This is a genomic window from Phenylobacterium conjunctum, from assembly GCF_042679085.1.
In the GTDB taxonomy this organism is placed as follows: domain Bacteria; phylum Pseudomonadota; class Alphaproteobacteria; order Caulobacterales; family Caulobacteraceae; genus Phenylobacterium; species Phenylobacterium conjunctum.
This window is the reverse complement of the sequence record NZ_JBHTLQ010000031.1, coordinates 1-47283: the sequence shown is the minus strand read 5'-3', so window position 1 is coordinate 47283 and position 47283 is coordinate 1. Positions and strand designations below refer to the sequence as shown.

Sequence of the window (47283 nt, the reverse complement as noted above, 5' to 3'; positions counted from 1 at the left end):
CCAGGCCCAGCGCCTGGGCGAGGCCCACGGCCGAGGGCGCGCAGAACCGGGCCGGCCGGGTGAAGGCGTAGAGCTCCAGCGCATCGAACAGGCCCGGCCCGCGGGGCGGCACATTCACCCCCAGGCGGCGCGCGGTCATGGCCGCATGGGCCACCAGCACTGGGCCGCGCTCGAACAGGTCCCGCGCATCCGGGGTGCGGATCGCCTCGGCCCGCGCCGCATCCGCCGCCGCGGCGCGGGGGCCGGGCAGGACCACCAGGGCCGGGGCGAGATCGAAGGTCGAGGCAAGCGCGTTCACGCAATTTGCCTAGCCGGATTCAGCGTGAAACGGAACGGGAACATGTTATAGGCGAAGCGATGGCCTCGGACGCGGGCTTTGCGCCCCCTCTCCTTCCCGACCGTTTCGCCGCCTGGTTCGCTGGCCGGGGCTGGAGCGCGCGGCCGCATCAGCTAGAAATGATCGAGAAGGCGCGGGCGGGCCGCGACGCTCTGCTGATCGCGCCCACTGGCGGCGGCAAGACCCTGGCGGGCTTCCTGCCCAGCCTGATCGAGCTTGCCGAACGACCGCCGGCCAATACGCCGCGTGGCCTGCACACCCTCTATATCTCGCCGCTGAAGGCGCTGGCGGTAGATGTCGAGCGCAACCTGATGGCCCCGATCCTCCAGATGGGCCTGCCCATCGTGGCCGAGAGCCGCACCGGCGACACCGGCGTCTCGCGGCGCCAGCGCCAACGGGTGAAGCCGCCGGACATCCTGCTCACCACGCCCGAGCAGCTGGCCCTGTTCTGCGCCTGGGAGGGAGCGAGGCTCTACTTCCAGGACCTGGCCTGCGTGATCGTCGACGAGATCCACGCCATCCACGCCTCCAAGCGGGGCGACCTCTTGGCGCTCGACCTGGCGCGGCTGCAGACCTTTGCGCCGAACCTGCGCCGGGTGGGCCTGTCGGCGACGGTGGACGACCCGAGCGTGATCCAGCGCTGGCTGGGCTTTGTTCCTCCCTCGCCTGCGCGCGGGGGAGGAGACGTCGACCTCGTGCGGGGTCCCGGCGGGGCGCAGCCGGTGGTGGACATGCTGTTGTCCGAGGGCCGGGTGCCGTGGGCGGGGCATACGGCGCAGCACGCCATGGCCGAGGTCTATGAGGCCATTAAGGGGGCGCGGACGGCCCTGGTGTTCGTCAACACCCGCTTCCAGGCCGAATTCGCCTTCCAGGAGCTGTGGCGGATCAACGACGACGACCTGCCCATCGCCCTGCACCATGGCAGCCTGGCCGCGGAGCAGCGGCGCAAGGTCGAGGCCGCCATGGCCCGGGGCGAGCTGCGGGCCGTCGTCTGCACCTCGACCCTCGATCTCGGCATCGACTGGGGCGATGTCGACCTGGTGATCCAGCTGGCCTCGCCCAAGGGCGCGAGCCGGATGGTGCAGCGGATCGGCCGGGCCAACCACCGGCTGGACGAGGCGAGCCGCGCCCTGTTCGTGCCCGCCAACCGCTTCGAGATGCTGGAGTGCCAGGCCGCCCGCGAGGCCATCGCCGAGAACCGGTTTGACGGCGACCCGCCGAGGGTCGGGGCGCTGGACGTGCTGGCCCAGCACGTCATGGGCTGCGCCTGTTCCGAGCCCTTCGACCTGCTGGCCCTCTATGACGAGGTCACCGCCAGCGGCCCCTATCGCGACCTTGAGTATGAGGACTTCGAGCAGGTCGTGGATTTCGTCTCCACCGGCGGCTACGCGCTGAAGACCTATGACCGCTTCCGGCGGATCGTGAAGGGCCAGGACGGCCTTTGGCGGGTGCGCGACGCCGCCACCGCCCAGCGGCACCGCCTGAACGTCGGGGCGATCCTGTCGCCGGCCGTGCTGTCGGTGCGCATCGCCATGGGCAAGTCCCTGCGCGGCGGGCGCAAGATCGGCGAGGTCGAGGAGGGCTATCTGGAGATGCTGGAGCCCGGCGACACCTTTGTGTTCGCCGGCCAGGTCTGGAAGCTGGTGGCCGTGACCGGCCTGGACGTGCTGGTCTCGCCGGCCGCCGACAAGGACCCGCGCATGCCGTCCTGGGGCGGGTCGAAATTCGCCCTGTCCACCTTCCTCGCCAAGCGGGTGCGCGAGCTGATGTTCGACGAGGCGCACTGGGCCGTGCTGCCGGCCGACGTGCGCGAATGGCTGGAGATGCAGAAGGCCCGCTCGCTGATCGTGCGCGAGGAGGAGCTGCTGGTGGAGACCTTCCCTCGCGGGAAGCGGTTCTTCCTGGTCTGCTATCCCTTCGAGGGCCGGCTGGCCCACACAACGCTCGCCATGCTGCTGACCCGGCGGCTGGAGCGGATGGGGGCCGCGCCGCTGGGCTTTGTCTGCAACGACTATGCGGTGGCCGTCTGGGCCCTGAAGCCGCTGGACGAGGTGGACCTGGATGAGCTGTTCGCCCAGGACATGCTGGGCGACGACTTGGAGGCCTGGCTGGCCGAGAGCTTCATGATGAAGCGCGCCTTCAAGGGATGCGCCATCATATCCGGCTTGATCGAGCGCCGATTCCCCGGCGAGCATCAGAAGTCCGGACGCCAGGTGACCTTCTCAACCGACCTGATCTACGACGTGCTGCGCAGACACCAACCCGACCATCTGCTCCTGCGCTGCGCGCGGGACGACGCCGCCACCGGCCTGATCGACGTGGCGCGGCTGGGCCAGCTATTGGAGCGCATCCAGGGCCGCATCCGCCACGCGCCCCTCGACCACGTCTCGCCCTTCTCGGTGCCGATCATGCTGGAGATCGGCAAGGAGCGCTCGCCCGGCGACGCCGCCGACATGATCCTGGCCGACGCCGAGGCCGACCTGATCGCCGAGGCGGTGGCGTGACCGCCCTGGCCCCCTCCCCCTACGCCTTCTCAGCCGGCCCCTGCGGCGGCTTGCGGACCAGCGTCTATGGGCTGGACGTCCTGATGCGCGCCTCCGGCGCCCTGTGGGTGGAGGCCCAGCGGGTGCTGATCGTCGCCGACCTGCACCTGGAGAAGGGCAGCGCCTATGCGGCGCGCGGCCAGATGCTGCCGCCCTATGACACCGCCGAGACCCTGCGTCGGCTGACCGCGGAGACCGGGGCGCTGCAGCCCGACGTGGTCGTCCTGCTGGGCGACACCTTCCATGACGGCCGCTCCGAGGACCGGCTCGCGCCCCGCGACGCCGAGAGCCTGAAGGCGCTGGCCCGCGGCCGGACCCTGGTCTGGGTGGTGGGCAATCACGACGCCGACGGCCCCCGCGCCCTGCCGGGCGAAGTGGTGGACGAGATGGCGCTGGCGGGCCTGGTCCTGCGCCACGAGCCGCAGGACGGGCCGCAGGCCGGCGAGGTCGCGGGCCACCTGCATCCGGCCGCGCGGGTCAGCACGGCCAAGGGCACGGTGCGCCGGCGTTGTTTCATCACCGATGGCGAACGGCTGATCCTGCCGGCTTTCGGCGCCTATGCGGGCGGGCTGAACGTGCGCGACGCGGCCTTCGGGGGGATGTTCGTCCGTCCGCCCCTGGCCGGCGCCCTGGGGGCCAGCAAGGTGCATGCGGTGGGCTGGCGGTCCCTCACCGGAGACTGAGGACGGGCGCTAGCCCACTACATCCGCAGGGCTTTTTCCAAGGCCATGGCCAGTGAGACGCAGGCCCCAAGGGTCAGCACGGTCATCAGACGCGGATAGCGCGACGGGGTGTCCGGAGCGGAATGGTCGAACAGCCATTGCAGGATGTAAGCGGCGATATAGCCGGTCAGGATCCATTCCACCGGGATGTCGCCGCGCGCCGCCAACAGGGTCCAGCCGCCGATGGGGAACAGGGCCGACAGGGCGAGCCTGGGCCAGCGTGGCGGGGCCTTTCGCCCGCTTTCCAGCCCCCAGCGGATGCCGCCCAGGAAGCCGAGCATCACCGCCGACCAGGTGATCAGGACGTTCAGGCCGTGGCCGGAGATGCTGGACGGGCCATAGGCATAGGCCATGGCCGCCACGGGAAACCCGCTCAGGCCCAGGAGGGCGATGGCCCAGACAGATGGCGGGGCGCCGATCTCTTCGTCCAAATGGAGCCTCCGAGCGGATCGCCACGGCCAAGCTTAGCTGGCCTTTGGGAAGAAGACCACGCCGGCGGGAAGAGTCAAATCAGCGGGTGAAGACCGAGAGACGCGAGACCGTGGTCGGGTCGAGCACGCCGGTGGCGGGCGCGCCCTGGTCACGCTGGTAGGCGGCGACCGCCATCTTCAGGGCCGGCGAGGCCGAGCCGTCCGTCGGACCCTGGTAGTAGCCCAGCCGGGACAGGGCGCGCTGGGCCATGGACACGGTAGAGGCCGGAGCCCCGACCTCGGCCTGGGCGGTGGGCAGGACCGAGGGGTTCGGCTGGGCCGGGCGGAAGGCCTGGGCCGCGCGTTCGGCCACGATCCGGGCGTCGGTGGACAGGGTGGCCTTGAGCTGGTCCGCATGCTTGCGGGCGTCGCCGTCGCCGGTGCGGGCGGCGATCAGGTACCACTTGTAGGCCTCGGCGTTGTTCTTGCTGACGCCCAGGCCCTGTTCATAGAGGGCGGCCAGATTGTACTGGCTGTCGACCAGGCCCAGGTCGGCGGCGCGCCGGAACCATTGGGCGGCCATGGTGGAGTTCTTGGCCCCGCCCGACCCCGAGAAATAGGCGATGCCGAGATTGTGCATGGCCTTGCGTTCGCCGCCTTCGGCCGCGCGCTCGGTCCAGCGACGGGCCTCGACCGGGTCCTTCTTCACCCCGCCGTCGCCGTTTTCGTACAGGCGGGCGAGATAGAACTGGGCGGGCGCATAGCCGGCTTGGGCGACCTTGCGCAGGTCCTCGATCCCACCCGGCTTGGCGGCCTCAACGGCGGCGGACGCCGCGCCGAAGCGCGCCGCCAGATCGGCGGTGTCGACGCCGGTGGCGCCGGCCGGGGTCGCGCCCATCTGGCTCACGGCCTGGGGCGCCAGGGCCACGGAGACCCGCGGGCTGTCGCCGAACGGCGTGGTGTCGGCCTCGGCGGTCTTGATTTCCTTGGACCCGCCCGACATCGCGTCGATGGCGTCGGCGACCCGCTTGGGCGGCGCGCCGTTAGGCTTGCCTTCCATCAGAACGACGCCGGCCGCGCTGACACTGAGGGCGGCGGCGCCGCCGACGATCATCAGGGCGGTCTGCAGCGACGATCCGGCCCGGCGCTTCGGTCGGTTGGTGAAGGCCGAGAACAGCGACGACTTCTCGCCCCGCTCCGCCTTGTCCGCCTTCTCGGCCTTGTCCGCTTTCGCCAGCTTGGGCGCCTTGGCCTTGCGGCCCTTGGCGTCCTGCTGGCTGGCCATGCGGGCGGCGGCGCGCGCCTGCTCGATGACTTCGCGGGTGGACAAGGGCCGGCCCGGCGCCTGCGCCTGGAAGGCCGGTTCCGGATCAACGTCGAATCCGGGGCCGACGCCCGGCAGGTCTTCAACCTCCGGCTCGGCGTCCGCCGCCAGGTCGGCGAAGTCCTCGTCGGCCTCGGGCGGCAGGTCGGCGAAACCGTCGGCGGCGGCGAAGTCCTCGGCGTCGAAGTCCGGACGCTGGGGCTCGTTCGGGAACGGGGCCGAATAGGCCTGGCCGGTTTCCGCGGGGGTGATCGGCGGGGCGAAGGCCTGGCGGGCCAGGGGATCGCTGTCCAGTTCGGCGGGCGCGCCGAAGCTCGGGAAGGGATCGTCGCCAAAGGGCGAAGCCGGGGGCTCGTGCTTGACGATGACTGGCGCGGGAGCCGCGGCGGCCGGGGTCGCGGCGATGGTCTCCTGCACCTTGCGGCCGGTCTCGGCCAGGCGCTGGTCGATCTTCTCGCGGGCTTCCTCCAGCAGGCGCGCGGTGCGCTCCTCGCTCTGGCGGATGCGCTCGACCAGGTCGTCGGAGGCGCGCTCGGACCGCTGGTTGATGCGCTCGGTGACCCGGGCCACCTGCTCGCCCACATCGTCGATGGCCTGGGCGGAGCGACGCTCGGAGCTGGCGATCCGTTCGGTCAGGCGGTCGGAGATGCGGCTGATCTCGGCGCCCAGCTTTTCCAGGGCCTCGGCGTGCAGATTGTCGCTGCGCGACAGCCGCGTCTCCATGGCCTGGGCGATCCGCGCCACCTCGCCGCCCACCTGTTCGATGGCGTCAGCGCTGCGGTGCTCGGTGTTCTGGACCCGGCGATTAAGCGTGTCGGCCATGGTCAGGACCTCGCGGCCCATCTTCTCGATGGCCTGGGCGGAGCGGTGCTCGGCCCGGCGGACATTCTCGGCCATCTCCGCGAGCTTGCGCTCCATACGGTCGAACCGGCCTTCGCTGACGGTCTGAAGCTTCTGGGCGATCTCGGCCCGACTGGCCTCTACCCGGTTGGTCAGGTTGGCGGCCAGGAGTTCCAGGCGCTGGTCGATCGCCGGCGAGGAGCCGCCCTCGACAGACTTCACCCGATCGTCCAGGCCGGAGAAGGCCGCGCGCAGGCCTTCCATGGCCTCGGTGGTGCGCGCCTCGACTTCCGACAGGCGGGCGCCGACGCGGTTGACCACTTCCTCGATGACGTCGACCGGAGCGCCGGCTGCGGTCTCGTGCCGCTCCACCCGCTGGCGCAGGGCGGTCAGGGTTTCGCGGGTGCGGGCCTCGCCCTCGTAGAGATGGTTGGCGACCTTGCCGAGCGCCTGCTCCAGGGCGCGCAGGGCCTCGGCCGAGCGCGGGCCGGCGGCCTCGGTCTCCATGCGGCGAAGCCGTTCGGCGATCCGCGACTGCTCGGTCTGGACCTCGCCGACCGCGCCCTCGAAGCGGGCGGCGACGGCGACGCTCTCGCGTTCAGCGGCCTCGATGCGGGAGATGGCGTCGCGCACCGAGTGCTCGACCCCGGTGATGGCCAGACCGGTGCGGCCCTCGGACGTCTCGATCCGCTCGGTCAGCCGATCCAGGGCCAGGGCGACGCGGCCGATCTCGTCGGCGGGATGCTCGGGGGCTTCCCAGCGCGCCGGCGGCGCTTCGGCGCGGGCGGGCTCAGGACGGGCGGGCTCTCGCCGCGGCGCCTCAGCGTAGGTCGGCTCGGCGCGCGGGGTCTCGTAATAGGTCCGGGCGGGGCGCTCGACCGCGCCCTCAGGCTCGGGATCCAGGAACTTGGTGTCGGTGAAGTAGGCCTCTGAGGTGATCTCCTCAGGCCCCTCCTCTTCCAGGATCATCCGGTTGAGCCATTCGCCAAGAGTCAACCCCTCGCGACGGGCAAGGTCTTTTGCGACCTCCCGCGCCTTAGGGTCGATGCCCTTGACGCTCCATGGCGCCCCCGAACTCATCCCGAATCGATCTCCTGGCACTGCTCATTGGACGCTAGCCACCGATCCTTGGGGTGTAAACGCGAGGTTAACGCTACATCTTGCGTCTGACGCGATTGCCTGTGGATGACGGGGAAAGCCCCGTAAACCCAAGCCCAATCATGGTTAACAGCGTCTTAAGGGTTAACGCTTCGTTCACCTTTGCCGTTCGCGACCGGCTGCGGTAGGGCGTCGCAGATGGATCTTGTTCCCACCCTATGGGCCGCCCTCAGCCTGACGGCGGCCGGCGTCTTCTGCGGCTGGCGCGGCGCGCGCCCGCCCAATCCGATCCGCGGGCCACGGCTGATCCCCTGGAGGGCGCTGATGGTGGTCTGCGCCACGGGCGCCCTGGTGTTCACCGTCCACCTGGTGAACCTGCTGGGCGTGACCACAGGTCGCTAGGACTAGGCCGCGGCGGGGACCGTGGCGGGTTCATCCGGCTTTCGGGAGCGCTTGGCGAGGCCGGCGACGCCGCCCGAGGACAGCAGCCCGACATCGGCCAGCAGGATGGGGATCATCCACTTGTGCGGGGCGGCGATGTAGCGGGGATGCCAGAGCGGATCCCACTTATCCTTGTACATGCGCACGCCCTGGAAATTGTAGAGGTCCTCGCCCCGCTCGAACACCAGGTTGCCGACCCGCGACAGGATCGGCGCCAGGGGGCGGTCCTCGAGCCCGGCCAGGGGCGCCATGCCGAACTCCATGGCCCCATAGCCCTCGGCGCGGCCCCAGTTGATCACCTCGACGAAGAGGTAGTCCATGATCCGTTTCGGCGCGTCGTCGGCGTAGCGCATCAGATCGGTGGAAAAGGCGGTCTTGGCGGCCGTGGGCCATAGGGTAGCGAAGGCGACGATGCGGCCCTCCCAGCGGGCCACCGCGACCGGGAACTCGGCCACATAGCCGGGGTGGAACCCGCCCATGGAGAAGCCCTTCTCGCCGCCGGCGTGGTGCGCCAGCCAGGCCTCGGAGATCGCGGCCAGGTCCGGCAGGATCGCCTGGACGTTTGGCGGCCGGACGACCTCGAAAGTCGCGCCTTCCGCCCCCAGCTTCTTCCAGGCGCGCCGCAGGTTGCCGCGCTTGGTGCCGTCGATCTGGAAATTGGCCAGGGGCAGGGCCGCCAGCTCGCCGACCTTCTGGATCGAGAAGCCCAGCTCGACCACGTCGGGCAGGTCTTCGGCGCCGATCGAATAGAGACAGGGCCGGGCGGCGTGGGCGTCCGCCAGTTCCCGGAAGCGCCACAGGAGGTCCAGTCGTTCCGACCGACGCCCCACCGGCGCGCCCAGGGCGATCCAGGAGCGGCCGCGGACGGCGAACATCAGGAAGCTTTCGCCCGAGGGCGAGAACAGAAACCGCTTGTCCCCCAAGAGGGCGACGTTCGAGGTCGGCTCGGCCAACTCCGCCTTGGCCAGGATGGCGCGGACCTGCTGGAAGTCCGGATCGCCCTCGCCCACCACCTTGGGCGTGGCGACGGTGGCGAACAGGCGCCAGACACCGAAGATCACCAGGGCGATGGCGGTCCCGCCCCAGGCCCGGATAGAGCGGGCGGCGTCGGCGTCGGCCATGGTCTTCCAGAACGGCTGGTCGCCATAGTCGGCGTGCTCGAAGGACCACAGGCCCAGGAGCCCCACCCCGATCACCATGGCCAGGGCGGACACCAGCCAGCCGGGGGTGATCTCCATCCGCGTCAGGTTCGAGGCCCGGGGGAAGGCGGTGCGGAACGGCGCCAGCACCAGGGCCAGGACCAGCAGGGCCAGGGCCTCTTCCCACACGAAGCCCTTCAACAGGGCCAGGGGCGCGGCGATCAGCAGGGCCGCGACCGTGGCCGCCCAGGCCCCGTTCAGGCGGGCGCGCAGGCCAAAGGCCAGCATCACCAGCACCAGGCCCATGACGCTGGACAGGAAGTGGCTGGTCTCGATCAGGATCGCCGGGGTGTGTCGCCACACGATCATGAAGTGATCGGGCACGGACGGCGTCGCGCCGGACCAGATCAGCAGGACCCCAGCCATGAGGGTCAGGGTCGCCCCAAGGATCGGGACAACCGAAAAGAGGGCGGGCTTCAGTTCAGAGCCGAATCGCATGCCCCGTCCGTGGATCGTCAAAGTTGTCCGCTTCTTACCCCGGTCGCGCATCCACAGCCACCGCTTGTCCGTAAGTCAAACAAGCGTTCGTTTTCCTTGCTCTTGGGGCGCCCGACGCTAAGGTGCCCCGGACGTTTTTAGACCTGACGGGAGATCATCATGGCCGACTTCGGCGGCGGCGACCTGGACGCGTTCCGTACGGAAATCCGCGGCTGGCTTGAGGCCAACTATCCTGCGGCCCTGCGCGATCCGAACGCTGAGGTCGACCCGGAAGCCATGTGGGGCGGCCGCGCCTTCGCCGGCTCCAACGATCCGCAGATCCAATGGATGCGCGCCGCTGCGGCCAAGGGCCTCACCGCCCCGACCTGGCCCAAGGAATACGGCGGCGGCGGCCTGACCCCGGCCCAGGCGCGGGTGTTCGAGCAGGAGCTTTCGGCCGGCAAGTACCGCCAGCCCCTGGCCTCGTTCGGCATCTGGATGCTGGGCCCGGTGCTGCTGGAATACGCCAACGAGGCGCAGAAGAAGGAATTCCTGCCCAAGATCATCAACGGCGACGCCCGCTGGTGCCAGGGCTATTCCGAACCGGGCGCCGGCTCGGACCTCGCCGGCCTGCAGACCCGCTGCGAGGACAAGGGCGACCACTGGCTGATCAACGGCTCCAAGATCTGGACCAGCTACGCCAACAAGGCCGACTGGTGCTTCTGCCTGGTGCGCACCGACACCTCGAAGAAGCACGAGGGCATCTCCTTCGTGCTGATCGACATGACCAGCCCGGGCGTCGAGACCCGCCCGATCCAGCTGATCAGCGGCGAGAGCCCGTTCTGCGAAACCTTCTTCACCGACGTGAAGGTGCCCAAGGCCAACATGGTCGGCGCCCTGAACGGCGGTTGGGAGATCGCCAAGCGCCTGCTGCAGTATGAGCGCCAGAACATCTCTGGCGGCTTCGGCTCCGGCGGCGGCGCCGGCGGAGCGGCGGGCGACCTGGGCCAGCTGGCCAAGACGTATATCGGCGCCGACGAGACCGGCGCGGTGGCCGACCCCGATCTGCGCTCGCGGATCACCAAGAACAACATGGACTTCCGCTGCTTCTACATGACGATCTCGCGGATCGCGGCGGAGGCCAAGGCGTCCAACGGCCCGTCGGCGGCGACCTCCATCATCAAGTACGCGGCGGCTTCCTTCGCCCAGGAACGCTCGGAACTGATGGTCGAGGCCCTGGGCTCGCAAGGCCTGGGCTGGGAGGGCGAGGGTTACTCGAACCACGAGATCCTGGCGACCCGCGGCTGGCTGCGCTCCAAGGGCAACTCCATCGAGGGCGGCACCTCGGAGATCAATATCAACGTGGTGTCCAAGCGGGTGCTCGGCCTGCCCGATCCGAAGTAAGCTTTAAGACCAGGCGCCGCCCGAAATTTCGGCGGGCGGCGTCGTTCTCCAACCCGACGATTTTGAAGGCGAATTTCCATGGCTGACTTTGGTGGCGACGCCGAGACGTTCCGGGCGGAGGCCCGCGCCTGGCTTGCGGAGAACTTCCCCGCCAGCCTGAAGGCCGATCCCGCGGCCCAGCTGGCGGCCATGCAGGCCCAACCTGAGAGCCCCGAAGCCAAGCTTTGGCGCGAGCGCATGGGCGCCAAGGGCTGGGGCGTTCCCACCTGGCCGGCGGAATACGGCGGCGGCGGTCTGTCCCGCCAAGAGGCCCGCGTCCTGGCCGAGGAAATGGCCGCCGTCGGCGCCCGCAACCCGATCGGCGGCATGGGTGTGATGATGTTCGGCCCGACCCTGATCGAGTACGGGACCGAGGCGCTGAAGCGTCAGCACCTGCCCGGGATCATCACCGGCACGGTGCGCTGGTGCCAGGGCTATTCCGAGCCCGGCTCCGGCTCCGACCTGGCCTCGCTGCAGACCCGCTGCGAAGACAAGGGCGACCACTGGCTGATCAACGGCTCCAAGATCTGGACCTCGGGCGCCAATCTCGCCGACTGGTGCTTCTGCCTGGTGCGAACGGATAGTTCGAAGAAGCACGAGGGCATCTCCTTCGTGCTGATCGATATGAAGACGCCCGGCGTCGAGGTCCGGCCGATCCGGCTGATCAACGGCACTTCGCCCTTCTGCGAGACCTTCTTCACCGACGTGAAGGTCCCGAAGGACCAGCTGTTCGGCCCGCTGAACGGCGGCTGGACGGTGGCCAAGCGCCTGCTGCAGTTCGAACGCGACAACATCTCGGCCGGCCTGGGCGGCGCCTCCATCGGCGCGCCGGTGAACGCCCTGACCGTGATGGGCGCTCTGAAGGACTATGTGGGCCTGGACGAGACCGGCCGCGTCGCCGATTCCGACCTGCGCCGCCGGGCCATCGAGCACCTGATGGAGGCCCAGGCCTTCCAGCAGACCGTGCGCCGCGCCGCCGACGAGGCCCGGGCCGGCAATGGCCCGTCCGCCGCCACCTCGATCATGAAGTACGCCGGCGCCAAGATCGCCCAGGACCGCAACGAGCTGATCGTCGAGGCCCTGGGGACCGCGGGGCTGGGCTGGACCGGCGAGGGCTATTCCGCCCCCGAACTGGCCGCTGTCCGCACCTGGCTTCGCTCCAAGGGCAACTCCATCGAGGGCGGCACCTCGGAGATCAATCTCAACGTCGTCTCCAAGCGCGTGCTCGGCCTGCCTGACCCCAAGTAAGCGGGACTCATCACGGCCGAATTTCGTGTTATACTAAGATATAAGATAATGATTTTTAGGGAGAATTTTTGATGGCTGATTTCGGAGGGGCCGATACCGAGGCCTTCCGCGCCGAAGCGCGTGAATGGCTCGCGGCGAATTTCCCCAAGTCGCTGGGCGCTGACAAAGCCGCCCTGGAAGCGGCGATCATGAGCCCGGCCAAGCCCGAGGGCGACCTCGCGGTCTGGAAGGAGCGCATGGGCGCCAAGGGCTGGGGCGTTCCCACTTGGCCGAAAGCGCTGGGCGGCGGCGGTCTTTCGACGGCTGAGGCCCGGGTGCTGCAGCAGGAAATGGCCGCCATCGGCGCGGTCAACCCGATCGTCGGCATGGGCGTGAACATGTTCGGCCCGACCCTGTTGGAATACGGCACCGAAGAGCAGAAGCAGCGCTACATCCCCGACATCGCCACCGGCAAGGTGCGCTGGTGCCAGGGCTTTTCCGAGCCGGGCGCCGGCTCTGACCTGGCGTCCCTGCAGACCAAGGCCGAGGACAAGGGCGACCACTTCCTGGTCAACGGTTCGAAGATCTGGACCTCCGGCGGCCAGTACGCCGACATGATCTTCTGCCTGGTGCGCACCGACCAGTCCAAGAAGCACGAGGGCATCTCCTTCGTGGTGTTCTCCATGCACCAGCCGGGCGTCGAAGTCCGTCCGATCAAGCTGATCGCCGGCAACTCGCCCTTCTGCGAAACCTTCTTCACCGACGTTCAGGTGCCCAAGGAAAACCTGATCGGCCCGCTGAACGGCGGCTGGAGCGTGGCCAAGCGCCTGCTGCAGCATGAACGTTCGGGCATGGGCGGCCGCATGGGTTCGTCCAAGGTCAAGGAACCGGCCCTGGGCGTGGTGGCCAAGAAGTATGTGGGCGAGGACGAGCAAGGCCGGCTGGCCGACACCGACCTGCGCACCCGCATCATCCTGAACGAAATCGACGCCAAGGCCCTGCAGCAGACGGTGCTGCGTGCGGCCCTGGAGGCCAAGGGCAATTCCGGCCCGTCGGCGGCGACCTCGATCATGAAGAACGCCAACATGAAGGTCGCCCAGGACAAGGCCGAGCTGACGCTCGAGTTCATGGGCCACCAGGGCCTGGGCTGGGAGGGCGGCGATTTCACGGCCGAGGAACTGGCCGCGGTGCGCACCTGGCTGTCCGGCAAGGCCGGCTCGATCTACGGCGGCTCGAACGAGGTTCAGAACAACATCATCTCGAAACGCATCCTGGGACTCCCCGATCTGACCCAAAGCCATTAGGGAGTTGACGTAGCTGGATCAGGCTCGGGCCTGCCCCCCACCCCGCTCATCCCGGCGAATGCCGGGATCCAGGTCAAAGGTCTGGATCAGGGCGGGCCAAGGATCAGGCTCGGCGGCTGAATCTGGATCCCGGCATTCGCCGGGATGAGCGGTTAGAGACGACGTTTTGAAACGACTTTTTTTGATGGAGACATTTGATGGCTGACTTTGGAGGCGGTGATCTCGACGCTTTCCGCGGCGAGGTTCGCGCGTGGGTCGAGGCCAACTTCCCGGCTTCGTTGAAGGGCCGACCGAACCCGATGATGCGGGAAGAACGGTCCAAGCCCACCGAGGACCAGGAAGCCTGGCGCAAGGCCGTCGGGGCCAAGGGTTGGGGCACCCCCACCTGGCCGGCGGAATACGGCGGCGGCGGCCTGTCGGCGGCCGAGGGCCGGGTCATCCAGCAGGAGTTCGGCCGCGCCGGGGCCTATAACCCGATCGGCGGCATGGGCGTCATGATGTTCGGCCCGACCCTGCTCGAGTACGGCACCGAGGATCAGAAGAAAGAACACATCCCGGCGATCTGCCGCGGGGACATCCAGTGGTGCCAGGGCTTCTCCGAGCCGGGCGCCGGCTCCGACCTCGCCGCGCTGCAGACCCGCGCCGAGGACAAGGGCGACCACTACCTGATCAACGGCCAGAAGATCTGGACCTCCGGCGCCCAGTACGCCGACTGGTGCTTCTGCCTGGTGCGCACGGACACGTCGAAGAAGCACGAGGGCATTTCCTTCGTCCTCTTCACCATGCACCAGCCAGGCGTCGAAGTGCGGCCGATCAAGCTGATCGCCGGCAATTCGCCCTTCTGCGAAACCTTCCTGACCAACGCCCGCGCCGAGAAGAAGGACCTGGTCGGTCCGCTGAACGGCGGCTGGACCATCGCCAAGCGCCTGCTGCAGCATGAGCGTTCGGGCCTGTCCGGCGCCGGTGGCGGCGGTGGGTTCGGCGGCGCCAAGCCGCTGCCGAAGCTGGCCAAGGACTATGTGGGTACGGATGAGGCCGGCCGCCTGGCCGACCTGGACCTGCGCACCCGCGTGATCATGAACGAGATCGACGGCCGCGCCTTCCAACAGACGGCGGTGCGGGCGATGATGGAGGCCAAGGGCAATTCCGGCCCGTCCGCCGCCACCTCGATCATGAAGAACGCCGGCACCCGCTGGATGCAGGACAAGGCCGAGCTGACGCTGGAGATCATGGGTCACCAGGGCCTGGGCTGGGAAGGCGACGCCTTCAACGCCGACGAGCTCACCGCCGTGCGCTCCTGGCTGGGCGGCAAGGCCACCACGATCTACGGCGGCAGCCAGGAAGTGCAGAACAACATCATTTCCAAGCGCATCCTGGGCCTGCCCGACCACACCCAAAACAACTGAGGCCTTGGGCGCCCTGGGGTCAGGTGGCTAGCATCTGACCCATAAGGGCGCCCGCCTCGACGACCGACATTGAAGATTTCATAGGGACTAGAAACAAATGGCCGTTCTGAACGAAGAACAGAGCATGCTGCGCGACGCGGCGAAGAGCTGGGTGCAGGAAAAGAGCCCGGTCACCGCCTTCCGCAAGATGCGCGACAGCGGCGTCGAAATTGGCTTCGACAAGGCCGCCTGGGCCGAGCAGGCCGAGATGGGCTGGGCCGGGGTGATCATCCCGGAAGACTTCGGTGGCTCGAACTTCGGCTACCTGTCGCTGGGCCTCATCCTTGAGGAAATGGGCCGCACCCTGACCGCCTCGCCGCTGCTGGCCTCGGGCCTGGCCGGCGCCAGCGCCCTGATCCTGGGCGGCTCCGACGCCCAGAAGGGCGAATGGCTGCCGAAGATCGCCGAGGGCGCCGTCGTCGCCACCCTGGCGGTGGACGAAGGCGCGCACCACGCGCCGGAAAAGGTCGCCCTGAAGGCTGAGAAGGCCGGCTCGGGCTACAAGCTGACCGGCAAGAAGACCTTCGTGCTGGAAGGCCCCGCCGCCGACCTGCTGATCGTCTCGGCCCGCACCTCGGGCAAGCCGGGCGACACCGACGGCATCAGCCTGTTCCTGGTCAAGGCCGACGACGCCGGCGTGAAGAAGCAGACCCTGAAGCTGGCCGACAGCCGCGGCGCCTCCAACATCGAGTTCAACGGCGCCGCCGGTGAACTGCTGGGCGAGGAAGGCAAGGGCTGGCCGGTTCTGGAAGCCACCCTCGACCGCGCCCGCGCGGGCGTCTGCGCCGAAATGCTGGGCGCCGCTGTCCAGGCCTTCGAGACCACCCTCGACTACCTGAAGGTCCGCGTTCAGTTCGGCCAGGTCATCGGTTCGTTCCAGGCCCTGCAACACCGCGCGGCCAAGATGTTCACCGACCTGGAACTGGCCCGCTCGGCCGTCGAAGCCGCCCTTCAGGCGATCGACGCCGGCTCGCCGGACGTGCCGGAGCTGGTCTCCCTGGCCAAAGCCAAGATGGGCGACACCTTCCACCTGGTGTCGAACGAAATGGTCCAGATGCACGGCGGCATCGGCATGACCGACGCCCACGACGCCGGCTTCTACCTGAAGCGCGCCCGCGCCTGCGAAGCCGCCTTCGGCAGCCAAGCCTACCACCGTGACCGCTACGCCCGCATCCAAGGCTACTAAGCCCGCGGGCCGTCAGGCCGCTGGGCTAACAGAAGACCCCTCCGGTGCGAGCCGGAGGGGTTTTTTGTTGGCTGGTCCGTCCCCACGCTGTCATCCCGGAAAGCCGCGCGAGCGGCTTGTCCGGGACCCATACGCGCGAGATTATCCGGCCAGACCTGTGTCTATGGGTCCCGGCTCTCCGCTACGCTGCGGCCGGGATGACAGTTGGAGTTTGAGCGCTGACCGCGCCGTACACCTGGCTCGGAAAGACGATCCACCTAGCCCGGGCCAAACACCACCTTCACCCGGACGCGCTCCTTAGCCGTCGCGCCAGGCCGCGTCTCCGCCTTGAGGTGACCGCGCGCCGCCATGACCATTGCGGCATTCGCGAAATCCTCGTTAGCTGGAGCCTCGCCCAGCACTTTGCAGGCCCCAAGCCCGCCGTCCGGCGCGAGGTCACACTCGATTACGGCGGTTCCGGTAATGCCCAACCGAGCGGCCCGGTCGGGATAGTAGGGGCCCGGACCGCCCAGGCGGCCGGCGCTGCCGCCCTTGTACCGCGCTTCCGCCAGCCGCGGCGCGGGCGCCGCAAACCGCAGCGGCAAGGTGATGCTTTCACCCACGGCCGAGCGCCCATCGCTCCAGGCCGGAGCCATGGTGATCTTCGGAATGAGCGTCAGAGCAGCGGCGCCAAAGCCCAAGCCGGCAGGCTCCTCCCCGGCGATCACACAGTCAGCGAGCGCACCGCTGGAAGCCACCACACAAGTCAAGCGGGCGAGGCCGCCCTGCCCGGCGGCGATGGCCTGGGTCGGCATGGCCGCGGCGACGTCCTCCGGGGTAGGGAGGCTGCGCCACACTGGCTTTGACACCGGCTGGGCGTGAGCGGGGCCAACCCAGCTCAGGGCAAGGACGGTTAGGGTAGCGGTGACTTTCATGGCTTCCCACAAACGGCGCGAAGGCACCCTAGACGCAACCGAGAAGTGTTGCATAGCTTCATCGATGCCGGCGCTCCCCCCTCACCCGAACCGGTGATCCGGGACGATGACTACGTCGACGCCCATCAGGCGGCGGGGTGGGAGGTAGCGATTGTCGTCGGCGGCCAGGAAGCTGGGGTCTTCCAGGAAATGCCGCCACTCGGCGGGGGTGAAGTGGAGGGCGACGGCGCCGTCGGGGCGGCGGTCGGGTTCGAAGGTCGGTTCGGACATTCGTCTCTCTCCTCTCGTATCCCCAGCCCGGCAGATGATGACGCCCCTCCCCGGCGGCAATGGGGCGGCCAGACCAAGTTTATGTGACGGTGTGTGGCGGGGCGGAGATGCGGGGTGAGGTCAGGCCTTGGCCGACTTGGCGGCGCGTTCAGCGATGATCAGGATGCCGCCTGAGATGAGGATCGGGACCGCGAAGAGCAGCAGCGACCAGGTCCGGTGAGAGGGCTTGCTGAGGGCCGGGATCAGGAGGCTCGCCCAGGCCAGGACGGGGATCCAGACCAGCCGGATGGCCCAGACGCTGCGGCGCGACCAGATCACCGCGCCAAGGCCCACAAGGGCGAACATGGCCTGCCACAAGATTGAGCTCGCCTCTGTCGCCGGCGGACTCTGCCAGGTCGTGGTCACCAGGAACAGTATCGGCAGGACAGCCAGCCGCGCCGTCCAATCCCGCAGCCCGAGGCGCGGCGCAACCGGCGGAGGGTCGAGGCTATGCATGCTCTGATGCGCAAACCCCATGGGAATCAGCAGGATGAGGGGTGACAATACATCTACACCTTTCAACCCCACTGAAGGCTCGGACACGGCGCTGATCATCAAGGCTACGAACGCAAGCATCGCGAGGGAGACCAGGCCCCAGCCGATCCAGAGGTGGGTGAAGTTGGGCCGCCGGACGACATCCAACATCACCGCCAACAGCCAGATCAGGAGCGGCGTCGCGAAGTAGGTGGCGGCCCCCTGACCGGAAGAGGCCAGCGCGCCCACCGACAACACAGCGAGCAGCAGCGGGAAAAGCAGGGCCTTGGCGCCGTACAAGGCGTCCGCCTGGGCCTGTTCCTTGTCGGGACCGGACAGCACTACGGGCGGCGCGACGCTCTTCCAGTTCGCCGGCGTCTTAGGAATGAGGCGGACATAGCCGACCTCGGGGTCATCGTCCTGCAGGTTCCAGCCGCTGAGCTCCGCCAGGAGATCGAGGGGGGCGTCGAACAGGTAGGCGACGCTCGGGTCGGCCTGCGCCTTGGCCTCCAGAGGCGCGCGCAGCCGCTCCAGGCTGGAGGGCGGATCACCCGCAACCTCGAGCACTCTGTCGTAGCCGTAGGACACGGACCAAAGTTGTTGGCCCGCCGTGTCATAGGCGGCGAGGCTGTCGACGCAATCATTGTCCTCGGCCTGGCCGCCGACCACGCCACCGGCCAGTTTCGCGAGCCGGGTCAGCCGCGCCGCGTCGAACAGATTGTAGTCGCCGACCAGGATCAGCCAGCCCTTGACCGACACCTTCAAGACGAGGTCGCCGTCGATCCAGTCTCCGGATTCGCCGCTGTCGATGAGGCCGAGCCGATCCAGCAGAGCCTCGCGATCCCTTGGTTCGAACGCCGCATAGGAACAGTAGAAGCCCACCCACGCCCCCCCGGCTCGCTCACAAGTAGAGTAGTTCTGCTTTCGTTCTCGTCAATCCTTATGGTTGATTTGATCGGGATCAGCAACCCAAGAGCACCCCATGAGCTACTCCGGCGAGGGCAAAGCGAGCCAGGATCGCCCCGCCCTGGCGCTGGAGATCTGCGCGCGGGCGGTGGGGCGGAGATGCGCGTCACCTGCTCCTCCCCCTCCCCCGCCTTGCCAGACGTCGCGTCGCAGGCCTAAGCCCTTGCCCAAACACAACGGGGATACGGAAACGCGATGCAGCTTCACGAGACGCTGGGCCAGCAGCGGGTGGTCGAGATGGCGAACGGCCGGGCGGTGATCGAATACGAGGCCGGGGCGCATATGTGCCATTCGGGCGGGGTGGTGCAGGGCGGCTTCATCTGCGGCTGGATCGACGCGGCCATGGCGCATGCGGTGATGAGCGAGACGGGCGAGGAGGTGACGCCCATGTCCCTGGAGCTGAAGGTCAGCTTCTTTGCGCCGGCCGGGCCGGGGACGGTGTTCGCCGAGGGCTGGATCGAGCGGCGTGGGCGGTCCACCGCCTTTGTCGAGGGGCAGCTGAAAAACGCCGCCGGCGAGGTGCTGGCCAAGGGCACCTCCACCATCCGGCTGATGGAGCGCAAGAAGGTCGAGGCCCGGGCGCGCGGCGAAGGCTGAGGCCGCCGCCAGGGGGTGCGACATTGCGCCCACGCTCTTTTGGCGGGTGTTAACCGCGGTCTGCCACAGGTGACCGCGTCGCTTGCTGGTGGAGGCCCCATGACTGAGACCCCGCACGCCCTGGCCCCATGCGCCGGTTGCCGCGACGGCGCGGGCCTGCCGTTCGACATCGCCATGGCGTTCCAGCCCATCGTCGACCTGCAGACGGGCAAGCCCTTCGCCTATGAGGCCCTGGTGCGCGGTCCCGAAGGCCAGGGCGCCGGCTGGGTGCTGGACCAGGTGACAGACGAGATCCGCTACGCCTTTGACCAGCAGTGCCGGGTCAAGGCCATCGAGACGGCGGTGGCCGCGGGCATCCTGGAGACGGGTGCGAAGCTGTCGATTAACTTCCTGCCCAATGCGGTCTATTCCCCCAAGGCCTGCATCCAGCTGACCCTGAAGACCGCGCGGGCCACGGGCTTTCCCACCGACCGGCTGATCTTTGAGTTCACCGAGAACGAACAGATGGCCGATCCGGGCCACGTGGCCGGGATCGTCGCCAGCTACCAGCAAATGGGGTTCGGCACGGCCCTGGACGACTTCGGCGCCGGCCATGCGGGGCTGAACCTCTTGGCTCGGTTCCAGACCGACCTGATCAAGCTGGATATGGAGCTGATCCGCGGGATCGACGCGAGCCTGCCCCGGCGCGCCATCGTGGCCGGCGTGATGCGGATGTGCGAGGACCTGGGGATCACGGTCATCGCCGAGGGGATCGAGACGGCCGAGGAGCTGGCCGCCCTGCGCCAGATCGGCGTGCGCTACATCCAGGGCTATCACCTGGCCCGGCCGGCCTTCCAGGCCCTGCCCGCCATCACCCTGCCGGCGACGGCGCGCAAGGTGGCCTAGGCCGCCCTGACGATTGACCACGAAAAACACGAAAAACACGAACGGGGTCCCGCCCCTCCACCGCTCACCCCGGCGAAGGCCGGGGTCCAGATCATAGGGCTCGGGGCCAGCACGACCGGGGGCCACAACCGTCACCTGGATCCCGGCCTTCGCCGGGATGAGCGGATAGGCGTAGCCTCGGCGCCTCCGCAGCGCGTTCGTGTTTTTCGTGGTCGAATCTTAGGGATCGACGCTGCGGGTGAGCGGGGATCCTGGCCTAGTCAATCCGTAGCGCCTGGCCCATGCGGCCGAAGATCTGGTCGATCTGGGCGGCGAGTTCAGGCTCGACGCCAGTGTCGGCGAAGGCGCGGGCCATGGCGTGGCGCCACTGTTCGGCGGTGTCGGCGGTGATCGGCACATTGGTGTGCGCCTTCATCATGCACATGCCGGGGCGAGCGTCGAACCAGTCGCGGGGACCACCCAGCCAGCCCATCAGGAAGTCAGCCAGGGAGGCGCTGACCGGCCTCAAGTCCGGGGCGTGGAGGTCGCGCAGGGCCTTGTAGGCCGGATCATGCTCCATCAGGTCGTAGAAGCGGTCGGTCAGGGCCTGCACGCCCGCCCGGCCGCCGATGCGCTCATAAGGGGTCGGCTCGCTCATGCGCCTTGGCTGGAGGCGATCGGCGGGATGCGCCTTGATCCAGCGCAAGGCGGTTGACTTACCCAGGCGGAAGGGAGCGCCATTCCCTCAACGGACAAGGGAGGTCTCAGATGAGCCTGACGGGTGGATGCTATTGCGGTTCGGTGCGCTATGAGGCGGGCGGCGCGCCGATGTTCAAGGGCCAGTGCCATTGCCGCGAGTGCCAGTACATCACCGGCGGCGGGGCCAACCTGTTCATGGTGATGAGTCCGGCCGAGTTCAAATACACCAAGGGCGCCCCGGCCCAGTTCGCCCGCGACGACATCGCCAATCCGGTGACCCGCGAGTTCTGCCCCAAGTGCGGCACGCACCTGGTCACCCGCGCCGGCGGCGGCGCCATGGTGATCGTCAAGATCGGCACCCTGGACGATCCGTCGGTGTTCGAGGGCCCGCAGATGGCGATCTGGATGAAGGACGCCCAGCCCTATCACCTGGTCGCCGAGGGCGTGCCGCAGATGCCGGGAATGCCGGGCTAAAGGGTTCCGGCGACGATGCGGGCCACGGAGGCGAGGACGGCGTTGCGCGCGTCGTTCCCCGCCGGTCCCTCGGTCAGGTAGGCGCTGATGATCAGGGGCTTGCGACCCGGCGGCCAGATGACGGCGACGTCGTTGGTGGTGCGGTTCTCGCCCGAGCCTGTCTTGTCGCCCACCCGCCAGCCTGCGGGCAGGCCCGCGCGCAGCCGGTGGTCCCCCGTGGTGTTGGCGACCATCCATCCGACCAGCCGGTCGCGGGAGGCCGTGGACAGGGCGTTTCCGAGGGTGAGCTTCTCCACGAGATACAGCATGGCGTCAGGGCTGGTCGTGTCACGGACATCACCCGGGACGGCGGTGTTGAGTTCAACCTCCCAGCGGTCGAGCCGGGTGGTCTTGTCTCCCAGGCTGCGGACCCAGGCCGTGAGCCCCTGCGGCCCGCCGACGGCCTCCAGGATCAGGTTGCCCGCCGTGTTGTCGCTGACCGTGACGGCGGCCGCGCAAAGATCGGCCACGGTCATGCCGGGCGGCCCGACCTGGGCCTTTGTCACCGGGGAATAGGGCTTCAGGACGGAGGGGTCATAGACGATGCGACGTCCTAGGTCCTCTTGGCCTTTGTCGACACGCGCAAGCACCGCCGCGGCGGCGACAAGCTTGAAGGTGGAGCACATGGGAAAGCGCTCCTGTCCCCGATGACTGTAGCGTCGACGAGTCTGGAGGTCGTAGACGGCGACACCCAGACGGCCGCCGGAGTCCCTCTCAAGGTCGGCCAGCAGCCTGTCCGGATTCGTTAGTATCCTTGGGGTTTCGCACGAAGCGCGATTGATCAGGGCCAGGCCCTCGCGCCCCCCACCGGCCGCCAGGCCCAGGCCGGAAGCCCCCAGCCCGACCAGCAGATTGCGCCGCGCGACCATATCTTCCTCCACCTCAAGCGGGCGGAATGTGGCCAGGATGACGGAGGCGCACAAACGATGATAGATCAGGTCCACCCCTAGAAATTTTTGGGTCTGAGGCGTCGATGTCCCGCGTCCATCTGCCGTTGAACGCCTTGCGAGCCTTCGAGGCCTCGGCGCGGCACCTGAGCTTCACGCGCGCGGGCCTGGAGCTGTCGGTGACCCAGGCCGCGGTCAGCCACCAGGTCAAGGGCCTGGAGCAGCGCCTGGGCGCGACCCTGTTTCGCCGGCTTCCGCGGGGCCTGGCCCTGACCGACGAGGGCCTGGCCCTGCTGCCCAGCCTGCGCGAGGCGTTCGGGCGGCTGGAAGAGGCCATGGAGCGGTTCGAGGCCGGCCAGGTGCGAGAAGTCCTGTCGGTTGGAGCCCTGGGCACCTTCGCCGTGGGCTGGCTGCTGCCGCGGATGGCGCGGTTCCAGGCCGCCTGCCCTTTCGTGGACCTCAGGCTGTCGACCCACAACAACCGGGTGGACCTGGCCGGCGAGGGACTGGACTGCGCTATCCGTTTCGGGGACGGCGCCTGGCACGGCACGGAAGCGGCGCGGCTGTTCCCGGCGCCCCTGAGCCCGCTCTGCGCCCCGGCGGTCGCGGACCGGCTGAACCGGCCCGCCGACCTGTCGGCTGAGGTTCTGCTGCGATCCTATCGGGCCGACGACTGGCCAAACTGGTTCGCCGCCGCCGGCGAGACCTGCCCCACCCTGAAGGGTCCGGTCTTCGACAGCTCCTGGCTGATGGCGGAGGCCGCCGAACAGGGGGTCGGCGTGGCCCTGGTCCCCACCGCCATGTTCCAGCGCGCCCTGGCGGCGGGGCGCCTCGTCCGGCCCTTCGCCGCCGAGGTGGAGACCGGGGCCTATTGGCTGACCTGGCTGAAATCGCGGACGCCCGGCCCGGCGCTTCACGCGTTTCATGACTGGCTGAAACAAGAAGCGCTGGCGGAGGCCGGCCAAGGCCCTATGTCAGGGGACGGACCAGAGGAGAACCCGGCTTGAGCGTCGCCTTCACCCGCGAGGAAGACTACGAGGCCCAGGCCGCCGACCTGCCGGACCGGCCGATCTCGCCGCATCCGAACCTCGTGACGCCACAGGGCCTGGCCCAGATCGAGGCGGAGCTGGCGGCGGCGCGGGCGGCCTATGCGGCGGCCCAGGTCGAGGGCGGGGTCAGCGCCGACCGCACCGCCATGGCCCGCGCCACGCGGGACCTGCGCTACTGGTCCGCCCGCCGGGCCAGCGCCCAGCTGCGCGAGCCGCCGGCCGACGCCGACAAGCTGGCCTTCGGCGGCGAAGTGACCTTCGAGCGCGAGGACGGCCGCACCTCCACCTTCCGCATTGTCGGCGAGGATGAGGCCGATCCGGCCAAGGGCGCGGTGTCCTATGTCTCGCCCCTGGCCCAGGCCCTGCTCGGCAAGGAGGTCGGTGATACGGCCCTGGTCGCCGGCCAGGAGGTGGAGATCCTGGCCATAAGGTGAAGGCTGGAACCCCGGTCGCAAGGGGCGGTTTAGGCCGCGTCCCCTAGAAACCGGAGCTTTCCCATGAAGACCTATGACCAAGCCGAGGCGCAGCGCCGCCTCTGGGACCAGATCGAACACCATCAGACCGCCATGCTGGGCCTGGACGCCGCGCCCCGGCACACCCAGCCCATGACCGCCTTCCTGGAGCGCGATAAGGATCGGCTGTGGTTCTTCACCCGCTCCGACACCGACCTGGCGCGGGCGGTGGGCGACGGGCGGGCGGCGCACCTGATCCTGCAGACCAAGGAGGTCCAGGCCGTGGTCCACGGCTGGCTGACCCTGGAATACGACCGTGAACGCATCGACCGCTATTGGAACGCCGTGGTCGCCGCCTGGTATCCGGACGGCAAGGACGATCCCAGCCTGACCCTGCTGCGGCTGGACTGCGAACAGGCCGAGGTGTGGATCTCCGAGGCCGGGCCGATACGCTTCGCCTGGGAGATCGCGCGGGCCAACGCCACGGGCGAACGTCCGGACCTCGGCGGCCGCAAGAGCCTGGATTTCCACTAGATGTTCAGGGTTCGCGGCCCTCGCCACAGATCCTGTCCAAGGGCCGCGAACCCGATGACCTGAACGGTGCTCAGCCATGGTCCGCCTTGACCTGAGCGGGTCCGGCGATTTCACGGTCCCCTGTGTCGGATACTCGACCGTCGGCGGCGACCTGGACCGCTAGCCTGCAACCTGGACCACGGGGATAGCGTTAAATCCCCATGCACAGGCTACTCAAACCTTTGCCCAACCACCTCCTGGCCGCCCTGCCGGCCTCCGATCAGGATCTCCTCTCGCGGTCGCTGATCGATGTCGATCTGGAGCGTGGCCGGGTGCTGTATGAGCCGGGTGACCGCATGGACACCCTGTATTTTCCCCATGACGGGGTGATCTCGCTGATGACCCTGATGGAGAACGGGGCGGCGATTGAAAGCGCCACCATCGGCCGCGAGGGCGCCTTGGGCCTGACCACGGCCGCGGCGCCGCGCCAGGCCCTGTCGCGGGCGGTGGCCCAGACGCCCTGCCGCTGCGCGCGGATCGGCGCGGCCAGGTTCCGCGAGGCGTGGGAGCGCAGCCCGACCATCCGCCTGATGGTGGAACGGCATACCGAGGCGCTCTACGCCCACGCCATCCAGTCGGTGGCCTGCAACGCCCTGCACTCGGTGGAAGCGCGGTTCAGCCGCTGGCTTCTGACCTGCCACGACCGGATCTCGTCCAACACCGTGGCCCTGACCCAGGAGTTCCTGGCCGACATGCTGGGGGTCCAGCGGACCACGGTCACCGCTGTGGCGCGCAGCCTGCAGGCCCGGGGCTATATCCGCTACCGCCGCGGGGTGGTGGACATCCTGGACCGGGCCGGCCTCGAGAGCCTGGCCTGCGAGTGCTACATGACCGTGCGCGAGACCTATGAGCGCCTCTTGCCAGCGCCCCTGGCCAACAGCGCCTAGGGCTAGGACTCAATCAGGCTCAGCGAGGGTGGTCAGCATCCGTTTCCTTCTCCCCTTGCGGGAGAAGGTGTCAGCGAAGCTGACGGATGAGGGGTCGCACCGCTTTGTCCAGGTTCCTGTTGGGTTGATCGGTGAGGTCTGAGAGACCCCTCATCCGACCTGGCTCCGCCAGGCCACCTTCTCCCACAAGGGGAGAAGGGCGCCTCACGCGGCCCTCGGGACGATCAAGTTGGAATAGATCCTAGGCGGCGCCGGGCACGAAGGCGAGGACGGCGGCGACGCCGTTCTGGTCCGTCAGGGTGAACTCGCCGCGGACCTGGGCCGCCAGGCTGCGGACGATCCACAGGCCGAAGCGGTCCTCCGCCGGGCCGCCGGGGGCCAGGCCAATCCCGTCGTCCAGCACCGCCAACTCCGTGCGGCCGTCCGTCCGGTCGGCCACGCGGATCAGCACCCGCCCCGGCCGGTCGGCCGCGAAGCCGTGGACCAGGGCGTTGCCCACCAGTTCCTGGGCGATCAGGGCCAGGGTGGAGGCCATGGAGTCGGGCACGATCACCGGGCGGGCCTGGACCTCGACCTGGGCGGCGCGAACGCCGTGACGGCGACGCCAGACGGGCGCCATCTCCTCCAGATAGGCGGCGAAGTTGACCCCGCCGTCGGCGCGATGCCGCTCCAACGCGCCCAGGGACCCGATCGCATCGGCCACCCACAGAAGCTGGCGGGCGGCCTCCGGATCTCCGGCCCGCTGGCTGCGCATCCGGGCCAGCGCCCCCAGGAGCTGGAAGATGTTGGCCGTGCGGTGGCGCAGCTCCGAGGTGGGATCCGCCGCCTTGACCGTCCGGTCCTCACTCATCACCCACGCCCTTCCGCTACGCGCCCCCCGACGCGGGGAGGATAACGCCCTAATTTCATTGCCATTACAAGCAAGCCGTCGGTTGAATCCCGGCGGTCAGGTCTGACAGCTTAAAGCGGAAGCGCCGTGGTGAATTTGATCTGTTCCATGGCGAAGGACGAAGACACGTCCCCAAGCGGCGCGGTGGCGATGAGTCGCTTGTAGAAGCGGTCATAGGCGGCGATGTCGCGGACGATCACCTTGAGCAGATAGTCGGTCTCGCCGCTCATCCGATAGAACTCCACAACCTCCGCCAGGGCCGCTGCGCCGCGGGCGAAGTCGTCCAGCCAGGCCTGGTCGTGGCGCGAGGTCTTGATGGCGACGAAGACCACCAGGCCCAGGTCCAGCTTGTCGCGGTCAAGCAGCGCCACGCGCCGCTCGATGACGCCTTCGTCGGTCAGTCGCTTGACCCGTTTCCAGCAGGGCGTCTGGGACAGGCCCACCCGTTCGGCCAGGTCGGCGATGGCGATGGTGGCGTCGGCCTGCAGTTCGCGCAGGATGCGCCGATCGATGGGATCGAGAATTTCATTCATGCCGATGCGCCGAATTGAAGAATGAGATTCTACGATAAGCCGGGATTGGCGGAATATCGATAAGGTCATTCTCGCCGATCTGCAGGACCATGGCGGCTCCATTGCGAGGGGACCGCCATGATCGACGCCTTCACCCGCCACCCGAAAGCCGTGGGCGAGACCTATGGGGAGCACCTGGCGGCCGCGGCCAGCTACGCCCTGCCCCTGCTCGGCGCCGGCCTGGCCTGCATGATCCACGCGATCTTCCCCTTCGCCTTCGAGCGCACCGCCAGCGACTGCGTCCACCGGGTCCACCAGCGCATGGCCGCCAGGGGCCGCGTCCCCTCGGCCTGATCTGGTCGACACACCTGGGGTTGATCGGCGTCAAGGCGGCGCGAGCGTGCTAGGCTCATGCCTCGTGGACCGCCGAGGAGGCCGGGCGCGTGACCCGTTCAGACCCTTCTGAGAAGACCGGACTGCTGCAAGCCCTGGGTGAGGTGTTCGGCCTGCTGCGCGCGGGCCTGGGCGCCCTGGTCAGTGGCTGGCCGCAACGCCAGGCGGAGGTGAACGCCCCCGCCTCGCCCCTGGCCGAGCCGGGCGACCCGACGCCGGTGCTCGAGACGCTGGAACAGCTGAAACACAAGGCTGAGAAAGTCGGCCCTTATCCCGTGAACGACTGACAGTCCCAAGGGGCGACGCGTACATGACGACCCGCAATCTCGACGCGCTGTTCGAACCGCGCGCCATCGCCCTGATTGGGGCCAGTAACCGCGAGGGCTCGGTGGGTCAGGTCCTGGCCAGGAACCTGCTGGAAAGCGGGTTCGCCGGGCCGGTGCTGCCGGTCAATCCGCATGCGGGCGCGATCCGCTCGGCCATGGCCTATCCCAACGCCGCCGCCCTGCCCGTGGCGCCCGACCTGGCGGTGATCGCCACGCCCGCCCCGACCATTCCCGGCCTGATCGCCGAGCTGGGCGCGCGGGGATGCCGGGCGGCGGTGGTGATCTCCACCGGCTTCGGCGCCGATGCGGGGCCGCAAGGCGCCCAGCTGAAGGCGGATATGCTGAACGCCGCCAAGCCGCACCTGCTGCGCATTGTCGGCCCTAACTGCCTGGGCTTCATTTCGCCGGGGCGCGGGATCAATGCGAGCTTCGCCCACCTGACCCCGCAGGCGGGGCGCATCGCCCTGGTGGCGCAGTCGGGCGCGGTGGCCGCCGCGGCCCTGGACTGGGCCCATGCGCGGCAGATCGGCTTCAGCCATGTGGTGACCATCGGCGAGGCCGCCGACGTCGATTTCGGGGACCTGCTCGACTATCTGGCCCTGGACCCCGCCACCCACGCGATCCTGCTTTATGTCGAGAGCATCCGGAACGCGCGGAAGTTCATGACCGCCGCCCGCATCGCCTCGCGCAACAAGCCGGTGGTGGTGGTGAAGTCGGGGCGCAGCGCGGCCGGCGCCCGGGCGGCCTTTTCGCACACCGGCGCCCTGGCCGGGTCGGACGCAGTCTATGACGCCGCCTTCCGCCGGGCGGGCCTGTTGCGGGTGGGCGAGCTGCGCGAACTGTTCGAGGCGGTGCAGACCCTGGGCGCAGGCCTGACCGCGCGCGGCGACCGGCTGGCGATCCTGACCAATGGGGGCGGGGCCGGGGTCATGGCCGTGGACGCGCTGGAGGCGCGCGGCGGTCGGCTGGCAGGGCTGTCGGAGGCGACGCTGGCGGCGATCAACGCGGTCGCGCCGGCCAACTGGAGCCATGGCAATCCCGTCGACATCCTGGGCGACGCCAAGCCGCCGCTGTTCGGCAAGGCCATCGAGGCGCTGCTGTGCGAACCTGAGGCCGACGCCATCCTGGTGATGAACTGCCCGACGGCGGTGGCCTCTTCCACCGAGGCGGCCCAGGCCGTGGCCGACGCCGTGACCAAGGCCCGCTCCATCCGCCCGGTGCTGACCGCCTGGCTGGGCGAGACGGCGGTGGCGCCGGGCCGGGCCATCCTGGCCAAGGCCGGCATGCCGGTGCACGAGACCCCGGATGAGGCGGTACGCGCCTTCATGCACCTGGTGGAGCATCGCCGGGGCCAGGAGCTGCTGGTCCGCGTGCCGGCCCTGGGCGTGCTGGAGCCCCCGGCGCCGGAGGCCGCGAGGCTGATCATCGCCCGCGCCCGCGAGGAAGGCCGCCGCGACCTGACCGATCCTGAGGCCCGCGAGGTGCTGGCCGCCTATGGCGTGCCGGTGGTGGAGAGCCGGATCGCGGCCACGCCGCTGGAGGCCGGCCAGGCGGCGGACGCCCTGGGCGGCCCCGTAGCCCTGAAGATCCTGTCGCGCGACATCAGCCACAAGAGCGATTCCGGCGGCGTCATGCTGAACCTGCAGGGCGGGCCGGCCGTGGAGCTGGCGGCCGGGCAGATGCTGGAGCGGGTGCGCGCCGCCGTGCCGAACGCCCGCATCGACGGCTTTGTGCTGCAGCCCATGATCCGCCGGCCCAAGGCCCAGGAGCTGCTGGCCGGGATCGCCCAGGACCCGACTTTCGGCCCGGTGATCCTGTTCGGCCAGGGCGGGGTGGGGGTGGAGATCGTCGCCGACCGCACGGTGGGCCTGCCGCCCCTGGACGATGTGCTGGCCCGGGACATGATCGCCCGCACCCGGATCGCCAAGCTGCTGGCCGGCTATCGCGACCGACCGCCAGCCGACCTGGACGCCGTGGTCGAGGTTCTGGTGCGGCTGGCGCGACTGGCCGTTGAGGCGCCCGAGATCGCCGAGCTGGACATCAACCCGCTGCTGGCCGACGACGCCGGGGTCATCGCCCTGGACGCCCGGATCCGCCTCACGGACCCCGCCAAGCCGTCAGCCCGCACCGCCATCGTCCCCTATCCGCGCGGCCTGACCCACGCCCTGGAGCTGGAGGGCGAGGCGCTGCGGGTGCGGCCCATCCGGCCGCAGGACGCGCCCAAGCTGATCGACATGATCGACCGCTCCAGCGCCGAGGATGTGCGGCTGCGGTTCCGCACCGGGGTCAAGCGCCTGCCCGACAGCTGGGCGGCGCGGCTGTCCCAGATCGACTACGACCGGGAGATGGCCCTGGTCGCCGAAACCGCCCAGGGCGAGGTGGTCGGCGTGGGCCGGATCGCCGGCGACCCCGAGGGCGAGACCGCCGAGTTCGCCCTGATGGTGCGCAGCGACCACCACCACCGGGGCCTGGGCCGCGACCTGCTGGGCGCCCTGGTCGACCACGCCCGCCAGCGGGGCCTGAAGCGGCTGTGGGGCGACGTAGCGCGGGACAACACCAAGATGGTGCAACTGGCCCAGTCCCTGGGCTTTGTCCTGAAAGGCGCGGAGGAAGCCGACCGAGTGCGGGTTGAGCTGACGCTCTGAGGCCGGGATCAAGGCGCCAGCCGACTGCATCCGAGGGGTGTGACCATACGTAAGCGTCCTATGCTGGCGCCCCGACTTGTAGAAGTTTTCTCGACATCCGATCAGCCGCGGGTTGAAGTTCGATGGGGGGCGTCCCACGAGTCGCCGCGTCCGTTGGCCGCAGTCGGAAATCTTGTGACGATGGCAACTAAGAGTAGTATCCACTCGCGTCCAGCCAGCAATACTGGCGGTATGGACGTGGCGTTCCTGGGACGCCGCGCGCGAGGGGACCGGGCATGAGCCGATCAGGTCAGACAGCGGTCGCTGCGGAGGCCCTGGGCGTCGGCGAGTTCGAAACGGCGCGGTTGGCCCGCAAATACGTGCTCGACTGCGTGAACCTGGTGGCTCAGACCATCCAGCAGGACCACGTCACCACCCTGCTGTTCCTGGCGACGGTGACGGCCAACATCTCGCACGTGACGCACAATGCGGTGCTGGCCGACAGCCTGGGCGACCAGGTGCCGGCCGACGATCAGCGGCAGCCGGTGAGCCTGTACGCCCTGGCGCGCACCTATCACCTCTCCTACGAGACCGCCCGCCGGCATCTGAAGAAGCTGATGGAGGCGGGTCTGGTCGTGCGGGCCCCGGACCAGGGTTTGAGGGTTCCCGCCGCGGTGCTCACCGGTCCGGCGGTGGCCGATATCGTGCTGCGCCATCACGAGCTGACCCGGGCCTTCCTGCTCGCCTTGCAGGGCAAGGACGCCCGCGGCGAGCCGCCAATCATGACCCCGCGACTGCAGGCGGCGCGGATCACCACAGAGTACTTCCTGACCTTTCTGCGGATCTCCGCCGAGACCATCAGCAAGGACCTGGTCACGACCCTGGTCTGCCTGGCGATCACCCAGGCCCTAACCGAGCAACACCCGGTGATGGGCGGCGACCAGGAGCGGCCGAGCACCACCGTGCTGGCGGCGGCGCGAATGCTGAACCTGCCCTATGAGACGGCGCGTCGGCACGCCCACAAGCTGATCCGGCTGGGCTTCTGCGAGCGGGCCGAGACCGGCAAGATCCGCCTGGGCGAGGACCTGAAGACCCGCGACTCGACCCGCGCCTACCTGGCGGTCACGGTCGCCGAGACCATCCGCCTGGCCCAGCGGCTGCGCCCGGCGGACCTGGCGGCGGTCGCCGCCTGAGGTCAGAGCGCGGCCAGCGCCAGCAGCACCCCGAGCTCGAACATCTGCTCCACCGCGCCCAGGACGTCGCCGGTATAGCCGCCGATCAGTCGCCGGGCCGCCAGGGCCGGAAGCACGGCCAAGGCCAAGCCCAGCGCCAGGGCTGGCGCGGCCTGGGCGCCCAGCAGCACCAACGGCGCGGCGCCCAGCACGACGGCGAGCACGGGCTCGATGGGGCGAAGGCGATCCGGCGACCACTTGGCGGACTGGCCTACCGGGGCGAGGGCGGCCATGGCCAGGACGGCGGCGGTGCGGCCGCCGGCGTGGGCGCACAGAAGGCCCAGCGCGGCCAGAGGCGGCGCCAGCTGGGCCAGGGCGGCGACCTTCAGGGCCAGGACCAGGCCAAGCCCCAGGGCGCCGAAGGTCCCGATCCGGCTGTCCTTCATGATCTCCAGGCGGCGCGCGGGCTCCGTCCCGCCGCCCAGGCCATCGAAGGTGTCGGCCAGGCCGTCCTCATGGAAGGCGCCGGTGACCAGCACGCCCACCGCAATCGCCAGCATGGCGGGCAGGACGCCGTCCCAGACCTGGGCCGCGCCGGTCAGCACCAGGGCGCAGATCCCCCCGACCAGGGCGCCGACCACCGGATAGTAGCGGGTCGAGCGGGAGATCATGTCCGGCGTGAAGCCCCGCACCTGCGGGACCGGCAGGCGGGTCAGGAACTGGAGCGCGACCAGCAGCAGCCGGACCTGGCCCATGGTCAGATGCGGCCCGACATCACGTCGTCCAGGCTGGCGACGTCGGCGATCAGGCGGGCGGCGGCGCGGACCATGGGCAGGGCCAGCAGGGCGCCGGTCCCCTCCCCCAGCCTCAGGTCGAGGTCGAGCAGGGGCTTGGCCTTCAGGGCCTCCAGCATCAGGGCGTGGCCGCGCTCGGCCGAGCGGTGGGCGAAGACGCAGTAGTCGGCGACCGCCGGCGACAGGCGCACGGCGGCCAGGGCCGCGGCGCCGGCGATGAAACCGTCGATGATCACCGGCCGTTTCGCCTCGGCGGCGCCCAGGATGGCGCCGGCCATCATGGTGATCTCCAGGCCGCCGAACTCGGCCAGGACGTCCAGGGGCGCGGTGGCGGCGCTGCGGGCGGCGGCGCGGGCGAGGACCGCCTGCTTGCGGGCGAAGCCATCAGCGTCGTGGCCGGCGCCCAGGCCCACACAGTCCTGCAGCGGGGCGGCGGCCAGGCGGTGCAGGATGAGCGCCGCCGAGGCGCTGTTGCCGATCCCCATCTCGCCCATCGCCAGGATGTCGAAATCCTTGGCGACGGCGCGGGCCAGGGCGACGCCACGGCCAAGTGCGGTCTCGACCTCGGCCGGAGTGAGGGCGGGCTCCACCGAAGCGTCGCGGGTTCCGGGCGCGACCTTGGCGCGGATCAGGGTCGGATGCTCGGGGAGCTCGGCGGCGACGCCGGCGTCCACCACCAGCAGGTCGGCGCCCACGGCGGCGGCGAAGGCGTTGGCGCTGGCCCGGCCGGCCAGGAGGGTCGCCACCATCGCCTGGGTGACGCTGGACGGATAGGCCGCGACGCCCGAGGCGGTCAGGCCATGGTCGCCGGCGAACACCATCAGCACCGCCTTGTCGGCCTTGGGCCTCTCGCTTCCGCTTATCAGGGCCAGTTGCACCGCCAGGTCCTCGATGCGGCCGAGCGCCCCCGGCGGCTTGGCCTGGGCGTCGAGGCGCGCGCGCAGGGCGGGTTCGCGGGCGCGGTCGAGGTGTGGGATCACAGCTTAGTCTCCAGGCCGGCGATGGCGGCGAGGCGGGATATGTCGAAGTGGGTTTCCAGCATGGCGGCGATCTCGTCCAGGGCCTGGTCGGTGCGCGCGGCCTGGTCCACGCCGTCGGAGCCTGCGCCCCAGCGCGCCAAGAGGGCGGCGCGGGCCTCGCCCCGGCCCAACAGGCCATGCACATAGGCGCCCATCACCCGGCCATCGGCGGAGATCGCCCCCTCCCCGCTTCCGTCGGGGCGGATCAGCAGCGGCCGGGCGAGGGCCGGACCCGTGGTGCGGCCCACATGGATCTCATAACCCTCGAAGGTCGCGCCCTCGGTCAGGCGCCCCGTGGTCGGGCGCAGCACCTTGTCGCCGGTGAGCACGGTGTCCAGGTCAAGGAGGCCTAGGCCGGGCGCCTCGCCGGGGGCGCCCTCGATCCCGTCCGGGTCGGCGATGGTCCGCCCCAGCATCTGGAAGCCGCCGCAGATCCCCAGCACCCGGCCGCCCCGGCGAACATGGGCCAGAACATCGATGTCCCAGCCCTGGGCGCGCAGGAAGGCGAGATCGGCCATGGTGGCCTTGGTGCCGGGCAGGATGATGAGGTCGCAGTCGGGGATCACCTGCCCCGGCGGGACGAAGGCGAAGTCGACCTCCGGCTCGGCGACCAGGGGATCGAAGTCATCGAAATTGGCGATGCGCGACAGCATGGGCGCGCGGACCTTCAGCCGGCCCTGGCGGGCGCCCGCGCCGCGCTCCAGCACCACCGCGTCCTCGGCCGGCAGGCGCGCGGCGGCGGGGAGCCAGGGGGCCATGCCGCAATCCACCCAGCCGGTGCGGCGGACGATCTCGTCCCGGCCGGCGTCGAACAGGGCCGGGTCGCCGCGGAACTTGTTGATCACGAAGCCGCGGATCATGGCGCGGTCCTCGGGGTCGAGCACCGCGTGCGCTCCCACCAGGGCGGCGATCACGTGGCCTCGGTCGATGTCGCCGGCCAGCACCACCGGCACGTCGGCGGCCCGCGCAAAGCCCATATTGGCGATATCGCCGGCCCGCAGGTTGGTCTCGGCCGGACTGCCGGCGCCCTCGACAATCACCAGGTCGGCCTGCGCCTGCAAATGGCGGAAGCTTTCGACCACCTGGGCCAGCAGGTCCGGCTTGCGGTCCTGGAAGGCGCGGGCCTGCCAGGTCCCGGCCATGCGGCCACGGATCACCAGTTGGGCGCCCGTGTCGGACTGAGGTTTCAGCAGCACCGGGTTCATGTGGACGCTGGGCGCCACGCGGGCGGCGAAGGCCTGCAGGGCCTGGGCCCGGCCGATCTCGCCCCCGTCGGCGGTGACGGCGGCGTTGTTGGACATGTTCTGCGGCTTGAACGGCCGCACCCGAAGGCCCCGGTTGGCGAACAGGCGGCAGAGCCCGGCGACCAGCACCGACTTGCCCACATCGGAGCCGCAGCCCTGGATCATCAGCGCGGCGGGCCGATCAGGGCGCACGGCCGAACACCTCCACGAAGAGGCCGCTATCCCCCTCGACCAGGCGGGCGCGGACGCCATAGGCGGCTTCCAGCACCGTCGGCGCCAGGGCCTCTTCCGGCGGGCCGTCGGCCAGGATGCGGCCCTCGGCCAGGACCAGGATGCGGTCGGCCATGCGGGCGGCCAGGGACAGGTCATGCAGGGTCAGGATCACCCCCCGACCCTGGTCATGGGCCAGGCGGCGGAACAGGTCGCAGGCGTCCAGGGCGTGGCCAGGATCAAGGCCCGCCAGGGGCTCGTCGGCCAGCAGCCAGGCGGGATCGCCGGCCAGGGCGCGGGCCAGAAGCACCCGGGCCCGCTCGCCGCCGGACAGGGTGGTGACGTCGCGCCGGGCGAGGCCCGCCACATCGCAGGCCTGCAGGGCCAGGCCCACCTCCACCTCGTCCTCGGCGCCCAGGCCGCGGGCGCCGGTGAAGGGAATGCGGCCGAGCCCCACCAGGGTCTCCACATCCACCGCCCAGGCCAGTTCCGGCGTCTGGGGGATGAAGCCGAGGCGCCGGGCGCGATCGCGCGGCGACAGGGCCAGGATGGGGGCGTCGTCCAGGGTCACCTCGCCCGTATCGGGCCGGGACAGGCCGGCCAGGGCGGTGAGCAGGGTCGACTTGCCGGCGCCGTTCGGCCCCAGGATGGCGGTGACCTGTCCGGGCTGGAAGGCGGCGTCGATCCCGGCGAGCACCGGATGGCCGCCGAGACGGACCTGCAGATGGCGGGCCTTGAGGCTCATCCGGCGATCCTCCGGCGCATCTGCATCAACAGGGCGAAGAAGAAGGGGCCGCCCAGGGCCGCCATGGCGACGCCCAGCTTGACCTCGTTGGCGCCGGGGACCAGGCGCACGGCGATGTCGGCGGCCAGCACCAGGACCGCGCCGCCCAGCGCGCTGGGCAGTAGCAGCCCGCCGGGCCGCGCGCCCACCACGGGCCGCAACAGGTGCGGGACGATCAGGCCGACAAAGCCGATGACCCCGGTGACCGCGACGCTGGCGCCCGCCGCAAGCGCCACGCCCACCGCCAGGATCAGGCGTGTGCGAGGCAGGTCGACGCCGAGCGACCGGGCGCCGGTTTCGCCCAGGGTCAGGGCGTCGAGGGCCGGGGCGGTGAACATCAGGGCGACGCAGCCCAGCACCATGAAGGGCGCCGCCAGGGCCAGTTCGTCGGCGCTGCGGTCGGCGAGCGAGCCCATGATCCAGTTGACGATCTCGTTCACCGCCCAGGGATTGGGGGCCAGGCTCAAGGCCAGGGCCACGCCGGCGCCGGCCATGGTGTTGAGGATGACGCCGGACAGCACGAAGGTGACGACGCCCGAGGCTCGGCCGGCAAGGGCCAGCAGCAACAGGACGGCGGCCAGGGCGCCCGCCATGCCGGCGACGGAGATCACCCAAGGCGCCTGCGCGCCCTGGCCCAGATAGAGGGTCAGGACCGCGCCGAAGGCGGCCATGGAGGAGACACCGAGCGAGCCGGGATCGGCCAGCGGATTGCGGGTGTAGCCCTGCATGGCGGCGCCCGACATCCCCAGCGCTGCGCCGACGAACAGGGCCAGCAGGGTGCGCGGCAGGCGCAGGTCGAAGATGATCGGCCAGCGCGGATCTGTCTGGTCCATCCAGGCGCCGAATGGGACCCAGACCCGGCCGGCCATCAGGCTGAGGACGGCGAGGACGCCCAGGGCCGCGGTCAGGCCGGCGAAGGTGGCGGCGCGGCGGCTCATGCCATCGCCTCGCGCCGGGCCTTGGCCAGCATGGCGGCGCAGTCGATCAGCACCGGCCCGCCGCAGAAGGTCAGGTTCTGGGGGAACACCGCCCGGTGCAGGCGCGCCCGGCGCAGGGCCGGATGGGCGATGACCCGGTCGGCCCAGGTCGGCGCGCCCGGCGCCAGCTGGCCGGCCAGCAGGACGTCCGGCGGATCGGAGACCAGCTGCTCGAGCCCGACATTGCCGCTACGGTTGAGGCCATAGCGGGTGACGGCGTTGTCGAAGCCAGCCCGGCGCATCATCTCGTCCATCATCGTCCCCGGCCCGGCCGCGAAGCCGCCGGACTGGAAGGTGATGGCGCTGAGCCGCCGCGTTCCCGGCGGCGGGGCGGCGGCGGCGAGCGCGGCCTCGATCCGGGCCACCAGGGCGCGGCCGCGATCCGGCCGGTTCACCGCGTTGGCGATCTGCATCACCTGGGCGAGGCTTTCGGCGACGCTGGAGGGCACGCTGAACAGTTCGCTGCGCACGCCCATCCGGGCCAGGGCGGCGCGGGTGGCCGGCGGCGAGAAGCGGGAGGCCAGGACGAGGTCGGGCTGCAGGGCCACGATCTCCTCGGCGGTCTCGAAGGTGTAGGGTATGGAGCGGCCCAGCGCCCCGCTGCTGGAGCTCGCAGGGTCGTGGGAATAGTGGCTAAGCGCCCGGATCTGGGCGCGGTCAGCCACCTGCACCAGCACCGCGTCCAGGCAGGGATTGAGCGACACCACCCGCCGCGGCTCGGCGACAGCCGCCTCGGCGGCGCCGGCCAGGCCAAGGGCGAGGCCGCCCATGGCGGCGGCGCGGCGGGTGATAGGCATCAGAAGTCGATCCCACGCTGGGCCTTCAGGCCCTGGTCGAAGGGATGCTTGACCAGGGTCATCTCGGTGACCAGGTCGGCGACCTCGATTAGCTGCGGCTTGGCGTTGCGGCCGGTGATGATGACGTGCTTGTCCCAGGGCCGCGCCATCAGGCCCTCGACCACCTTGTCGATGTCGAGATAGTCGTATCGCAGGGCGATGTTCAGCTCGTCCAGCAGGACGAGGTTGATATCGGGATCGGCCAGCATGGCCAGGGACCGATCCCAGGCGGCCTCGGCGGCGGCGACGTCGCGGGCGCGGTCCTGGGTGTCCCAGGTAAAGCCCTCGCCCATGGTCGCCCAGGTCAGCTGGTCCGGGAACTTGGCGAAGAACTGCCGCTCCCCGGTGATCCACTTGCCCTTGATGTACTGGACCACGCCCACCTTCCAGCCCCAGCCGAGCGCCCGGGCGACCGTGCCGAAGGCGGCGGTGGACTTGCCCTTGCCGTCGCCGGTGTTGACCACCAGCAGGCCGCGGGTCTCGTCGGACTTGCCGGCCATCAGCGCCTCGCGCTCGGCCTTCAGCGTCTGCATGGCCGCCTTGTGGGCGGCGTTGCGGTCGGCTTCATCGGTCATAGCCGTCCTCCTGAAAGTCCCCTCTCCCCGCACGCGGGGAGAGGGAGAAGCGCCTAGAAATTCGCCCGGACGCCGATGAAGGCGCCGCGGCCGATGGAGCCGTAGTTCCGCGTGGTCTCGTAGTGGTCGTCGAGCAGGTTCTCGATCCGGCCATGGATCTCGACGCTTTCCGTCACCGCATAGGCCGCGCGCAGGTCGACCAGGGTGTAGGGCGACATGCGGTAGGTGTTGGCGGCGTTGTCGTAGGAGGCGCCCACATAGCGGACCGACAGGCCGGTGGAGAGCTTGTTCCCCCAGTCGCGGTCGACGGTCAGGTTGGCCTGCTGATCCGGGCGGCGGGCCAGCTTCTTGCCCTGGTTGGCGCCCGGCGCGGCGTTCTCGGTGTCGGTCCAGGTGTAGTTGGCCGCGATCTTCGTCCCGCCCAGGTCGGCGGCGGCCGACAGCTCCAGCCCCTTGGCCTTGGTGTGGGCGACGTTGTCGTAATAGCCGAACCGGCGCGCGCCGGTCTTGAAGCACAGGGCCTCCGTCGAGGTCCCGGTGCAGGAGACGAAGTCGATCTGGTTGTCGGTGTCGCGGCTGAACCAGGTGGCCTGGACCTTCAGCCGGCCGATGTTGTGCTCGACGCCGGCGTCCCAGCTGTCGGCCTCCTCCGGCGACAGGCCGGAATTCCCGTAGTCGCTGAACAGCTGGTAGAGGGTCGGCGCCTTGAAGCCCTGGCCCCAGGAGGCGCGCAGGACGGTGGCCCCGTCGTTCAGCGCCCAGGCCGCGGCCAGCTGGCCAAGGGTGTGGTCGCCGAAGGTGTCGTGGCTGTCGCGGCGCAGACCGGCGGTCAGGGTCAGGCCGGGCGCCACCTCGCCGATCATCTGGGCGTAGACCGCATCAAGCTGGGCCTTGGCGCGCGAAGGCGTCGGGTTGGGCGCGAAGGCGCTAGGCGAGGCGGTGCGCATCTCGGCCCGCTCGGACTCGAGGCCAAAGGCCGCCGACCAGGTCTCGGTGAAGGCGAAGCTGCCCTGGTATTCCCAGCGCCTGTTCTCGCCGCGGGCGTCAAAGGTGCGGGTGGTCACCGCCTGGCTGGGATCGAAATTGTCCCGGTCGGTGGTGGTGTAGCCGAAGGCGACGCGGTTCTTCAGCCGCCCGTCGGCCAGGGCGACGTTCAGGCCGGCATAGGCGACCAGCTCCTTGGTCTCACCGTACTCGGGATCATCGGCGAAGCTGTAGAGCGGGGCCGGGAAGCCGTCGAATTCATTGCGGCCCTTGGTCCAGACCGCGCGCAGATCGGCCGAGACATTGTCGGTGATGGCCAGGGTGGCGCGGCCGGACAGGCCGGTGTTGCGATAGCCGTCCTTCTCCGCCCCCTTGGCGTAGGATGAGACGCCGGAGGTGGTCAGCTGGTTGGCGGCCAGGCGCCAGGTGAGCCGGTCTGCCACCCCGCCCACGGCGGCGCGGACGGCGCCAGAGTCGCGGGAGCCGCCCTCGGCCGAAACCTGGCCCTCGAAGGCCTTGGTCGGGGCGGCGGTGACGATATTGATCACCCCGCCGATGGCCTGGCTGCCCCATAGGGTGGACTGGGCGCCGCGCAGGATCTCGATGCGCGCCACGTCGCCCACGAACAGGTTGGCGAAGTTGAAGCCGGCGTCGGTGGAGGACGGATCGTTCAGCTTGACCCCGTCGATCACCACCACGGTCTGGCCGGTCTCGGCGCCGCGGATACGCAGGGCGGTAGAGGCGCCCAGGCCGCCATTGCGGCTGAAGCTGACGCCCGGCGTGGCGGCCAGGACCTCGGTCAGGCCCACGGCCTGGGCGCGCTTCAGGTCGCCGGCGTCGATGACGCTGACCGCCTGACCGATCCGGGACGGATCCTGGGCCGAGCGGGTGGCGGTGACGATCAGTTCGCTGACCGCGGCGTCGGCCACGTCAGGCGCCGGCGCGACCTGGTCGTCGGCGAAGGCGGGGACCCAGGCGCAGGACGCAATAAGGGCGGTGGTGGAAATCAGGACAGTCTTCAAGCGGGCATCTCCCTTGAGCCGCAAGCCAAAGGGGCCTGACACCAGACCCCCACGACGTCGCCGCTCGGGAAACCCCGTTCGCTCGGCGCACCCCGGCCGCTCGAAGGACGACTGCGTCAGGCAGGTCTCCTGGCTCACGGGTCAACGCCGGTGCGGATCGCCTTCCCAGACCCCGAGAGGTCCAGTGGCCTATGATCCGCGGGCTCGCCGCTTACAGTTGCGGGGGCAGCCCAGGTCTCACACCTGAGTTCCCTATTAATCCCCTTGCGAGGAACCTGTCGCAGGGGCGGCATTAGGCGCAGGGCGCGGGGGCGTCAACTGCACGTAGCGTCGCCGGCTTGCGCCCTACCGGGGCGTTCGCGCATAGGACGGCCATGCCCAAGATGCGCAAGAAGGCCGACCTGCCCACCAAGACCTGCGTCGCCTGCGGCCGGCCTTTCGCCTGGCGCAAGAAGTGGGAGAAGGTCTGGGACGAGGTCCGCTACTGCTCCGACCGCTGCCGGGCGAAGGGGGCGGCATGAGCCTGGTGTTCGTCCTGGGCGGCGCCCGGTCGGGCAAGACCCGCTACGCCCTTTCTGAAGCCCAGCGCCTGGCCACCGAGGCCGGCGGGCGCAAGGTGATGATCGCCACCGCCGAGGCGCTGGACGGCGAAATGGCTGACCGCATCGCCCGCCACAAGGCCGAGCGCGGCCCGGACTGGGCGACCCTGGAGGTCCCCCTGGCCCTGGCCGAGGCCATCCGGTCCCTGCGGCCGCGCGACGTGGCCGTGGTCGACTGCCTGACCCTGTGGCTGTCCAACCTGATGCACGCCGAGGCCGAGATCGCCGACGAGACCGAGGCGCTGATCGCCGCTCTGGACGCCTCGCCGGCCGACGCGGTGATCCTGATCTCCAACGAGGTCGGCCAGGGCATCGTGCCGGAGAACGCCCTGGCCCGCCGGTTCCGTGACGAGGCTGGCTGGATGCACCAGGCCATCGCCGGCGCGGTGGACCAGATGGTGGTGGTCCAGGCCGGGCTGCCGATGGTGCTGAAGGGGTGACGCACCCCTGCCCGCTCATCCCCACGCAGAAGGGGATGAGCGGATGGAACGGAACGCCGCGACACCCACCCGATACGGGTCGGGTTCCGTAGGGGCGATTCGACGCAATCCCCATTTAAAGCTTGGGTTGGCGGCCTGAACGTGAGATAGGCCGCGTCATCGAATTGTCGCAGACGCCAGACCTACGCCCGGTTCGCCGGTGCGATTGCGTCCGCCTCGGTTCTGATCACCGGTTCCAGCAGGGGCCGGCCGTTTTATTTGTCCACCCGATTTGGTGAAACCCGCGGCCGGATCCGCCGACCGCCAAAAAGAGCACGACCATGACCACTTCGACTGTCGAACGCGCCTACGCCCTCGCCCGCTCGGGCAAGTACGCCAACATCAAGGCCCTGAAGGAAAAGCTGAAGGCCGAGAACTGCCGGGCCGTCGACGCCCTGCTGGCCCCGCGCTCCATCAGCGGTCACCTGTCGGCGATCTGCGCCGCGACCTTCAAGGGCGTCCTGGTCGACTGACCAACCCCTCAAAGGGTCTGAAACGAACCGAGGCCGCGGAGGTGACGCCCCCGCGGCCTCTGTCGTGTCTGGAATCTGCTTTTTGAATCCTCCCCCATGCCAATGGGGGAGGAAATCTAGTTCACGCGACGGGTCTTGCCGGCCCAGTAGGGTTCGCGCAGTTCGCGGCGCAGGATCTTGCCCGAGGCGTTGCGCGGCAAAGCCTCGATGAAGTCCACGCTCTTGGGCGCCTTGAAGGCGGCGATGCGGGTCTTGGCGAAGGCGATGATGTCGTCGGGATCGGGGTTGGTCCCAGGCTTAGGCGCAACGACGGCCTTGACCGCCTCGCCCCACTTGTCGTCGGGCACGCCGATCACCGCCACCTCGGCCACGTGCGGGTGGCCATAGATCGCGCTCTCCACCTCGGCCGGATAGACGTTCTCAGCCCCGGTGATGATCATGTCCTTCACCCGGTCGTGGATGTAGAGATAGCCGTCCTCGTCCAGGTAGCCGGCGTCGCCGGACCGCAGCCAGCCGTCGGGCCCAAGCGTCGCGGCGGTGGCCTCGGGCAGGCCGAAATAGCCGGCCATGTTGGCCACTGAGCGGATCGCCACCTCGCCCACCGTCCCGGTCGGCACGCTGTTCCCAGCTTCGTCGATGACCTTGATCTCGACGCCAGGCATCGGCAGGCCCGCGGCGCGCATCCGGGGCGTGCCGGCGGGGTCGTGATCCTCGGGCGGCAGATAGACGATCGTGCCGCAGGTCTCGGTCATGCCGTACTGCTGGCAGAAGCCGCAGCCGAACACCTCCATGCACTCGCGCAGCAGGTCGAGCGGGATCGGCGAGGCGCCGTAGAGGATGTACTTCAACCGGCTGTAGTCGACCTCGCGGGCGCGAGGCTGGCGCACCACGATCTGCAGGGCGGCGGGCACCATGAACATCTTCGAGCAGCGGTCCTGCTCGATGAAGTCCAGCACCTTCAGCGGGTCGAACTCGCGGGCGACCACGCCCTTGGCGCCGTTGAACAGGCCGACGATGCCCCAGCCGGTGCCGCCGATATGGGCCACCGGCATGGCGACCAGGGAGATGTCCTGCGGCCCCCACTCGTTCCAGTCCATCTTGGCCTCCGCCGCCTTGCGCCGGCCGCCCAGCACGTTGACGTGCCTAAGCATGGCCCCCTTCGGATTGCCCGTGGTGCCGGAGGTGTAGAGCTGGACGGCGATGTCCTGTTCGCTGACCGCCACCTCGGGATCGGCGTCGCCTTGGGCGTCGCGCCAGGCCTCATACAGCGGCCATCCTTGCGCCACCGGCTCCATGGCGATGGGCCGCACCGCCCCGTCGATCAGCTTCAGGGCCTCGGCCGCCAGGTCCGCCACCTCCGGGCCGACGAACAGCAGCGGCGCCTTGGAATCGCCGGCGATGAAGGCCACCTCGCGCGGCGCCAGGCGCCAGCTGATCGGGGTCATCACCACGCCGGCCTTGGCCGCGCCGATCAGGAGTTCGAAGTAATGGTCGGAGTTCTTGCCCAGATAGGCGATCCGGTCGCCGACCTTCAGCCCCTCGGCCAGCAGGGCGTTGGCCACCTGGTTCGTGTGGCGGTCGAAGTCGGCGAAGGTGGTCAGCCGGCCTTCGAACTGCAGGGCGACGGCCTCGCCGCGCACCTTGGCGTGATAGCGGGCGATGTCGCCCAGGGTCGGCATCTGGTCGAAATCGATCGTCGCGCTCATCTTGGCGCCTCTCCCCACTGGCAAGTCTTCTGGTCGGCGCGGACGCTGAACAGGGCGCCCGGCCACAGGCAAGCTGTCGAATCCGATAGGGTCGCGCCGCCTTGGACACGATCCTACCGAACTCACGGGAAATGTCGTGATTTCAAACGCCTAGTTCCGCTACGGAAGCCGACGCAGGGTCAGGCGCGCAGGCTCTCCACCTGGGAGCCGGCGATCTGGCGGATCTCGCAGACGCCCTCCCAGCCCGGCATGTGCGCGACGTGCACGTCCATGAACTCCCGCCCGCTGGCGATGGCGGCCTCCATGTCGGGCAGTTCGAAGATCGCAAACCCGCCGATCACCTCCTTGGTCTCGGCGAAGGGCCCGTCGAGGGTGACCGTCTTGCCGCCCTTGGTCTGCAGCGCCGCGCCCATGGCCGGCGGCATGAGCCCACCGTCGGCGACCATCCGCCCGGCCTCGACCTCGCGCTTCGCCATCGCGTGCATGGCCTCCATCAGCGCCGGCGTCGGCGCCATGTCGGAGGCGGAGTGGATGATGAACATGAACCGCATGGGCGGTGTCCTTCCCTGAAACCCGGCGCAGAAGCGCGCCCTGGCCGCAGGACGGGCGGCATGAGACGGACCCGACATTTTCAGTCGGAGCAGATCAGGTGGCGATTTCAAGGGAAAGGCCTGGAGCGGGTGAGGGGAATCGAACCCCTGACATTCAGCTTGGGAAGCTGACGTTCTACCTCTGAACTACACCCGCAGAAGGCCTGACGGCGTTCCAGGGGCGATCCTCTAGCCGGTCTTGGCGCGGGCCTCAAGCGGGGCGGTGCAGAGCGCGGGGGATGTTCAGTCCGCCCCTTCGGGTCGGCCCCCTCAGGCGCGGAGTTTATCCTCGGGTCAGCCTTCGGCTGATCCCGGGGGCGCCCGCTCCCCCAGAGGGGGAGCAACTTGGAACCACGAACGACACGAAAAACACGAACCCGAAGCGGCGCCGCTGTACCCAAGAGGGACTCGGCCCCGTTCGTGTATTTCGTGTCGCTCGTGGTTCAAACCTGAAGCGCGCCGGCCTCAAGCCGCCTTCGGCGCGAGCGCTTCGGCGAAGTCGGCTTTCCAGGCTTCCATTTCCGGGCGCACGGGATCGTCCCAGGGGTGGAAGCCCGGGCGGTACCAGGCGAGGTAGGTCTTCCAGCCGCGACTGAAGATGCCGGGCGTCTTCCAGACGTACTGCTTCACCGCCTTCAGCGCCGCCTTGGGCGCATAGCCGTCGGCCTCCAGCAGGCGGGCGGCGTATTGAGTGATGTTGCGGCTGAACATGTAGGTGATGAAGGCCATGGAGATCACCCGGCGGCGGTAGCGCAGGAAGGGCGACCAGTCCTTGGTCACCTCCATGAAGACGTCATACGCGACCGCCTTGTGCTCGGTCTCCTCCATGGCGTGCCAGCGCCACAGGCGCTCGATGCCAGGGTCGGCGTCGTCGAACAGGTTCTGATGGGCCATGTGCATCTCGGCCATCATGGCCGTGAAGTGCTCGAGCGCGATGGTGGACATCAGCATGGCCATCGGGCCGCGGCTGCGGGCGATGCTGACGCGTTCGCGGATCTCGGCCTCGACTTCGGCGACCGGATAGCGGTCGCGGTCGATCAGCTGGTTCAGCACATGGTGCTCGCGCGAGTGGATGGCCTCCTGGGCGATGAAGCCCTTCACGTCGTCCAGCAGCTTGCCCTTCAGCTGCGGCCGGTAGTGTTTCACCGCGTCCATGAACAGCCGCTCGCCATCCGGGAAGGTGAGCGACAGGGCGTTGAACACCGCCGTGCCCACGGGGTCGCCGCTGAGCCAATGGCCGGACTTGGCCGCATCCACATCGAAGCGGATGTCGCGGGGCAGGACGTGGACGTCGGCGGGGGTGGTCTTGGTGCTCATGGCGCGTCTCCTTGCACAGGGCTAGGAAGGGGAGGATGAGAGTAAGATGGCGCTATCAACAAAAATGTCAATAGAAGACGCCAAGGCGAGCGCACGGCCCCGTGTGCGCCGCTCGGCTGAGGCCGCGCGCGAGAACATCCTGGCCGCCGCAGAGGCCCTGCTGACCGAGAAGGGCCCGCAGGCGTTGAAGCTCGCCGATGTGGCCAAGGCGGCCGGCGTGGTGCACGCCACGGTGCTGCATCACTTCGGCTCCATCGCCGACGTCCAGGCCGCCTTGGCGGAGCGGATGATCCGCCGACTGGTGGAGCAGATCCTCGACACTCCGCCCCCGGAGACCGGCCCGGCCTGGCGCTCGCTGAGCGGCGTCGACGCCCTGTTCGACGCCTTCGAGGCGCCGGGCGCGGCCCGGCTGGCGGCCTGGCTGCAGCTCACCGACGAGATGGACCGGCTGACCGTGGTGGGCGAGGCGGTGCAGTCCGTAGTTCGGGGACGGATGGTGCGCGAGGGCCTGGACGAGGCGACCGCGCGGGACCTGGTCCTGCTCAGCGTGATCCTGGCCCTGGGCGCCGGCCTGTTCGGCCCGTCGTTGGCCGCCCTGACCGGCGCCGCGCCGGGCCGGCCGCGCGAACTGGTCATGGAGCTGCTGCGCAGCCGGATCATGGCGCTGGGCGGGGGGCTGTGAACTGCACTCCCTCTTCCCATTCATGGGGAGAGGGAGTGAGACTATCGGAATTCACAGGTTGCGTCCGACGGGCTCCGGACGGATTCTGCCCCCATGACCGAGATGACCTCCTACCTGGGCTGGACGCTGGACTATGCGAACCCGCCCGGCGCGCCGGCCTTCCTGGGGCCGGACAGCGTCCATTGGCGCATCTACAAGAACCCCATCGCCCTGGCCGTGGGCGGGGTGGCGGCGGTGCTGCTGGAGTTCGCCGACGCGCGGATCCGCTCTGGGGTCTGGGATCACTCGACCTACAAGGTCGACCCCATCGGCCGGTCCAAGCGCACCGGCGTGGCGGCCATGGTCGGGGTCTATGGCCCCCAGGCCGCGGCCCGGCGGGTGATCCAGGGCGTCACCAACATGCACGCCCGGGTCAATGGCGAGACCCCCAAGGGCGAGGCCTACAAGGCCCTGGACCCGGAACTGCTCGACTGGGTCAGCGCCACCGCAGCCTACGGGTTCCTGAACGCCTATGACCGCTTCGTCGCCAAGGTGTCCGAGGCCGACCAGGCCCGGTTCTGGCGCGAGGGCGCGCCGGTCGCCAAGCTCTATGGCGTGCAGCATTCGCCCACCTCCAACGCCGACTTCATGGCGATGATGGACAAGCTGGCGCCGCGGTTCGAGCCGCACCCCATCGTCGGCGAGTTCCTGGGCATCATCCAGTCCGGCCAGGCCGCGCCCGGCGCGCCTAAGGCCTTGCACCGGGCCCTGGCGCGGGCCTCGGTCTCGCTGCTGCCGCCCCTGGTGCGCGACCGCCTGCAGCTGGGCCGGGAGTACGACCTGACCCTGTTCGACAAGCTGGCCCTGCGCGCCGCCGGCGCCGTCGCCGAACGCACCCCGGACCTGGAAAGCCCGCCCTGCCAGGCCAGCGTCCGGCTCGGCCTGCCCGCCACCTTCCTCTACCAGAGCCGCGCCACCCAGGCCCGGATGCTGGCCAAGGCCGGCCTGCCCAAGGCGGATGCGGAGATGGCGGTCGCCTGAGGCCCGGGATCACGTTATGTAGTCAACATACATAACGGAGATTTCCATGCGCGCCGCTGGTTTGGCCCTCGCCCTCATCCTCTGCGCCACAGGCGCGGCCGCTGACCCCGCGACGCAGGCCTGCGAACCCCTCCCCGCCAGCCTGTCGACCTGGGGCGCGCCGCCAACCGCCGAGACGGGCGATCTGACGCTGGGTGTGGCGCGGGATCTGACCCTTGCGCCGACCACTCAGGTCACCCTGCCCGTCACACCCACCAAGCTCGGCGCGCCAGACAGCTTCTCCGGACTGGTCGCCTTCGAGGTCGCAGCCGCTGGCGACTATCAGGTGGCCCTCGGCGCGCCTGCCTGGATCGAGGTGGTGCGAGACGGCGGCGCCGTCGCCTCGATCCGCCATAGCCACGGCCCGGCCTGCAGCGGCGTGCGCAAGATCGTGGTCTTCACCCTGACGTCGGGCCGGCATCTGCTGGAAGTCGTCGGCGCCTCGACCCCCACCGTGCGGATGATGGTGGCGCCGGCGGAGCAGTCCGCCTCGCATTGACGTCCCCGCCCCGCCGCAGGCGTCAGGGGGGACGTGGGGCGGCGAGGCGGGAACGGACCCGCGGCGGCGAACCGGCGTGGATCAAGGCGGATGGGGCGGCTCAAGCGCCCCGGATAAGGCCGTTCAGGCGGCTGGCGGCGGCGACCACCCTGCCCTCTTCCAGAATGACGGCGGCGTCGGCGGCCAGGCGGTCTCGCTCGGCGTTGAGCAGGTCGAGGGTGGGCTTCTGGCCCACGCGGACCTCGTTGCGGACGCTGTCCAGAGCCGAGGCGGCGGCGGTGGCGCGGTCGCGTGAAGCGCTCAGCATCAGGCGCGCAGTCTCCAGCTCGGACCAGGCGGCGATGACGCCTTCGCGCAGGCCCTCGCGGGCGGCGTCGCGGCCGGCCCGGGCGGCCCGG

47 protein-coding genes, 1 tRNA gene, 1 pseudogene and 1 riboswitch are annotated in these 47283 nt (G+C 69.7%); of the genes and pseudogenes, 25 read left to right on the top strand and 24 right to left on the bottom strand.

Annotated elements, in window-relative coordinates; translation table 11 throughout:
* Nucleotides 1-298, bottom strand: a pseudogene (locus tag ACFQ27_RS13775) (ATP-dependent DNA helicase); the annotation flags it as partial.
* Between the two features lie 59 nt (nt 299-357).
* Here ACFQ27_RS13775 and ACFQ27_RS13770 point away from each other — a divergent pair.
* Entirely contained in the window at nt 358-2841 is a 2484-nt protein-coding gene (locus ACFQ27_RS13770; RefSeq protein ID WP_377353988.1) for a ligase-associated DNA damage response DEXH box helicase, read from the top strand.
* The gene (pdeM, locus tag ACFQ27_RS13765) at nt 2838-3563 is read left to right on the top strand and encodes a ligase-associated DNA damage response endonuclease PdeM (protein WP_374345737.1); all 726 of its coding nucleotides are present in this window, start codon (nt 2838-2840) and stop codon (nt 3561-3563) included. The genes ACFQ27_RS13770 and pdeM overlap by 4 nt, the downstream gene beginning before the upstream one ends.
* 17 nt (nt 3564-3580) lie before the next feature.
* On the opposite strand, the gene ACFQ27_RS13760 is transcribed toward pdeM, so the two are convergent.
* Together ACFQ27_RS13760 and ACFQ27_RS13755 are read right to left on the bottom strand one after the other, a co-directional pair.
* A complete protein-coding gene (locus tag ACFQ27_RS13760; RefSeq protein ID WP_374345738.1) occupies nt 3581-4033 on the bottom strand; it encodes a DUF3429 domain-containing protein in 453 nt (150 codons plus the stop codon).
* A 79-nt stretch (nt 4034-4112) separates the two neighbouring features.
* Entirely contained in the window at nt 4113-7256 is a 3144-nt protein-coding gene (locus ACFQ27_RS13755; RefSeq protein ID WP_449305013.1) for a peptidoglycan-binding protein, read from the bottom strand.
* A gap of 216 nt (nt 7257-7472) precedes the next feature.
* Here ACFQ27_RS13755 and ACFQ27_RS13750 point away from each other — a divergent pair, with 216 nt between their 5' ends.
* The gene (locus ACFQ27_RS13750; RefSeq protein ID WP_374345741.1) at nt 7473-7676 is read left to right on the top strand and encodes a hypothetical protein; all 204 of its coding nucleotides are present in this window, start codon (nt 7473-7475) and stop codon (nt 7674-7676) included.
* A 2-nt stretch (nt 7677-7678) separates the two neighbouring features.
* Here the strand turns inward: ACFQ27_RS13750 and ACFQ27_RS13745 are convergent, their stop codons facing one another.
* Entirely contained in the window at nt 7679-9352 is a 1674-nt protein-coding gene (locus ACFQ27_RS13745) for a phosphatidylglycerol lysyltransferase domain-containing protein (protein WP_374345742.1), read from the bottom strand.
* Between the two features lie 159 nt (nt 9353-9511).
* Between ACFQ27_RS13745 and ACFQ27_RS13740 the strand changes: the two genes are divergently transcribed.
* The 5 genes from ACFQ27_RS13740 (at nt 9512) to ACFQ27_RS13720 (ending at nt 15936) form a co-directional block, all read left to right on the top strand.
* On the top strand, nt 9512-10735 hold the full coding sequence (locus ACFQ27_RS13740; protein ID WP_374345743.1) for an acyl-CoA dehydrogenase family protein: 1224 nt from the start codon (nt 9512-9514) through the stop codon (nt 10733-10735).
* A 78-nt stretch (nt 10736-10813) separates the two neighbouring features.
* Complete coding sequence (locus ACFQ27_RS13735; protein ID WP_374345744.1) at nt 10814-12022, top strand: acyl-CoA dehydrogenase family protein; 1209 nt, start codon at nt 10814-10816, stop codon at nt 12020-12022.
* 71 nt (nt 12023-12093) lie between these two features.
* A complete protein-coding gene (locus ACFQ27_RS13730) occupies nt 12094-13305 on the top strand; it encodes an acyl-CoA dehydrogenase family protein (RefSeq protein WP_374345745.1) in 1212 nt (403 codons plus the stop codon).
* 197 nt (nt 13306-13502) lie between these two features.
* Complete coding sequence (locus tag ACFQ27_RS13725; protein ID WP_374345746.1) at nt 13503-14711, top strand: acyl-CoA dehydrogenase family protein; 1209 nt, start codon at nt 13503-13505, stop codon at nt 14709-14711.
* Between the two features lie 97 nt (nt 14712-14808).
* Complete coding sequence (locus tag ACFQ27_RS13720) at nt 14809-15936, top strand: acyl-CoA dehydrogenase family protein (protein WP_374345747.1); 1128 nt, start codon at nt 14809-14811, stop codon at nt 15934-15936.
* A gap of 257 nt (nt 15937-16193) precedes the next feature.
* Here ACFQ27_RS13720 and ACFQ27_RS13715 read toward each other — a convergent pair whose 3' ends face one another.
* The 3 genes from ACFQ27_RS13715 to ACFQ27_RS13705 all read right to left on the bottom strand — a co-directional run bounded on the left by ACFQ27_RS13715 (nt 16194) and on the right by ACFQ27_RS13705 (nt 18515).
* Entirely contained in the window at nt 16194-16730 is a 537-nt protein-coding gene (locus ACFQ27_RS13715; protein ID WP_374345748.1) for a TonB family protein, read from the bottom strand.
* Nucleotides 16731-16931: 201 nt separating this feature from the next.
* Nucleotides 16932-17120 carry a hypothetical protein gene (locus tag ACFQ27_RS13710; protein ID WP_374345750.1) on the bottom strand — a complete coding sequence of 63 codons (189 nt, stop codon included), beginning with the start codon at nt 17118-17120 and terminating at the stop codon, nt 16932-16934.
* A gap of 120 nt (nt 17121-17240) precedes the next feature.
* Nucleotides 17241-18515 carry a hypothetical protein gene (locus tag ACFQ27_RS13705; protein WP_377353985.1) on the bottom strand — a complete coding sequence of 425 codons (1275 nt, stop codon included), beginning with the start codon at nt 18513-18515 and terminating at the stop codon, nt 17241-17243.
* 279 nt (nt 18516-18794) lie between these two features.
* Between ACFQ27_RS13705 and ACFQ27_RS13700 the strand changes: the two genes are divergently transcribed.
* Nucleotides 18795-19196, top strand: coding sequence for a PaaI family thioesterase (locus ACFQ27_RS13700; RefSeq protein WP_377353983.1), 402 nt, complete (start codon nt 18795-18797; stop codon nt 19194-19196).
* A 99-nt stretch (nt 19197-19295) separates the two neighbouring features.
* On the top strand, nt 19296-20081 hold the full coding sequence (locus tag ACFQ27_RS13695) for an EAL domain-containing protein (RefSeq protein ID WP_377353982.1): 786 nt from the start codon (nt 19296-19298) through the stop codon (nt 20079-20081).
* 256 nt (nt 20082-20337) lie between these two features.
* On the opposite strand, the gene ACFQ27_RS13690 is transcribed toward ACFQ27_RS13695, so the two are convergent.
* Nucleotides 20338-20718 carry a group II truncated hemoglobin gene (locus ACFQ27_RS13690; protein ID WP_374345754.1) on the bottom strand — a complete coding sequence of 127 codons (381 nt, stop codon included), beginning with the start codon at nt 20716-20718 and terminating at the stop codon, nt 20338-20340.
* Between the two features lie 110 nt (nt 20719-20828).
* Between ACFQ27_RS13690 and ACFQ27_RS13685 the strand changes: the two genes are divergently transcribed.
* Entirely contained in the window at nt 20829-21233 is a 405-nt protein-coding gene (locus ACFQ27_RS13685; protein ID WP_374345755.1) for a GFA family protein, read from the top strand.
* On the opposite strand, the gene bla is transcribed toward ACFQ27_RS13685, so the two are convergent.
* Complete coding sequence (bla, locus tag ACFQ27_RS13680) at nt 21230-22141, bottom strand: class A beta-lactamase (protein ID WP_377353981.1); 912 nt, start codon at nt 22139-22141, stop codon at nt 21230-21232. The genes ACFQ27_RS13685 and bla overlap by 4 nt on opposite strands.
* A gap of 104 nt (nt 22142-22245) precedes the next feature.
* On the opposite strand from bla, the gene ACFQ27_RS13675 reads away from it, so the two are divergent.
* From ACFQ27_RS13675 to ACFQ27_RS13660, 4 genes are all read left to right on the top strand, one after another.
* Nucleotides 22246-23166 (top strand): LysR family transcriptional regulator, encoded by a 921-nt coding sequence (locus ACFQ27_RS13675; RefSeq protein WP_377353980.1) that lies wholly within the window; start codon nt 22246-22248, stop codon nt 23164-23166.
* Nucleotides 23163-23642 carry a transcription elongation factor GreA gene (gene greA / locus ACFQ27_RS13670; RefSeq protein ID WP_377353979.1) on the top strand — a complete coding sequence of 160 codons (480 nt, stop codon included), beginning with the start codon at nt 23163-23165 and terminating at the stop codon, nt 23640-23642. The genes ACFQ27_RS13675 and greA overlap by 4 nt, the downstream gene beginning before the upstream one ends.
* A gap of 63 nt (nt 23643-23705) precedes the next feature.
* Complete coding sequence (locus ACFQ27_RS13665; RefSeq protein WP_377353977.1) at nt 23706-24194, top strand: pyridoxamine 5'-phosphate oxidase family protein; 489 nt, start codon at nt 23706-23708, stop codon at nt 24192-24194.
* 221 nt (nt 24195-24415) lie between these two features.
* Nucleotides 24416-25120: a Crp/Fnr family transcriptional regulator gene (locus ACFQ27_RS13660; RefSeq protein WP_374345761.1), complete on the top strand. Its 705-nt coding sequence runs from the start codon at nt 24416-24418 to the stop codon at nt 25118-25120.
* 241 nt (nt 25121-25361) lie between these two features.
* Here the strand turns inward: ACFQ27_RS13660 and ACFQ27_RS13655 are convergent, their stop codons facing one another.
* Both ACFQ27_RS13655 and ACFQ27_RS13650 read right to left on the bottom strand, forming a co-directional pair.
* On the bottom strand, nt 25362-25970 hold the full coding sequence (locus tag ACFQ27_RS13655; protein WP_377353976.1) for a sensor histidine kinase: 609 nt from the start codon (nt 25968-25970) through the stop codon (nt 25362-25364).
* 110 nt (nt 25971-26080) lie between these two features.
* Entirely contained in the window at nt 26081-26542 is a 462-nt protein-coding gene (locus ACFQ27_RS13650; RefSeq protein ID WP_374345763.1) for an Lrp/AsnC family transcriptional regulator, read from the bottom strand.
* A gap of 117 nt (nt 26543-26659) precedes the next feature.
* Here ACFQ27_RS13650 and ACFQ27_RS13645 point away from each other — a divergent pair, with 117 nt between their 5' ends.
* From ACFQ27_RS13645 to ACFQ27_RS13630, 4 genes are all read left to right on the top strand, one after another.
* Nucleotides 26660-26875, top strand: a complete 216-nt coding sequence (locus ACFQ27_RS13645) for a DUF6356 family protein (protein ID WP_374345765.1) — start codon at nt 26660-26662, stop codon at nt 26873-26875.
* 89 nt (nt 26876-26964) lie between these two features.
* The gene (locus tag ACFQ27_RS13640; RefSeq protein WP_377353975.1) at nt 26965-27201 is read left to right on the top strand and encodes a hypothetical protein; all 237 of its coding nucleotides are present in this window, start codon (nt 26965-26967) and stop codon (nt 27199-27201) included.
* A gap of 23 nt (nt 27202-27224) precedes the next feature.
* The gene (locus ACFQ27_RS13635; protein WP_377353974.1) at nt 27225-29885 is read left to right on the top strand and encodes a bifunctional acetate--CoA ligase family protein/GNAT family N-acetyltransferase; all 2661 of its coding nucleotides are present in this window, start codon (nt 27225-27227) and stop codon (nt 29883-29885) included.
* A gap of 275 nt (nt 29886-30160) precedes the next feature.
* On the top strand, nt 30161-31057 hold the full coding sequence (locus ACFQ27_RS13630) for a hypothetical protein (RefSeq protein ID WP_377353973.1): 897 nt from the start codon (nt 30161-30163) through the stop codon (nt 31055-31057).
* Nucleotides 31058-31059: 2 nt separating this feature from the next.
* Here ACFQ27_RS13630 and cobS read toward each other — a convergent pair whose 3' ends face one another.
* Genes cobS through ACFQ27_RS13590 form a run of 8 tightly spaced genes read right to left on the bottom strand, consistent with a single transcriptional unit; the run spans nt 31060 to nt 39481 of the window.
* Nucleotides 31060-31791: an adenosylcobinamide-GDP ribazoletransferase gene (gene cobS, locus ACFQ27_RS13625; RefSeq protein WP_377353972.1), complete on the bottom strand. Its 732-nt coding sequence runs from the start codon at nt 31789-31791 to the stop codon at nt 31060-31062.
* A 2-nt stretch (nt 31792-31793) separates the two neighbouring features.
* Nucleotides 31794-32810, bottom strand: a complete 1017-nt coding sequence (cobT, locus tag ACFQ27_RS13620; protein WP_377353971.1) for a nicotinate-nucleotide--dimethylbenzimidazole phosphoribosyltransferase — start codon at nt 32808-32810, stop codon at nt 31794-31796.
* Nucleotides 32807-34258 (bottom strand): cobyric acid synthase, encoded by a 1452-nt coding sequence (locus ACFQ27_RS13615; RefSeq protein ID WP_377353989.1) that lies wholly within the window; start codon nt 34256-34258, stop codon nt 32807-32809. Before ACFQ27_RS13615 ends, cobT begins: the two co-directional genes overlap by 4 nt.
* A 16-nt stretch (nt 34259-34274) precedes the next feature.
* Entirely contained in the window at nt 34275-35048 is a 774-nt protein-coding gene (locus tag ACFQ27_RS13610) for an ABC transporter ATP-binding protein (protein WP_377353970.1), read from the bottom strand.
* Nucleotides 35045-36025: a FecCD family ABC transporter permease gene (locus ACFQ27_RS13605; RefSeq protein ID WP_377353969.1), complete on the bottom strand. Its 981-nt coding sequence runs from the start codon at nt 36023-36025 to the stop codon at nt 35045-35047. The genes ACFQ27_RS13610 and ACFQ27_RS13605 overlap by 4 nt, the downstream gene beginning before the upstream one ends.
* Nucleotides 36022-36861: an ABC transporter substrate-binding protein gene (locus tag ACFQ27_RS13600; protein WP_377353968.1), complete on the bottom strand. Its 840-nt coding sequence runs from the start codon at nt 36859-36861 to the stop codon at nt 36022-36024. The genes ACFQ27_RS13605 and ACFQ27_RS13600 overlap by 4 nt, the downstream gene beginning before the upstream one ends.
* The gene (gene cobO / locus ACFQ27_RS13595) at nt 36861-37475 is read right to left on the bottom strand and encodes a cob(I)yrinic acid a,c-diamide adenosyltransferase (RefSeq protein ID WP_377353967.1); all 615 of its coding nucleotides are present in this window, start codon (nt 37473-37475) and stop codon (nt 36861-36863) included. The genes ACFQ27_RS13600 and cobO overlap by 1 nt, the downstream gene beginning before the upstream one ends.
* A gap of 53 nt (nt 37476-37528) precedes the next feature.
* Entirely contained in the window at nt 37529-39481 is a 1953-nt protein-coding gene (locus tag ACFQ27_RS13590; RefSeq protein WP_377353966.1) for a TonB-dependent receptor plug domain-containing protein, read from the bottom strand.
* A 102-nt stretch (nt 39482-39583) separates the two neighbouring features.
* A riboswitch (cobalamin riboswitch) is annotated at nt 39584-39775 on the bottom strand.
* Nucleotides 39776-39855: 80 nt separating this feature from the next.
* Between ACFQ27_RS13590 and ACFQ27_RS13585 the strand changes: the two genes are divergently transcribed.
* The 3 genes from ACFQ27_RS13585 to ACFQ27_RS13575 all read left to right on the top strand — a co-directional run bounded on the left by ACFQ27_RS13585 (nt 39856) and on the right by ACFQ27_RS13575 (nt 41032).
* On the top strand, nt 39856-40002 hold the full coding sequence (locus ACFQ27_RS13585) for a DUF2256 domain-containing protein (protein WP_374345776.1): 147 nt from the start codon (nt 39856-39858) through the stop codon (nt 40000-40002).
* Nucleotides 39999-40520 (top strand): bifunctional adenosylcobinamide kinase/adenosylcobinamide-phosphate guanylyltransferase, encoded by a 522-nt coding sequence (cobU, locus tag ACFQ27_RS13580; protein ID WP_377353965.1) that lies wholly within the window; start codon nt 39999-40001, stop codon nt 40518-40520. Before ACFQ27_RS13585 ends, cobU begins: the two co-directional genes overlap by 4 nt.
* 320 nt (nt 40521-40840) lie before the next feature.
* Nucleotides 40841-41032: a hypothetical protein gene (locus ACFQ27_RS13575; RefSeq protein WP_374345779.1), complete on the top strand. Its 192-nt coding sequence runs from the start codon at nt 40841-40843 to the stop codon at nt 41030-41032.
* A gap of 116 nt (nt 41033-41148) precedes the next feature.
* Here ACFQ27_RS13575 and ACFQ27_RS13570 read toward each other — a convergent pair whose 3' ends face one another.
* The 4 genes from ACFQ27_RS13570 to ACFQ27_RS13555 all read right to left on the bottom strand — a co-directional run bounded on the left by ACFQ27_RS13570 (nt 41149) and on the right by ACFQ27_RS13555 (nt 44645).
* Nucleotides 41149-42738 (bottom strand): fatty acid--CoA ligase, encoded by a 1590-nt coding sequence (locus ACFQ27_RS13570; RefSeq protein ID WP_377353963.1) that lies wholly within the window; start codon nt 42736-42738, stop codon nt 41149-41151.
* Between the two features lie 179 nt (nt 42739-42917).
* On the bottom strand, nt 42918-43289 hold the full coding sequence (locus ACFQ27_RS13565) for a YciI family protein (RefSeq protein WP_377353961.1): 372 nt from the start codon (nt 43287-43289) through the stop codon (nt 42918-42920).
* 121 nt (nt 43290-43410) lie between these two features.
* A tRNA-Gly gene (locus ACFQ27_RS13560) sits at nt 43411-43485 on the bottom strand.
* A gap of 308 nt (nt 43486-43793) precedes the next feature.
* Complete coding sequence (locus ACFQ27_RS13555) at nt 43794-44645, bottom strand: metal-dependent hydrolase (RefSeq protein WP_377353960.1); 852 nt, start codon at nt 44643-44645, stop codon at nt 43794-43796.
* Between the two features lie 64 nt (nt 44646-44709).
* On the opposite strand from ACFQ27_RS13555, the gene ACFQ27_RS13550 reads away from it, so the two are divergent.
* The 3 genes from ACFQ27_RS13550 to ACFQ27_RS13540 all read left to right on the top strand — a co-directional run bounded on the left by ACFQ27_RS13550 (nt 44710) and on the right by ACFQ27_RS13540 (nt 46885).
* A complete protein-coding gene (locus ACFQ27_RS13550) occupies nt 44710-45327 on the top strand; it encodes a TetR/AcrR family transcriptional regulator (protein WP_374345786.1) in 618 nt (205 codons plus the stop codon).
* A 93-nt stretch (nt 45328-45420) separates the two neighbouring features.
* Nucleotides 45421-46347 (top strand): oxygenase MpaB family protein, encoded by a 927-nt coding sequence (locus ACFQ27_RS13545; RefSeq protein ID WP_377353958.1) that lies wholly within the window; start codon nt 45421-45423, stop codon nt 46345-46347.
* A 46-nt stretch (nt 46348-46393) separates the two neighbouring features.
* The gene (locus tag ACFQ27_RS13540; protein ID WP_377353957.1) at nt 46394-46885 is read left to right on the top strand and encodes a homogentisate 1,2-dioxygenase; all 492 of its coding nucleotides are present in this window, start codon (nt 46394-46396) and stop codon (nt 46883-46885) included.
* A gap of 100 nt (nt 46886-46985) precedes the next feature.
* Here ACFQ27_RS13540 and ACFQ27_RS13535 read toward each other — a convergent pair.
* On the bottom strand, nt 46986-47283 hold a 298-nt coding region (locus ACFQ27_RS13535), incomplete at its 5' end, for a TolC family protein (protein WP_377353956.1).

Bases quoted from the DNA above. Each gene is read 5' to 3' on its own strand.
- ACFQ27_RS13770 (WP_377353988.1), top strand. From the start codon at position 358: ATGGCCTCGGACGCGGGCTTTGCGCCCCCTCTCCTTCCCGACCGTTTC.
- ACFQ27_RS13755 (WP_449305013.1), bottom strand. From the start codon at position 7,256: ATGAGTTCGGGGGCGCCATGGAGCGTCAAGGGCATCGACCCTAAGGCG.
- ACFQ27_RS13750 (WP_374345741.1), top strand. From the start codon at position 7,473: ATGGATCTTGTTCCCACCCTATGGGCCGCCCTCAGCCTGACGGCGGCC.
- ACFQ27_RS13745 (WP_374345742.1), bottom strand. From the start codon at position 9,352: ATGCGATTCGGCTCTGAACTGAAGCCCGCCCTCTTTTCGGTTGTCCCG.
- ACFQ27_RS13740 (WP_374345743.1), top strand. From the start codon at position 9,512: ATGGCCGACTTCGGCGGCGGCGACCTGGACGCGTTCCGTACGGAAATC.
- ACFQ27_RS13735 (WP_374345744.1), top strand. From the start codon at position 10,814: ATGGCTGACTTTGGTGGCGACGCCGAGACGTTCCGGGCGGAGGCCCGC.
- ACFQ27_RS13730 (WP_374345745.1), top strand. From the start codon at position 12,094: ATGGCTGATTTCGGAGGGGCCGATACCGAGGCCTTCCGCGCCGAAGCG.
- ACFQ27_RS13725 (WP_374345746.1), top strand. From the start codon at position 13,503: ATGGCTGACTTTGGAGGCGGTGATCTCGACGCTTTCCGCGGCGAGGTT.
- ACFQ27_RS13720 (WP_374345747.1), top strand. From the start codon at position 14,809: ATGGCCGTTCTGAACGAAGAACAGAGCATGCTGCGCGACGCGGCGAAG.
- ACFQ27_RS13715 (WP_374345748.1), bottom strand. From the start codon at position 16,730: ATGCCGACCCAGGCCATCGCCGCCGGGCAGGGCGGCCTCGCCCGCTTG.
- ACFQ27_RS13710 (WP_374345750.1), bottom strand. From the start codon at position 17,120: ATGTCCGAACCGACCTTCGAACCCGACCGCCGCCCCGACGGCGCCGTC.
- ACFQ27_RS13700 (WP_377353983.1), top strand. From the start codon at position 18,795: ATGCAGCTTCACGAGACGCTGGGCCAGCAGCGGGTGGTCGAGATGGCG.
- ACFQ27_RS13695 (WP_377353982.1), top strand. From the start codon at position 19,296: ATGACTGAGACCCCGCACGCCCTGGCCCCATGCGCCGGTTGCCGCGAC.
- ACFQ27_RS13690 (WP_374345754.1), bottom strand. From the start codon at position 20,718: ATGAGCGAGCCGACCCCTTATGAGCGCATCGGCGGCCGGGCGGGCGTG.
- ACFQ27_RS13685 (WP_374345755.1), top strand. From the start codon at position 20,829: ATGAGCCTGACGGGTGGATGCTATTGCGGTTCGGTGCGCTATGAGGCG.
- bla (WP_377353981.1), bottom strand. From the start codon at position 22,141: ATGGTCGCGCGGCGCAATCTGCTGGTCGGGCTGGGGGCTTCCGGCCTG.
- ACFQ27_RS13675 (WP_377353980.1), top strand. From the start codon at position 22,246: ATGTCCCGCGTCCATCTGCCGTTGAACGCCTTGCGAGCCTTCGAGGCC.
- ACFQ27_RS13665 (WP_377353977.1), top strand. From the start codon at position 23,706: ATGAAGACCTATGACCAAGCCGAGGCGCAGCGCCGCCTCTGGGACCAG.
- ACFQ27_RS13655 (WP_377353976.1), bottom strand. From the start codon at position 25,970: ATGAGTGAGGACCGGACGGTCAAGGCGGCGGATCCCACCTCGGAGCTG.
- ACFQ27_RS13650 (WP_374345763.1), bottom strand. From the start codon at position 26,542: ATGAATGAAATTCTCGATCCCATCGATCGGCGCATCCTGCGCGAACTG.
- ACFQ27_RS13645 (WP_374345765.1), top strand. From the start codon at position 26,660: ATGATCGACGCCTTCACCCGCCACCCGAAAGCCGTGGGCGAGACCTAT.
- ACFQ27_RS13635 (WP_377353974.1), top strand. From the start codon at position 27,225: ATGACGACCCGCAATCTCGACGCGCTGTTCGAACCGCGCGCCATCGCC.
- ACFQ27_RS13630 (WP_377353973.1), top strand. From the start codon at position 30,161: ATGAGCCGATCAGGTCAGACAGCGGTCGCTGCGGAGGCCCTGGGCGTC.
- cobS (WP_377353972.1), bottom strand. From the start codon at position 31,791: ATGGGCCAGGTCCGGCTGCTGCTGGTCGCGCTCCAGTTCCTGACCCGC.
- ACFQ27_RS13615 (WP_377353989.1), bottom strand. From the start codon at position 34,258: ATGATCCAGGGCTGCGGCTCCGATGTGGGCAAGTCGGTGCTGGTCGCC.
- ACFQ27_RS13610 (WP_377353970.1), bottom strand. From the start codon at position 35,048: ATGAGCCTCAAGGCCCGCCATCTGCAGGTCCGTCTCGGCGGCCATCCG.
- ACFQ27_RS13605 (WP_377353969.1), bottom strand. From the start codon at position 36,025: ATGAGCCGCCGCGCCGCCACCTTCGCCGGCCTGACCGCGGCCCTGGGC.
- ACFQ27_RS13600 (WP_377353968.1), bottom strand. From the start codon at position 36,861: ATGCCTATCACCCGCCGCGCCGCCGCCATGGGCGGCCTCGCCCTTGGC.
- cobO (WP_377353967.1), bottom strand. From the start codon at position 37,475: ATGACCGATGAAGCCGACCGCAACGCCGCCCACAAGGCGGCCATGCAG.
- ACFQ27_RS13585 (WP_374345776.1), top strand. From the start codon at position 39,856: ATGCCCAAGATGCGCAAGAAGGCCGACCTGCCCACCAAGACCTGCGTC.
- cobU (WP_377353965.1), top strand. From the start codon at position 39,999: ATGAGCCTGGTGTTCGTCCTGGGCGGCGCCCGGTCGGGCAAGACCCGC.
- ACFQ27_RS13575 (WP_374345779.1), top strand. From the start codon at position 40,841: ATGACCACTTCGACTGTCGAACGCGCCTACGCCCTCGCCCGCTCGGGC.
- ACFQ27_RS13570 (WP_377353963.1), bottom strand. From the start codon at position 42,738: ATGAGCGCGACGATCGATTTCGACCAGATGCCGACCCTGGGCGACATC.
- ACFQ27_RS13565 (WP_377353961.1), bottom strand. From the start codon at position 43,289: ATGCGGTTCATGTTCATCATCCACTCCGCCTCCGACATGGCGCCGACG.
- ACFQ27_RS13555 (WP_377353960.1), bottom strand. From the start codon at position 44,645: ATGAGCACCAAGACCACCCCCGCCGACGTCCACGTCCTGCCCCGCGAC.
- ACFQ27_RS13550 (WP_374345786.1), top strand. From the start codon at position 44,710: ATGTCAATAGAAGACGCCAAGGCGAGCGCACGGCCCCGTGTGCGCCGC.
- ACFQ27_RS13545 (WP_377353958.1), top strand. From the start codon at position 45,421: ATGACCGAGATGACCTCCTACCTGGGCTGGACGCTGGACTATGCGAAC.
- ACFQ27_RS13540 (WP_377353957.1), top strand. From the start codon at position 46,394: ATGCGCGCCGCTGGTTTGGCCCTCGCCCTCATCCTCTGCGCCACAGGC.